At 35.7% G+C, this 57,671-nt stretch carries 36 protein-coding genes (2 of these 36 running past the window's edge); 2 read left to right on the forward strand and 34 right to left on the reverse strand.

Annotated elements, in window-relative coordinates:
• From M0M44_RS19230 to M0M44_RS19265, 8 genes are all read right to left on the reverse strand, one after another.
• Nucleotides 1-1,654: the 5' portion of a glycoside hydrolase family 35 protein gene (locus M0M44_RS19230; RefSeq protein WP_248727149.1), read on the reverse strand. 197 nt of this gene lie to the left of the window's left edge; 1,654 of the gene's 1,851 nt are visible here — the first part of the coding sequence; its start codon is at nucleotides 1,652-1,654; its stop codon lies beyond the left edge, outside the window.
• Nucleotides 1,655-1,665: 11 nt separating this feature from the next.
• Nucleotides 1,666-3,978, reverse strand: a complete 2,313-nt coding sequence (locus M0M44_RS19235; RefSeq protein ID WP_248727150.1) for a beta-N-acetylhexosaminidase — start codon at nucleotides 3,976-3,978, stop codon at nucleotides 1,666-1,668.
• A gap of 206 nt (nucleotides 3,979-4,184) precedes the next feature.
• Complete coding sequence (locus M0M44_RS19240) at nucleotides 4,185-5,204, reverse strand: isoaspartyl peptidase/L-asparaginase family protein (RefSeq protein WP_248727151.1); 1,020 nt, start codon at nucleotides 5,202-5,204, stop codon at nucleotides 4,185-4,187.
• Nucleotides 5,205-5,295: 91 nt separating this feature from the next.
• The gene (locus M0M44_RS19245; RefSeq protein ID WP_248727152.1) at nucleotides 5,296-6,396 is read right to left on the reverse strand and encodes a putative glycoside hydrolase; all 1,101 of its coding nucleotides are present in this window, start codon (nucleotides 6,394-6,396) and stop codon (nucleotides 5,296-5,298) included.
• Nucleotides 6,389-7,456: a carbohydrate-binding family 9-like protein gene (locus M0M44_RS19250; RefSeq protein ID WP_248727153.1), complete on the reverse strand. Its 1,068-nt coding sequence runs from the start codon at nucleotides 7,454-7,456 to the stop codon at nucleotides 6,389-6,391. The genes M0M44_RS19245 and M0M44_RS19250 overlap by 8 nt, the downstream gene beginning before the upstream one ends.
• A gap of 7 nt (nucleotides 7,457-7,463) precedes the next feature.
• Entirely contained in the window at nucleotides 7,464-8,429 is a 966-nt protein-coding gene (locus tag M0M44_RS19255; protein WP_248727154.1) for a glycoside hydrolase family 130 protein, read from the reverse strand.
• A gap of 356 nt (nucleotides 8,430-8,785) precedes the next feature.
• Nucleotides 8,786-10,663, reverse strand: a complete 1,878-nt coding sequence (locus tag M0M44_RS19260) for a sodium:solute symporter family protein (RefSeq protein WP_248727155.1) — start codon at nucleotides 10,661-10,663, stop codon at nucleotides 8,786-8,788.
• A 21-nt stretch (nucleotides 10,664-10,684) separates the two neighbouring features.
• Entirely contained in the window at nucleotides 10,685-12,922 is a 2,238-nt protein-coding gene (locus M0M44_RS19265; RefSeq protein ID WP_248727156.1) for a GH92 family glycosyl hydrolase, read from the reverse strand.
• A gap of 129 nt (nucleotides 12,923-13,051) precedes the next feature.
• Here M0M44_RS19265 and M0M44_RS19270 point away from each other — a divergent pair, with 129 nt between their 5' ends.
• Both M0M44_RS19270 and M0M44_RS19275 read left to right on the forward strand, forming a co-directional pair.
• Nucleotides 13,052-14,110: a sensor histidine kinase gene (locus M0M44_RS19270; protein WP_248727157.1), complete on the forward strand. Its 1,059-nt coding sequence runs from the start codon at nucleotides 13,052-13,054 to the stop codon at nucleotides 14,108-14,110.
• 70 nt (nucleotides 14,111-14,180) lie between these two features.
• Complete coding sequence (locus M0M44_RS19275) at nucleotides 14,181-14,894, forward strand: LytR/AlgR family response regulator transcription factor (RefSeq protein ID WP_248727158.1); 714 nt, start codon at nucleotides 14,181-14,183, stop codon at nucleotides 14,892-14,894.
• 300 nt (nucleotides 14,895-15,194) lie between these two features.
• Here the strand turns inward: M0M44_RS19275 and nagB are convergent, their stop codons facing one another.
• The 26 genes from nagB to M0M44_RS19405 form a co-directional block, all read right to left on the reverse strand.
• Nucleotides 15,195-17,108, reverse strand: coding sequence for a glucosamine-6-phosphate deaminase (gene nagB / locus M0M44_RS19280; protein ID WP_248727159.1), 1,914 nt, complete (start codon nucleotides 17,106-17,108; stop codon nucleotides 15,195-15,197).
• Nucleotides 17,109-17,246: 138 nt separating this feature from the next.
• Nucleotides 17,247-19,340, reverse strand: coding sequence for an alpha-L-fucosidase (locus M0M44_RS19285; RefSeq protein ID WP_248727160.1), 2,094 nt, complete (start codon nucleotides 19,338-19,340; stop codon nucleotides 17,247-17,249).
• Nucleotides 19,341-19,478: 138 nt separating this feature from the next.
• Complete coding sequence (locus M0M44_RS19290) at nucleotides 19,479-20,126, reverse strand: Pr6Pr family membrane protein (protein WP_248727161.1); 648 nt, start codon at nucleotides 20,124-20,126, stop codon at nucleotides 19,479-19,481.
• A gap of 48 nt (nucleotides 20,127-20,174) precedes the next feature.
• On the reverse strand, nucleotides 20,175-20,732 hold the full coding sequence (locus tag M0M44_RS19295) for a YdeI/OmpD-associated family protein (RefSeq protein ID WP_248727162.1): 558 nt from the start codon (nucleotides 20,730-20,732) through the stop codon (nucleotides 20,175-20,177).
• Nucleotides 20,733-20,806: 74 nt separating this feature from the next.
• On the reverse strand, nucleotides 20,807-22,018 hold the full coding sequence (locus tag M0M44_RS19300; protein WP_248727163.1) for a DUF4272 domain-containing protein: 1,212 nt from the start codon (nucleotides 22,016-22,018) through the stop codon (nucleotides 20,807-20,809).
• Between the two features lie 42 nt (nucleotides 22,019-22,060).
• Nucleotides 22,061-22,378 carry a nucleoside triphosphate pyrophosphohydrolase family protein gene (locus M0M44_RS19305; protein ID WP_248727164.1) on the reverse strand — a complete coding sequence of 106 codons (318 nt, stop codon included), beginning with the start codon at nucleotides 22,376-22,378 and terminating at the stop codon, nucleotides 22,061-22,063.
• A gap of 3 nt (nucleotides 22,379-22,381) precedes the next feature.
• Nucleotides 22,382-23,296: a helix-turn-helix domain-containing protein gene (locus M0M44_RS19310; RefSeq protein ID WP_248727165.1), complete on the reverse strand. Its 915-nt coding sequence runs from the start codon at nucleotides 23,294-23,296 to the stop codon at nucleotides 22,382-22,384.
• 38 nt (nucleotides 23,297-23,334) lie between these two features.
• On the reverse strand, nucleotides 23,335-23,640 hold the full coding sequence (locus M0M44_RS19315; RefSeq protein WP_248727166.1) for a hypothetical protein: 306 nt from the start codon (nucleotides 23,638-23,640) through the stop codon (nucleotides 23,335-23,337).
• 11 nt (nucleotides 23,641-23,651) lie between these two features.
• Complete coding sequence (locus M0M44_RS19320) at nucleotides 23,652-24,458, reverse strand: SDR family oxidoreductase (protein WP_248727167.1); 807 nt, start codon at nucleotides 24,456-24,458, stop codon at nucleotides 23,652-23,654.
• Between the two features lie 289 nt (nucleotides 24,459-24,747).
• The gene (locus tag M0M44_RS19325; RefSeq protein WP_248727168.1) at nucleotides 24,748-27,177 is read right to left on the reverse strand and encodes a glycoside hydrolase family 2 TIM barrel-domain containing protein; all 2,430 of its coding nucleotides are present in this window, start codon (nucleotides 27,175-27,177) and stop codon (nucleotides 24,748-24,750) included.
• A gap of 248 nt (nucleotides 27,178-27,425) precedes the next feature.
• On the reverse strand, nucleotides 27,426-30,953 hold the full coding sequence (locus M0M44_RS19330) for a malectin domain-containing carbohydrate-binding protein (RefSeq protein WP_248727169.1): 3,528 nt from the start codon (nucleotides 30,951-30,953) through the stop codon (nucleotides 27,426-27,428).
• A gap of 502 nt (nucleotides 30,954-31,455) precedes the next feature.
• Nucleotides 31,456-34,185, reverse strand: coding sequence for an alpha-d-galacturonidase (locus M0M44_RS19335; protein WP_248727170.1), 2,730 nt, complete (start codon nucleotides 34,183-34,185; stop codon nucleotides 31,456-31,458).
• 152 nt (nucleotides 34,186-34,337) lie between these two features.
• Complete coding sequence (locus M0M44_RS19340; protein WP_248727171.1) at nucleotides 34,338-35,222, reverse strand: sugar phosphate isomerase/epimerase family protein; 885 nt, start codon at nucleotides 35,220-35,222, stop codon at nucleotides 34,338-34,340.
• A gap of 166 nt (nucleotides 35,223-35,388) precedes the next feature.
• Complete coding sequence (locus M0M44_RS19345) at nucleotides 35,389-36,534, reverse strand: sialidase family protein (protein ID WP_248727172.1); 1,146 nt, start codon at nucleotides 36,532-36,534, stop codon at nucleotides 35,389-35,391.
• 237 nt (nucleotides 36,535-36,771) lie between these two features.
• Nucleotides 36,772-37,782: a virulence RhuM family protein gene (locus M0M44_RS19350; protein ID WP_194139461.1), complete on the reverse strand. Its 1,011-nt coding sequence runs from the start codon at nucleotides 37,780-37,782 to the stop codon at nucleotides 36,772-36,774.
• A gap of 220 nt (nucleotides 37,783-38,002) precedes the next feature.
• The gene (locus tag M0M44_RS19355) at nucleotides 38,003-40,753 is read right to left on the reverse strand and encodes a glycoside hydrolase family 78 protein (RefSeq protein ID WP_248727173.1); all 2,751 of its coding nucleotides are present in this window, start codon (nucleotides 40,751-40,753) and stop codon (nucleotides 38,003-38,005) included.
• A gap of 79 nt (nucleotides 40,754-40,832) precedes the next feature.
• Nucleotides 40,833-41,435, reverse strand: a complete 603-nt coding sequence (locus tag M0M44_RS19360) for a hypothetical protein (RefSeq protein WP_248727174.1) — start codon at nucleotides 41,433-41,435, stop codon at nucleotides 40,833-40,835.
• A gap of 14 nt (nucleotides 41,436-41,449) precedes the next feature.
• Nucleotides 41,450-43,018, reverse strand: coding sequence for an MGH1-like glycoside hydrolase domain-containing protein (locus M0M44_RS19365; RefSeq protein WP_248727175.1), 1,569 nt, complete (start codon nucleotides 43,016-43,018; stop codon nucleotides 41,450-41,452).
• Between the two features lie 153 nt (nucleotides 43,019-43,171).
• Entirely contained in the window at nucleotides 43,172-45,622 is a 2,451-nt protein-coding gene (locus M0M44_RS19370) for a glycoside hydrolase family 95 protein (protein WP_248727176.1), read from the reverse strand.
• 134 nt (nucleotides 45,623-45,756) lie between these two features.
• Nucleotides 45,757-47,181 carry an acetylxylan esterase gene (locus M0M44_RS19375; RefSeq protein ID WP_248727177.1) on the reverse strand — a complete coding sequence of 475 codons (1,425 nt, stop codon included), beginning with the start codon at nucleotides 47,179-47,181 and terminating at the stop codon, nucleotides 45,757-45,759.
• Nucleotides 47,182-47,323: 142 nt separating this feature from the next.
• Complete coding sequence (locus M0M44_RS19380) at nucleotides 47,324-50,098, reverse strand: glycoside hydrolase family 78 protein (protein WP_248727178.1); 2,775 nt, start codon at nucleotides 50,096-50,098, stop codon at nucleotides 47,324-47,326.
• Nucleotides 50,099-50,240: 142 nt separating this feature from the next.
• Nucleotides 50,241-52,103 (reverse strand): sialidase/neuraminidase family protein, encoded by a 1,863-nt coding sequence (locus tag M0M44_RS19385; protein WP_248727179.1) that lies wholly within the window; start codon nucleotides 52,101-52,103, stop codon nucleotides 50,241-50,243.
• A 191-nt stretch (nucleotides 52,104-52,294) separates the two neighbouring features.
• On the reverse strand, nucleotides 52,295-53,212 hold the full coding sequence (locus M0M44_RS19390; protein WP_248727180.1) for a glycoside hydrolase family 43 protein: 918 nt from the start codon (nucleotides 53,210-53,212) through the stop codon (nucleotides 52,295-52,297).
• Nucleotides 53,213-53,300: 88 nt separating this feature from the next.
• On the reverse strand, nucleotides 53,301-54,869 hold the full coding sequence (locus M0M44_RS19395) for a glycoside hydrolase family 28 protein (RefSeq protein ID WP_248727181.1): 1,569 nt from the start codon (nucleotides 54,867-54,869) through the stop codon (nucleotides 53,301-53,303).
• 203 nt (nucleotides 54,870-55,072) lie between these two features.
• Complete coding sequence (locus M0M44_RS19400) at nucleotides 55,073-56,476, reverse strand: glycoside hydrolase family 140 protein (RefSeq protein ID WP_248727182.1); 1,404 nt, start codon at nucleotides 56,474-56,476, stop codon at nucleotides 55,073-55,075.
• Between the two features lie 137 nt (nucleotides 56,477-56,613).
• Nucleotides 56,614-57,671: the 3' end of a DUF6298 domain-containing protein gene (locus M0M44_RS19405; RefSeq protein WP_248727183.1), read on the reverse strand. Its footprint extends 2,104 nt past the window's final position; the window shows 1,058 of its 3,162 coding nt (coding positions 2,105-3,162); its start codon lies beyond the right edge, outside the window — the gene reads right to left on this strand; its stop codon occupies nucleotides 56,614-56,616.

Genomic DNA, 57,671 nt, shown 5'->3' on the forward strand with positions numbered 1-57,671 from the left:
AACCTGTCATATCAAGAAAAGTATCGGCTGGTTTCTCAATGTTTACAGTAGATTCATATAAAACGGGACGTCCAGGTTTTATCGTTTCGTTTTTAACAGCTGGAACTTCATTCATCGGCATTTTATACATTTCCCATCCACCGCTAATTTCAAATTCATTTAAATATACTGGAGTAATAATTCCTTTAGTATTATGTACGATTTCGGCACCATAGTTAATGCGACCCATATTTTCAACTAAAATTTCTAAAATACCATTAAAAGGAATCGTAACTTCCAACTCGTAGTTTTTGAAAACTCTATTCAACTCACCTGCTTTAACACCGTTTACATAAACTGTAGCAAAGTCTCTCAATCCTTCAATTTTTAATTTTCCAGAAATGGGCTGCGTAAATCTTTTTCGATACAAAACATATCCATGTCCTTGATCTAATTTTTCAAATGTTAAAGGCTGGTCGTTTACAACTGGTTTTTCTTTTTTTATCCAACTTAAAACATCCATGCTCGATTTGATCGTCTGATTAGGATATTTTGTAACTGGTATTTTGGCTGGAATTGAGGCTAATTTTGTTTTAGAATACTTTTGCATTACTTCACGTATAGCCATAAATTTTGGTGTTGCCCAACCTGCTTCGCTAATAGGAGCATCATAATCATAACTTGTAATATCCGGCTGAATATCCATTTCTTCATTATAATTTGCTCCAGAGGTAAATCCAAAATTAGTACCGCCGTGTACCATATAATAATTAAAAGAAACACCTGCATCAAGGTACTTTTTAGTTTGACTTGCAATCTCCTCAGATCCAATTTTAATAAATGGTTCCGCCCAATGATCCAACCAGCCAGAATAAAACTCTGCAACCATGTAAGGCCCTTGTCCGTTATGGTATTTATCAACCTGTTTTTTTAAATTTTCTATATTGGATTCCCCATTTGCAGTCGGTAACGCGCCTTCTACCATACCACCTTCAAACAACCAAGCACCGTCAGAAGTAAAAAAAGGCTCTGGGAATCCCGTTTGTTTAAGTATATTGTAAATTGCAGTTTTGTAGGCTTTATGATCCTCAGCACTGATATCGGTTCTTTGAGAAACATAAGACCCAAATTCATTTTCAGCCTGAACCATAATAATAGGTCCGCCTTGATTAGCAAAAAGTCCTTTTACCTCTCCATACAAATGTTCTAGATACGTTTTACAAGCGTCTAAAAATGCTTTGTTATTGGTACGAATTACTAAATCTGGATTATTTTGCAGCCACCAAGGGTATCCTCCAAATTCCCATTCGCCACATGCATACGGACCCGGTCTAAGAATTACATATAAGCCTTCGCTTTTAGCAATACGTAAAAACTCTGACAGATCTCTATTTCCTGTTTTAAAATCCCATACACCTGGTGCTACTTCGTGATAATTCCAAAATACATAGGTTGCCACGGTATTCATTCCCATAGCTTTAAGCATCTGCAATCTATGTCTCCAATACTCTTTAGGGATACGTGCATAGTGCATTTCTCCAGAATGTATTTTAATTATTTTCCCGTCTTGCTGAAATTCTCCCTTAGATATAGAAAATCCTTTGGTTTGTGCCTTAGTAAAAAACGGCATCAAGCAAATCAATAATATCCCGAGCTTAAATAGTACCTTCTTCATTTTTTTAATAATTAATCAATTAAAATTTCATCGACAAACAACCAAGAGCTTTCTCCTTTTGGACTTTTCTTTAAGTTGCCTGCAATAACTTTTACAAAACGTGCATTTTGTTTTTGGAAATTGATTTTAAAATCTTTCAATTCTGGAACAGCATTTACTGCATAAGGACGCATAATTTTGCCAACCTGAGTGTATTTAACTCCATCTGTAGAAATCAACACTTTAACTTGAATTGGGAAATTAACTCCTGCTCCTTGACTTTCTAAAGCTCCAACTTTTACTTGCTCGATGCTTTCTACTTTTTCTAAGTCGATAACCAATTCCATATCGTTAACTAACCAAGCCTGCCATTGTCCGTCATGGAAATTTTTACTTCCTCTGATCGTATTTACCATGGTATTGGCATCGCCTTTGTAATTCGAATTGTAAGGGGTCAAGTATTTCACTTTTTTCGAAAATGCTTTATGGAAAACAATCGTATCTGTAAAGGTTTTTCCAACTGGTTTGTCATCTTGAAATAAAGAAGCTTTTAGAACTGTTGTTTCTTTTATTGCAATTGGGCTTGTATATTTTATAGCATGGTGATCAATGGTCTGGTTTCCTAAAACATAACGAATGTCTGGATTAGGAAACTCGTTTTTCAATTCTACCTTAATTTGTTTATTAGCTAAATCAGCTGTAGAAGAAGCCGTTACCAAATAAGCGCTTTTCGCATAATTAATTCCTAAATAATCGTAACGTTTTAATAAAGAGAATAATCTCGTTGTGAAATCATTCCAATTGCGTTTCTCTTTCGGACTCCATAACGTTTCTGATAATGCTGCCAATCTTGGGAAAATCATGTATTCAGAATCTTTTGGCAGCGCTAAATGTTCTGCCCACAAATTTGCTTGTCCTCCTAAAACGTGTCCTGCTTCCTGAGGTGTCATTGTTGAAACTACAGGATCAAATTTGTACACTTCACTTAACGGATTATAAGCATCAAAAGCTAAAGGTTCTTCGTTTTGCGGACCTTGATAAAAGTTAAAATAGCAAGGAGATTCTGGTGTCATAATTACGTCATGACCTTGATCTGCAGCTTCGATTCCGCCTTTCATTCCTCTCCAACTCATTACCGTTGCATCTGGTGCCAAACCGCCTTCTAAAATTTCATCCCAGCCGATAACTCTTTTACCTTTTGAGTTGATGTATTTTTCCATACGTTTTACAAAGTAGCTTTGCAACTCGTTGACATCTTTTAATTTCTCGTCTTTGATTCTTTTTTGGCAATGCGGACATTTAGCCCAATTGGTTTTCGTCGCCTCATCGCCACCAATGTGAATATATTTTGAAGGGAAAATCGTGATTACTTCATCAATTACATTTTGCAAAAATTCAAACGTAGTTTCTTTTCCAGCACAATAGATATCAGTCAAAGGCCAAACTCCGCCTGACGGAACACCAATTCTTTGATTAAAACAAGCCAATTCTGGATAAGCTGCAATCGCACTGCTTACGTGCGCCGGCATTTCGATTTCAGGAATAATTTCAATTCCTTTTGTCGAAGCATATTTTACAATTTCTCTTAATTCATCTTGCGTAAAGAAGCCGCCGTACGTTCCTTTTTCATCAGGATTTGTTGTTAATCTCGCATTCCAGCTAGTGTTTTCTTGATCAACTCTCCATGCCCCAACTTCAGTTAGTTTTGGATATTTTTTAATTTCAATTCTCCAACCTTGATCGTCAACCAAATGCAAATGTAAAACGTTCATTTTGTGCATCGCCAAACGATCGATTGTTGCCAAAATGTAATTTTTATCGAAGAAATGACGAGATAAATCTAACATTAAACCTCTCCACTTAAAACGTGGTTCGTCGTTAATCGTTAAACTTGGAATCTGCCATTTTGCAGAAGTGATTGCATATTTGCTTTCAATCGCTTCCGGAAGTAATTGCCTAACACTTTCTAATCCATATAGAAAACCAACATTTCCTTTTGCAGAAATAACAATACTCGTCGGATTTACATCTAAAACGTAAGCTTCATTTTTTAAATTAGGATCTATTTTAAACTGAATAAAATTGCTTACTGGAGCTTTAGTTGTTGTTTCTGGTTTCCATCCCGCAGCCACTTCAAATTTAGAAGCTAAAGCATTTGCAGCATCTCTTTGGAAATCGCTGTTTACTACAAACTTTGTATCTTTTGTAAATTCAAAAACACCAGTTTTAATAAGAATCTGACTCGGTTTCGGAATAATGTTAATATCACTTTCTGTGTAAACTTTCTGCGCACGAGCCGAGAAAATTGAAGTGATTAGGGTTAATAGGAATAATAATTTTTTCATTCTTTGTTTTTTGGTTTCTCTAATTGTTTCTTCAAACATTTAAAGATGTGTTTTTAGGTTTAGTTTGTCATTTCGACGAAGGAGAAATCACACTAGAAACTCCTCAGAGAATGTCACCAATCTTTGTCGAATCCCGAGTGCGATTCCTCGTTCCTCGGAATGACAAACTGTTGTTTGAAACTTTAATAAAGTTTTAAACTTGGAAATTATTTATCCCAAGACATTTTAAATTTCGCATCTTCCATTCTATGACCTTTTACGTCATCAGAAACGGCGAAATTGAATCCAGATCTTAAACTGTAACCCGCATATTCACCGTTTTTATTCAAAGCAATAAAACCAACTTGCAGGTATTCCATGTCTTTGTGGTTTTTATGTTTGTTATAAATACGTTCTGTAATTTCTTTACAAGCATCGTAAGGCGATTTTCCCTGGCGCATTAGTTCTACAACCATTGCACTTCCAGCAGTTCTAATTACGGCTTCGCCTAAACCCGTTGCTGCTGCTGCTCCTACTTCGTTATCCAAGAAAAGACCCGCGCCGATTATTGGGGAGTCACCGACGCGTCCGTGCATTTTCCAAGCTGCACCGCTCGTGGTACATCCGCCAGAAAGATTGCCTTCTTGGTCTAACATTAGCATACTGATGGTATCGTGATTTTCTATATTAATAACTGGTTTGTATTTAGAATCTTCCAGCCATTTTTTCCAGTCTTTCTCCGATTCTGGAGTCAATAAATTTTCTTCTTTAAAACCTTCAGATAACGCGAATTGCAAAGCGCCTTGTCCCGCCAACATTACGTGAGGCGTATTTTGCAATACTCTTTTTGCAACAGAAATGGGGTGTTTGATTCCTTGCAGAAAGCAAACAGAACCGCAGTTGCTGTTATGATCCATAATGCAGGCATCAAGAGTAACTTTTCCTTCACGGTCTGGATATCCACCGTAACCTACACTACGAACAGTCGGATCGGCTTCAGGTATTTTCATTCCAGCTTCGATGGCATCTAATGCTGATTTTCCTTCTTTTAAATTTTTCCAAGATTCTTTATTAGCAGGCAGACCATGATTCCATGTCGAGATGATGATGGGTTTCTGCTGTTTTTTCTCTTTTATTTCTTCAACTTCATTTTCATGATTTGCAGCAAATCCGCTTACACCCAAAACAGAACTTACGGCTAAGGTGCCTAAAGCTGTTTTCTTGATAAAATCTCTTCTATTTGACATGTGGTTTTTTGTTTTTGGTTCAACATTTAGAATATATTCTTCTTAATGCTGCAATTTACTTCGTAAAAATTTTTAATCCCAGTAAAATCGACTATAACGACGCTTTTACCGACTTAATTGTTTTTAAATTACTCTCTGATAAAGCATTTCCGTCAAAAAATGAAACTCCTGTTGCGCCATTTTTCTTCGCTTCTAGAATCGCTTCTTTCAATTCTGCATCCGATTTTAAACCTGGAATGTAGATTCCAGTATTTACTTTCGTTGGTTTTCCTTCTAGATCTGCTACGCCTTGTTTGGTTGCATAACCTACCCAGTCAATTTCTTCATCATAAAAACTATGATAAATCATTGGATACACTTCGTCAATATTCCATTTATCCCAACGCTGGCGCACCATATGATCTGCCATTTCTGGATAAGGAAATACTGCTGCCGTTAATTTTTTATTGTATTTGTGAGCAATTTTGTATGCATCGTCAACCACAGCTTTTACCGCATTTAATCTGAAATTTTTCCATTCCATATCAATTGAGGTATTGTGGCTATTTTTTGGATTTTTATGATGTTCTTTTTCGAATTTGCTTACGCAGGCATCACAATAACAGAAATCAAATTGTGGTAATTCTGTATCTTGAACCAAGTTGTATTTTGGCAATAAACTGATTGGCAGGAAAATATCTGGGAAGCGAATGTAATCTAAATGTACACTTTCGATTCCTTCTACTTTTGCCAAACCTTCAACCAAGCCTAAAACGTGGTTTCTAGATTCTTCTTTAGTTGGGCAAAGCCATTGGTAATAATCTACATATGGACGATTGTCGAAGCAAGATTTTCCTTCTTTACTTACTTGATACCAATCTGGATGCTGTAATGCTACAGAGTCATTCGGGCGGTTCATTGCCATGATCCAAGCGTGTACTTTTAGTCCTTCTTTTGCTGCAAGCGGAACCAATCTTGCTAATAGTTTCGGATCTGTTTGCGTGTTAATTAAAACTTCATCGATTCCGCCGTCTTTGTATTTTTTGAATTCTTTCGAATAATCTGCATCCGATTTTTTAGCGTCAGCAGTCGTCCAAACAGCAAAAGTGAATTTACCATTTTCCTGATCTTTGGTTTCTTTTTGTCCGCAAGAGAATAAACTCAGCGAAAGCGCTAATACTAAAACTTTTGATAGTTTTTGCAACTTACTCATTCGTAATAATTTTACCATCTTCTTTAATTATTAAGGTTTTGTTTGAAAAAGGACTTTTTACCAAGATATTAAATCCTGATGAATGATTTTCTAAAATGGGCTTTAAAGTCTTTCCGTCAACCACTATATTTTTTTTACTGATATTCTGAATAGATTTTGCCCAAGATTTATTCTTTTCGAAATATCTTTTTTGAGCTCTGTATAAAGTATACAGTTCCCATTTTACTTTTTCTTCCTGCGGAATTACAAATTTATCTTCGCTTTCTTTTGAAGAAAAGTATACATAAGCCCATTTTTCGGGCTCATGCATATTAATGACTCCCATAGGCGACCAAACCCAATTGTATTCTGGGAGAAACTTTCCTTCTGTATCTTTTTTACGTTCGTACTTTCCGTCAACAACAGAATGCTGCCAATTTACTCGAGAGAAATTGACTTTCCAGAATTTATCTTTAGGAACAATATTATCATGATAAGATGTTTTATAAACCGACCATGGAATGGCAATTTCTAAGGTCCAGCCTTTATCAATATCTGATGCATTGTTTAAAGTTCCGTCTACTTTTACAGCCGATTTTAAACCATCGATATTCCAATCGTTTAAAACCGTATTTTTTTCGCGGTAGGGTTTATTGATAAACAAATCCCAAGCGGTGTTTAATGCATTTATTTCTAATTCATAATAATTATGCGTATCATTATCTGGATCAATAAAAACCTCAAAATCATTATTATAGAAAATAATTGTATCGCGTTGTCTAAGATTTGCCCAAACATGAGGCTCTTCCATCTTAGCCAGAATATAGTAGTAATTATCGTCCCAGAGCATTTTAACCTGAGTTTTGTATTTTGGAGTTTCAACTCCTTCTATGTCGACAAAAGGTGTTGTCCAAGCTGCTTTTTCCCAAGCTTTATCTGCTTCATCGCCGTCAATAACAATTTCTTTTGACGTTTTATACGCAATATAACTTTTTGGTGTAACCTCTTTTTCAGATTGCGCATACCCTATCAAACCAACAAAAAAAACGGCAAGGGACAATAATTTACCTCTACTATGCATCTTTATATTATAAACTATTATCTTTTGTAAACTGAATTACTTCACTTAATTTTCCGAAAGCGATTGCTACATGAGTATCTGCCGCACCGTAATAAACTGCTAATTTATCTTCTTCAAAATCGTGTAATGCAGCACATGGGAAAACTACATTTGGTACATCTCCAACCATTTCATACGTTTCTGCAGGTCCTAATAAATACGGCTGTGTTCTGTACTTTACTTGATCTGGCGCGTCTGTTTCTAATAATGCTGAACCCATTGCATAACGGAAACCGTTGCAAGTATTGATAACTCCGTGGTAAATCATTAACCAACCTTCGTCAGTTAAAATCGGAATTGGTCCTGCACCTACTTTTGTACATTGCCAAGCACTTTTTTCAAATGGAGATGGTTTCATCACTAATCTGTGTTCTCCCCAATATTTCATATCTGGGCTGTAGCTGATCCAGATATCTCCAAAAGGCGTATGTCCATTATCACTTGGACGGCTTAACATGGCGTATTTACCGTTAATTTTTTGAGGGAATAAAACTCCGTTTCTGTTGAATGGTAAAAAGGCATTTTCGCATTGGAAAAATTCTTTAAAGTCAAAAGTATAACCAATACCAATTGTTGGTCCGTTATAACCGTTACACCAAGTAATCCAGTAACGATCTTCGATCCAAACCACACGAGGATCGTACTTATAAGCAGATTCGATCATTTCTGTATTTCCAGATTTCATTTCAATTGGTTCGTGGTTGATGTCCCAATTGATACCATCTTTACTGAAACCAGCAAAAATATTCATCTGAACTGCTTTATTATCACATCTAAAAACCCCAGCATATCCGTCTCCAAAAGGTACAACTGCACTATTGAATATACTGTTTGAAGAAGGAATCGAATATCTGTCGATAATTGGATTCTCAGAATATCTCCACATTACATCTTTACTGTTTTCGGGTCTGTCTTGCCAAGGAATAGTACTCATTTTTTTTGTTTTTTTATTTATTAGTTTTTTTATTCTTTACTTAAACACATAAAATCATAGCTTTTTGGCGCGTACAAAAGGCGTTTCACTTGTTTTAATAAACATAGCGTCACGGACAATCTTACGTTCCCGTAGTTGAAACTACGGGCTATGTTCAAAGCTATGACTAGTTTCTTTCTACACTTTTTCAAAGTCAAAAAAATCTATGTTTCTATGTGTTTAAAAATATTTCAAAATTCTTACCTCTAGAATCTCGCTTTTCCCTCTATTATCTTATTTCTATTATCTTATTTCTATTATCTTGCTTCTGTTATCTTGCTTCTGTTATCTTGCTTCTATTATCTTGCTTCTATTATCTACTCTTCTATCTTCCTAACTCGATCCAGCCAAGTAAACTTCAATACCGTAGTCGTTACTAAAAACACAACTAAAGCAACCGCCGCTTTTGGATAATCTCTGATGATGAAATAAATCGGAAGCAGAATCATGCTTGACTGCCATACAATTCCGATTACACAATTCATCATATCCAGATAGAAATCATTATTTTTTTGGAAAGATTGATCTTCGGCTTTTAACTGTTTGTAAACTGGATTCCAGAATCCCCAAGGTCTAACATTGCTGTAGAAAGATTTTAGGACTTCCATATCTGTTGGTTTGCTTAAGTAAGTTCCTAAAAGACAACCTAATATCGAAAATCCAAAAATTAATGGGAACAAGTAAATCGATGGCACTTGCGAAAGTTGATGTAATAACGTTCCGTCTCCAAAATTTCCTTTATTCTGATCCAAAACAAATTGAAGCGAAGCTGCAACAAGTCCGCCGACCATTCCCCAGAAATAACCCCATCCGTTAAAACGCCACCAAATCCATTTTAAGAAGTTCGCTGCAACGTAACCTCCGTACAAAGCACTTGTAATCCAAAGCGTTAACGAGTTGATAGAATCTGCGAAGAATCCCATAAAAACTCCAAGACCAACAACTAAAAAAGAAGAAATCTGACTTACTTTAATATAGTGCTGATTTGAAGCAACTGGTTTGAAGTATTTTTTATAAATATCATTTACAATATATGCTGGTCCTGCATTTACGAAAGCTGAGAATCCAGACATAAAAGCAGCTAATAAACCTGCTAGAAGAATTCCTTTAATTCCAACTGGGATATAAAGATTCACCACTTTTGGCATTAATAATTCTAAATCTGCTCCCGTAAGATTAACATTTGCGTTTAATTCTGGCGCAAGATTTACCAATGCAATAACCACAATTCCAGTGATTAATAAATATCTCGGAATAAATAAAATTAAGTTGGTAAAACCACTCATGTAAGCGGCTTCTTTTACAGATTTTGTAGAAAGAACACGCTGTAAATCGTAACTTGGTGTTGGACCTGCCACACTTGCAAAAAATCCTTTGAAAAGCGTCATTCCGATGAAAGCACCAAACATTTTATAACCTTCTGTATCAATTAATCGGTTGAAAGTTTCGAATTTATCGCCCCATTGTGTTTCAAATTCCCATCCGAAGAAAACATTTTTCCATTCTGGAGTAATTACAGAATTGATCTGAATATCAGTATAATTAATGAATGCGTAACCTGCAATTAGAACTCCGGCAACAATCATAATAATATATTGCACCACTTCTGTTGCCACTACTGAAAACATTCCGCCTTTTACGGTATAAATTGTAGTTAAGAAAATGATTAACAATGCATAAGCCTGTTCTGATGTTAAGAAAACACCACCGTTCATATGAACTGTTAAATCCCAAGGAAGAATAATGGTTACAAATTTTCCGATTCCAACGAAGAAATAAGCGATGAAACCAATCGTAGAAATAATAGCAAAAATAGCCACAATAATATGAGAAGCTTTTCCTGCTTTATCGCTTCCAAAACGAGTTAAAATCCATTCAGAGCCCGTCATAACTTTTGATCTTCTAATCCAGACTGCGAGGAACATCATGACGAAAATCTGATTCCAAATCGGCCAAAGCCACATAAACATGAAACTTTTTACGCCATATAAAAATAAAACTCCAATCATCCAGGAAGTTCCTGAAACATCAAACATTCCTGAGCCATTGCTCAATCCTAAAAAATACCATTTGATTGATTTCCCGCCAAGGAAATAATCGTCAAGCCCTTTTGATGCTTTTCTTGAAATCCAGATTCCTATACCGACCGACATTACGATATAGATTAAAATGATTGATACGTCTATAATGTTCATTAAATATTTATTTTGAATTAGTTAGTTCAGACCCCAGTTTTTGTTTGGCTGTGCTCCCATTACAAAATGAAGCACACCGCCTTGCAGCATTTCTTGGTGAGAGATTGCTGTTTTATTAAATGCTTTTCCGTTTAAAGTAGCCGATTGGATATAGAAATTTTTGTTGGAAACATTCTCTGCTTCAATTACAAAAGTTTTTCCGTTTGGAAGATCTAAAGTTGATTTTTCAAAAATCGGACTTCCAATTTCGTATTCACCAGAAGCTGGATTCATTGGATACAATCCCATTGAGCTGAATACATACCAAGCTGACATTTGGCCGCAATCTTCGTTTCCGCTTAGACCATTTGCAGTCGTATTATATTGTGTGTCCAAAATATGGCGCACCCAATATTGCGTTCTCCAAGGCTGACCTGCGTGATTAAACATATAAGCAATGTGGTGACTTGGCTCGTTTCCGTGCGCATACTGCCCGATCAAACCAGAAATATCAGCAGAAACATTGTTTCCTGTAATCTCAGAACTTTCTGTAAACAGCTGTTCTAGACGTTTTGTAAATACAGCATTTCCTCCGTGAAGCGTAATAAATTCGTCAACATTATGAGGTACAAACCAGCTGTGTTGCCATGCATTTCCTTCTGTATAATCTGTATGTTCTCTGTGATTTGAATGTTTAGGGTCGAAAGGTTCGTTCCAAGATTTTCCATCTTCCGATTTTCCTCTCATGAAACCAGATTTCGCATCAAATAAATATTCGTAAGCTTTTGCACGTTTGGAGAAAAACTCATAATCAGTTGTTTTTCCTAAAGCTTTCGCCATTTGCGCCACACACCAATCATCATAAGCATATTCTAAAGTAATGGTAACCGATTCGTCTAATAAATTATAAGGAATGTAACCGTATTTTTTGTAGAAATTTAATCCACGTTCATCCTGCATCATCGTTGCTTTCATTGCTTCAAAAGCTTTTTCGGCATCAAAACCTTTAATACCTTTCATATAAGCATCAACAATAACCGGAATCGAATGATATCCTGTCATCGTGTTGGTTTCATTAGCATATAAAGTCCAAACTGGCAATATTTTTTTGGTTTCATAATACGCTAACATTGAGTTAACCATATCTGAAACTCTGTCTGGATCTAGAATTGTAAGTAATGGATTTTCGGCTCTAAATGTATCCCAAAGCGATAAAGTAGAATAAGCGGTATAATTTTTTGAAGTTACAATTTTGTCATCTTCAGTTCTAAACTGTCCGTTTTTATCGCTGTACGTTACAGGCGCAACTTGAGCGTGATACAAAGCGGTGTAGAAAATAGTTTTTAAAGAATCAACTGGAGTTTCTACAGAAATTTTGCTTAACGCTTTGTTCCAAACTGCAGAAGCATCTGTTTTTACTTTTTCAAATTCCTGATCTTTATCTAAATTATCTTTCGCATTAGCTATACTAACTGAAGAAAGCGCCACTTTTACTCCTAATTCTTTAGAATTTTTAGGATCGAAGAATAATTGTAAGGCTGTATTTTCACCTTCTGCATTTTTAGCATTAACTACTTTTTTGTCAGCCGTAATAATAGATTCTGTGATTGGTTTTGAAAATTTAGCCACAAAAAATACTTTCTGATTTTTTGCCCAGCCCGTACTGTAGCGGTAACCGCTGATGGTATTGGCATCTTCAATTGTAATAGAAGTTTTTACCGCTTTGTCCCAATTAATAGCAAAACCTAAATCGACCACAACAGATTGCGTATCGTTATTATTATAGGTGTACTTATGAAATGCGGTTCTTTGCGTAGACGTTAATTCTACATTGATTTTAGGATCTTCAAGAAAAACTTGGTAATAACCCGGTATTGCTTTTTCGTTAACATGATTATATTTTGATTTATACGGTAAGAAATCGCGTGAAGCGGCTTTGGCGGTTAAGTCTAACTTTTTGTTTGTCGGCATAAATAAAATATCTGCCAAATCACCGATTCCTGTCCCGCTTAAATGTAAATGACTAAATCCAGAAACTATCGAGTCAGAATAATGATAGCCTGAGCACCAGTCCCAGCTAGAAACCCCATTATCTGGACTCACTTGCAGCATCCCAAACGGAACTGTTGCGCCCGGATATGTATGTCCGTGCCCTCCTGTACCTATAAAAGGATCTACATAATTTGTTGCAAAACTTTGCTTATGTTGATTTTTATCTACATTTATTTTGCAACTTGCAGTTAAAATTACCGTCAGAGAAAGCAGAGTAATTTTCCTCATATCAAAACAATATTAATTTAACTTTAAATTTAGATAAATTCAACTTTTACCAAAATATTTTTAGACGGACGACATTTAAACAGCTCTAAACATCAAAAAATAGCAACAAACGACATTTATTCTCCTATTATGATTTTCAACTCAAACAAACCTTATAGTTTACCTATACGCTATCATGTTTACTTTTGGCTAACGTATTTTGTATTCAATACATTCCGTTGGGGAAGCTATTTTAACGATTATGTTTACTCGTTAAAAACCACTTTACTCGGATTTCCTATTCACATGGCATTGTGTTATCTAAATATTTTGGTTTTAATGCCTTTATTTATTTATCGCAAAAAGTATTTCCTATATATAATAAGTGTCTTGTCTGCGATTTTTGTCATGGTTGTTTTAAAATTTAATCTGACTTATTTATTGATTACACACGATGTTTGGCCCGAAGGCCCGCAAACCATCAATACACTTACTCTCAACTATACGATAGATATGATGATGGGTGAATTGTATGTGATGACTTTTGTTACCGCAATTAAAATCACTTTAGATTTCTTAAAAGAACAAAGACGTGTGACAGATTTAGAAAAATCTCAGCTAGAAACCGAATTGCTGTTTTTGAAGTCACAGATTTCTCCGCATTTTTTCTTTAATACCTTAAATAATATTTATTCACTTTCTGTAGAAAAATCAAACAAAACGCCAAAAATCGTTTTAAAGCTTTCTGAATTGATGCGTTATATGCTTTATGAAACAAAAGGCAAAAAACAAACTCTTGAAAATGAGATCATGTGTATTCAGAATTATCTGGATCTAGAAAGAATTAGAAACGGAGAACGTCTAGAAGTTAATATGTATATTTCTGGAGATATTCATGATAAAGAAATTTCTCCCGTTTTATTATTGACTTTTGTCGAAAACGCTTTTAAGCATGGCGTGAACAAAAATACTGGAAATGTTGTAATTGACATCAACTTTAAAGTAAAAGGAGATTTTTTATACTTCACAATTTCAAACCCAATGCCCGAATTTACCGTACATAAAGATAATTTTAACAAGTCAAGTGGTATAGGTATTGAAAACGTAAAAAAAAGACTCGAATTAGGATATAATAAAAGTGACTATAAGCTTTCATTTAAAAATAAAAAGAATATTTTTGTCGTTAAACTAGTTATAAAAGTCACATAGCCCCACCTTTTATAAGTTTAGAAAACTATACCTACAAAAAACCACATATCGGCCAAAAATAACAGTACAAATGAAAATAAAGTGTTTAATTATCGATGATGAGCCATTGGCAATAAACGTTATTAAAAATTATATTGAACAGATTGAAGATTTAGAATTAGTAAATACTTTTAGCAATTCTATCGAAGGATTAAATTTCTTAAAAAACAATACTATAGATGTAATTTTTTTAGACATTAACATGCCTGTTTTGGACGGTATTAATTTTATTAAAAGTTTAGAAAATCCTCCTTTACTTATTATTACAAGTGCTTACGATCAGTTTGCGATTGAAACTTATGAGCTTGATGTTTTAGATTATCTGGTAAAACCAATTGAGTTTCCGAGATTAATGAAAGCCGTAAACAAGATCAACAAACGTCTGAATAATGCAATTAAGCTTCCGCAGGAAAACAGTAAAGAGAATCCTTTTATTTTCGTGAAAATCGACAAGAAAAAAATGAAAAAGATTTTCTTGAACGAAATTCTGGTTATCGAAAGCCTAAAAGACTATTTAAAAATTAGCACAACTTCTGGAAAGTTTATCATTCACAGTACTTTATCTGATTTTACAAGTTTATTACCCGAAAGAGATTTTATCAGAATCCACCGATCTTACACGATCGCAATTGACAAAATTGATGCCGTAGAAGGAAATAGCATTGAAATTGAAGGCCTTAGATACGTTATAGGAAGATCTTATATAGACGAAGTAAAACAGAAAATTTTGAATTCTTCGATTTAGGGTTTTACCGCAAAGGCGCAAAGATTTACGCAAAGTTCGCTAAGTTTATCCATAAACTTAGCGAACTTTTTTTATTCTCATTTTTTATACAGCATAAAAATAAATCTTAGCGACCTTTGCGTAACCTTCGCGTACTTTGTGGTAAAAAAAACTTCCCGGTTAAAAAAAAACTTTGCAGTAAAAAACACAAAACAATAAAAAACGAAAATGCGGCCAACCACGACCGCATTTTCTCTCAATTATAGGTAACTAACCAAAATAAACCATGAAATAGTCTATTATCTTTATTGCTGCAAAAAACTAAAAGTGATATCTTTTAAACGCTTCGATAGCCGAATAATCTGCCAAACCTAAGCTGTGATATTTCTCTGCAGTCAATCTATTTCTGTCTTCAACTCGCACCCAAAACTCTCTGCTGTCATCACCTTGAAACATAACGCCGTCTTTTTGAGACTGGTGATAAAAAATGGCATGTCGTTTCTTTAAAACTTGGTCAGGACTCATTGGTACTGCCATGTCAATTTGGTACGATTCCCATTCATGCCATGCACCTCGGTATAACCAAACCCAGCAATCGTCCATAAAGCTTTTGTGTTTTAGTCTTTTTAAAGCTTCAAACAAACTGTCTAAACAAACTTTATGAGTTCCATGCGGATCTGCCAAATCTCCAGCGGCATAAATTTGATGCGGTTTTATTCTTTCAATAATGTCACACATAATGTCAACATCTGCATCTGAAAGATTATTCTTTTTAACCGTTCCTGTTTCGTAAAACGGAAGATCTAAAAAGTTTACGTTAGAATCTGGCAAACCTATGTAACGAGTTGCTCCAAAAGATTCGCTTCTTCTAATTAATCCTTTTAATTTTCTAACTTCTAATGAATCAATCTCGTTTCCAGTTCTGTTCTGAAGAAAATCGATAATTTTATCAGACATTCTAGAATCTGGATGTAATGCTTTCGAAATTTCTGCAAACTTTAAAGCTTCAACATCTGAAACCGCAATATTCCCAGAAGTCTGATACGCTACATGAACCTCGTGACCTTGCTCTACCAAACGGTCGAATGTTCCTCCCATTGAAATCACATCATCATCTGGATGCGGGCTGAAAATGATAATTCTTTTCTTTTCCGGCGTGGAACGCTCCGGTCTGTACGTATCATCAGCATTGGGTTTTCCGCCCGGCCATCCCGTGATGGTTTGCTGCATTTTGTTAAACATTTTAATGTTCAAATCGTATGCAGTTCCTTCTTCCGTCAAAAGACTCGACATTCCATTGTCGTTATAATCTTTATCTGTAAGCTTAAGGAAAGGTTTCTTCGTTAACTCACTTAACCAAGCCACCGCTTTTAATTTTAATTCATCTGTCCAAACACAAGACTTTACCAACCATGGTGTTTTTACTCTTGTTAGTTCAAACGAAGCTTCTGTATCGAGAACAAATGTTGTGTTGTTATGCTCTTGCAAATACGTAGCTGGAACTTGCGAAGAAACTTCCCCTTCGATTGTCTTTTTTATAATTCCTGCTTTACTGATTCCCCAGCCTAGCAAAACGATTCTTTTTGCATTTCTAACAGTTCCAATTCCCATTGTAATGGCTTTTCTCGGAACATTGTCAATTCCTAAAAAAGAGGAAGCCGCATCGACACGTGTCAAATGATCCAAAGTAATACTTCTGGTTCCTGAATTCACATGAGAACCTGGCTCATTAAATCCAATATGTCCTGTTCTACCGATTCCTAAAAGCTGAAAATCTAATCCGCCGTACGATTTAATTTTCATCTCATAATCGATGCAATATTGCTGTAATTCCTCGGCACTCACCTGCCCGTCTGGAATATTTATATTTTTAGGAAGAATGTTTACGTGATGAAATAAATGTTCGTGCATAAAATGATAATAACTCTGAATATCATTTTTATCCATCGGATAATATTCATCTAAGTTAAAAGTCACAACATTTTCAAAACTCAAACCTTCCTCTTTGTGCATTCTAACCAATTCTTCATAAACCTTAATTGGCGAAGAACCTGTAGCCAAACCTAAAACACAAGGTTCGTTCAACTCGTTTTTTCTCTGAATTAAATTGGCAATTTCTTGTGCTACAAGTAAAGAAGCTTCTTGCGACGATTCGAAAATAACATTGTGAATTTTCTCAAAACGAGTTTCTTCAAATTTCCCTGCTTCTCTAAAACCTATATCTTCTTTAATCATTTGCCTTATCATTTAATTCTAAAATAAAAGTAGAATTAAATTATCCGTTGCTCTCAAAAATTCGACTAATAACGACTGCGCTTCGGCAAAAGACAAAATTAGATATGCTAAGTTATTTTAATACTTCGCAAAAAGTATTTATTCAATTACTCCAATTTCAGCAATCGAAACTGTTTGCCCTTTTCCTACAGCAGCTGTAGCAACAAATCTTAAAAATCTTGCTTTTACCGCAGCAAAACTCTTAATCTGCTCAATTGGGTTGTGTTTGATGTTAGAGAATTCTCCCTCCGATTGTTTGGTCCAATTGATATTATCTTCGCTAGTATAGAATTCATAATTCGAAATCAAATTCAAATTATTTCCAACCTGCTGTGGTATATACATAAAGCCTTTTATTTCCATTAATTCACCCATGTCGATAATCAAAGATTGAGGCAGTTTATTTTCGTCATTTCCAAAACTCCAATCGGTATTGGCATCTCCGTCAATAATTCTTTCAACCGATTTATCATCTCCGCTTGAAACCGAAATCACTTTCCATTTTTCTTTAGAAACACCATATTTAGATGTCTTTATGGTACTGTTGATTTTCTCTTTTGTATTTCTTGAAATGGCTTTAATTTCTACCGCTTTACTGTATACGAATGGACTTTTGTACAAAATACTTTTCTCCGAAGGATTTTTTCCGTCTAAAGTGTAATAAACGGCATTTCCTTCTTCCGATTTAATTGTGACTAAACCATTTTTATCACGAAGAATTTGAGGTTCCTTAACGAAGGTTGGAGCATTATATGCTTGAATTGTACTGATTACAAATCCAGCTTTAGCATCCAAAATATTAACTCTAATTGCCGAAGCTGTAACACGGTCTAAACGAAGAATTCTTTTGTAACCAATTGTAGTTTCATTGGCAATCGTTTTCCATTGTCCGTTTACATTGGCTTCAACAGAAAATGCTTTTACGCGCTGTCCCAATTTTATATATTCCTGAAGTAAAATTCTATTGATTGCTGTTGGTTTTTTAAACGTAAATTCAATCGAAGCTTGCTTAACTTTATCGTCGGTTGCCCAATACGTATTTTTATTTCCGTCAACAACATTTTGAGGTCCGAAATTAGAATCGACTGCTCTTATATTTGAAGCTTGAACTTTTGCTCCTGCTAATAATTCTGTTTTAAAATCGGCTTTGATTGTCGCAACCAGTTCCTTTAATCTGGCTTCATCATTTTCATGAACCAAACCACGTCTGTCAACTGGAAAATTTAATAATAATGTCGCATTTCGACCAATCGATTCATAATAAATATCAACCATTTCGTCAAGCGAACGTACTTTATCGTCTTCAACTGCATGATAAAACCATCCTGGTCTGATCGAAACATCGGCTTCACCAGGAACCCATTTTTCGCCATCTTCATGTCCAGACATAAATTCGCTGTAATGCACTTTTCCAGCCAACTCGTCTTTCTGACGTAATAACGACCAATTGGTTTTTCCTGCGCGCCCTTCTTCGTTTCCAATCCATCTCGCTTCTGATGGTCCAACTCCCCAAACCAAAGTTTTTGGAGCGATATCGTAAATCATTTTATAAGTTTCATCCCAATTATAATAAGTCAGCGAATTGATTTTTCTGGTTTCATTTGCACCTCCGTAATAACCATCCCCGCCATTTGCACCGTCAAACCACATTTCGAAAACATCTCCGTAATTCGTCAATAATTCTTTTAATTGATTTCTGAAATACGTTATATATTCAGGTTTTCCATATTGCGGATGATTTCTGTCCCAAGGCGAAAGATATAATCCTAATTTTAAATCGTATTCTTTACAGGCTTCAGCCAATTCTTTTACCAAATCTCCTTTTCCATTTTCCCAAGGTGAATTCTTCACAGAGCGTTCTGTATAAGCTGATGGCCATAAACAAAAACCGTCGTGATGTTTGGCTACCAAAATAATTCCTTTCATTCCAGCCTCTTTTACCACGCGCGCCCACTGGCGAACGTCTAATTGCGACGGATTAAAAAGTTCTGGCGATTCGTCTCCGTAACCCCATTCTTTATTGGTAAAAGTGTTTAATGAAAAGTGTACAAAAGCATAAAATTCCATTTCCTGCCAATCGATTTGTTTTTGCGTCGGAAGCGGTCCAAAAGGCTTTGGAGCATTGGCCAATTCCTGACTCGAAACACTAGAAATTACACCCAAAAGACATAAAGAAAGGAATACTTTTTTCATTGCTGATTTGCTTTAAAATAGTCTATAAAGCATAAATGTAGTATAAATTGATTTTCTGATGTACAGAATTTCGACCAACAACATATTTTAAAGCATCTTGGTTCAAAGTACATTTGACTCAATATGTCCAATCGGGAATTAGGTATAACTTTTAGTTTTGATTCTAAAAATAGAAATCAGAATAATAGATAAAATTACAAAGGACAATAAAACAAAAAATCCGTTTATAATAGCTATTTCAAAACCTAATTGGGTTGCATCTATAAAAGGATACGGATAAAATTCGGTTGCAAGTCCGTGAAACAAAGTATAAATAATATAAATGATTGGGTAAATCAACCAATATGAAATAACCTTAAAGGAAATCTTTTCTGGACTCACAAAAAACAGCCAGAAAAAGAGAAATAAAACGGGAACGACCGTATGGAAAATTTCGCTCACAATAAGATGATGTCCTTCTAAATTAAGAATTGGACGAAGAAGCAAATTAAAAACAATTCCGACAATCAATATATAGACGGTAATTGCCGTAATAGTACTGCACTTTTTGAAAAAAGCATTTGCTCTGCTTCTTCCACCAAACAATAGCAAAGCACTGCAAATAAAAACGATAGTATTTGTTGTAATGGTAAAGAAACTGAAAAATCGGACAGCAGCACTGAAAAAAGTAAATTCAGGATTTTTTAACAGCAAATAAAACTGCACAGGCAAGGCATATAATTCTAAAGCAAAAATAATACCCAGCAAAATCTCCCCTTTTATTTTTGTGGTATTTTCTTTTTCCATATTTCACTAAAAGTCAGATCACTAAAATAAGGATTTTATTCGAAATATTTACATCACTCTTTTCTGTTTTTCGCTCTCTGCAATAGTTTTTTCAAGCCTTGACAGTTGCGTTTTTTCCTGCTTGGCACTCATAATCCAATGGATCATTACTTTTTTATAAGAAGGCGCTTGTTTCTCAAAAAATTCCCAAGCTATTTTATTGCTTTTAAACTGTTTTTCGTAAACTTCTAAAAGTGGAACTGGTTCTTTTTCGTGAGAATATATTTTGGATTTATTTTCAGTTCTAAAACTAAAAGCATTCAAACCTGCGTCCGTCATCAAGCCCGCTTTAGTCAAATCTTCCATCTTCTGAATATTAATCGCGCTCCAAATGCTAGAAGGCTTTCTAGGAGTAAAACGAATCGTATAACTTTCCGTATCAATAGATTTTCGAACGCCGTCAATCCAACCAAAACAAAGCGCTTGATCTACAGATTCTGACCAGCTCATAGAAGGCTTTTTGCTTGTCACTTTATAAAAACCAACCAAAAGCTCTTTTTCTTTCTGATGGTTTTTCTCAAGCCATTTTCTAAAGTCTTTTTGATCTGCAAAAAATGTTGGTTCCATTTATTCTTTAATTTTCTATAAATATAGAATATTCCAAACAAAAAATCCGCTTCTAAGTTGAAGCGGATTTTTTATTAAGTATCACAAGTTACATTATCCCAATCTTGATCCATGTAATGAATTAGCCAATTGAGCGCATACTGTCTTTCGTAAACAATTCCTGGATTAATGTTTTCTATTTGTCTTCCATTAATCCTTTCGTCTACACAAGCCCAATTGTATCTGTAATACAAATCGGCAGCGTCTAAAATTTCTTTTTTAGAACGAACCTCATGAACTGCATTTATAAATTCAAGAGGATTTTTGTCATGTCCGACAGGATAATTTTCTGAACTAATATTTCCAAGATCACAAAACTCATTCGGAAAATCTATTGCATCTACTTTTTTCAAAGCCCACATCAAGGTCCAAATCCCTTCACATTTCCATGTTTCATACATTTTTTTGTCTTCCGTTGGATTTGCTAAAAACTCTTTTTCTCCTTCTGTAACAGATTCCCAAAGTTTATAATTCTGTAAATAATCAACCGCTTCTTCAGAAGAAATACTATTGAAGGCAACTAAATTCGTTACAGCCAAAACGCTCACTCTTTCGGCAATTTCCTTTGCAGATCGAATTGTAGTTTCTCTTTCCGATTCAACACAAGGCAAATGCTTGTTGATTTTTATATTTTCTCTTTCAAGAATTTCTTCATTTTTGGCTTTTCTTTCTATTTGATCTACGTCTAATTCTGTCTGATCATTGTCAAAATATTCCGAATTGATATTAACTTTTAATTCTTCAATTTCACATTTTCCTTCTGTATCAATAATTAGATTTAAATCTTTATCTAAAAAATGCTGCGATTCAGATTTACTGATAATAGTTTTTGGCTGCACAAATAAAACAGCATCAAATTCTTTTGCAAGATCTTTAATAATCGCTTTTAATTCTTTCACCTCTCCTTTATCCTGACTTATCGAAAATTCAGAATTTAAGGTTTGTATTTTATGAAGAAATAAGCCTTTTACCTTTTCATTTTCGGCTGGCAATGAATTTACAAAACCATATAGGCCTTTTAAATTGGCTGTTAACTCAGAATCATCTACTTCTGGAATTTTATACGAAGACTCAGCTCTTTCTCTGTAGAATATTGTGATTTTTTTTGAAGGACTTAAAATTCCTCCTTTAATTTCAAATTCTAGAACATCATTATTACTCGAAAAATTTCCTTGAGGAACATGAGAAAGAAATATTTCTTTTATCTTTTCAAGTCCCAAATGATGCGAATAAATAGTACAAATCATTTTATGGCTTTTAATATTATCTGCGCTAATATAAGTTTATTTTTACAATAGTTTTTCTGTTTTCGCTAAGAAATCTTCCGTAACCGTTTCGATATTAATATTCATCCTTTCAGCCAAAACCGTAAGCCACCAAATCGATTCTCCTATTTTATGTTTCAATTCTTCTTCTGTATTTGGCTTTGGCCATCTTCCTTGCTGTGACATAACATGACGACCTACCAAACCTGCATCAGTCAGGAAAGCCAGTGCATCTTCTTCAACCGTCCATTCGCTTCCGTGATGCGCTACTTCCAATTTGTGATAACGTTTTCTTATGGCAGTAGAACGCTGTTTTAATTCTTCAAAATTTAATGATGGCATAATTTAGTTTTTAATAAATAATTCTTTAAATACAATCGGACTAATATTGGTCTTTTTCTTGAAGAGCTTGTTAAACGACTGCGGATGTTCAAAACCTAATTTATAAGCAATTTCAGAAACGGATAAAGTTCCTTTTACAATATATTCTTTAGCTTTTTCGATTAATTTTTCATGAATAAACTGCTGCGTATTTTGCCCAGAAATACTTCGTAATAAATCGCTCAAATATCTGGAGGACAACTGCAATTCGTCTGTAACATATTGAACTGTTGGCAAACCATTTTCTTGTGGTTTTTCGCTATTAAAATAATCTTCTAATAAATTTTCAAGTTTAGAAAGCACATCATTATTGACCGCTTTTCGGGTTATAAATTGTCGATTGTAAAATCGATTGCTGTAATTCAGTAAAAGTTCTATTTGCGAGATAATAACATCCTGACTAAAATGATCGATTCGCTCGTTAAGTTCATTCTCAATATTTGTAAAAACGCCTAAAATTGTCTCTTTTTCTTTCTCAGAAAGATATAAAGCTTCGGCAGCCGAATAAGAGAAAAAACCATATTTTTTGATATTCGTATTTAAGGAATAAGGACGAAAAAAATCAGGATGAATATTTAGCGACATTCCGCTGTAATCGGCTTCTTCTTCCTGCATTTTTAAAACTTGCCCTGGCGAAACAAATGACATTCCGCCCTCTTCAAAATCATAGAAACCATGTCCGTAACGCAGTTTTCCTGTAAAATTTGTTTTGAAAGATATTTTATAAAAATCCAAAACAATTCCGTTTTCAAAATCTTTCGGATCAAATACAGCTTCGCCATAATCCAAAATGCTAATTAGCGGATGCAATGGTTTCGGTTGTCCCATTGCTTTATGCAACTCCGAAATGGTATTGAATATTCTGGGTTGGTTTTTCATTTTCATGGATGAATGTACAGCTTAAAATGCTGAAGATTTTACAAATTTACAAAATGTTCGACTGGTGCAATGTTCCAGCTCACAGTACTTTGATCGATCATATCATGTACGGGCGAATCACTCAATTCAGTCATTAATTTATGCATTGCATTTGTACCGTCTTCCTCACTGTCCCAAACCAGCATATCATACACGACATCTTTCTTTAATTCGAAAATAGTTCGGGAACGAAATCCTTTTTGGCGTTTTAAAAATGCATCAATTGTAGCATTAGCTTCAATAAATTGTTTGGTTGTGAAACCTCTCAGTTTAAAGGTAGTCAATTCTATAGCTTGATTTTTCATCTGATCTAAAATTAAAAAGTAAACATTGTTTTGATGTTTTTCACCTGATTTTCAGCTCCCAAACTTAAGCGCTCATTGTATAATGCATTGGCATCATTTCCGGCAATATATCGTAATTGATTCTTATTGTCTGTCGCAGCTTCGTAGATAATTTGAGCAACATCTTCGGCTTTTGTATAATTTTCTAATTGTTCCGCGCTATACCCTTTACTCACTTCAAAAGCTAGTTTTTCATATGCTTCGTGTTGTGCAACTTCCATTGATCGTATGGCAAAATCTGTTTTCATGCCGCCTGGAGCCACAACTTTTACTTGTATTCCGAACTGGACTAATTCTGATGCCAGACTTTCTGAGAATCCATCTACGGCAAATTTTGTCGCGCTATAAATCGAACAAGTAGGAAAACCCATTAAACCGAAAGTAGAAGTAATATTAATGAATGTACCGCTTTTTTTCTCTCGGAAGTGAGATACAAAAGCTTTTGAAACTCGAATAACCCCAAATAAATTAGTCACGATCTGACGTTCGATTTGATGATTTTCTAAAGATTCTAAAGCACCTATTAAACCATAACCAGCATTATTTAAAACAACATCTATAGAATAATTTTCTGTAATACTTTTGATCGTAGAATCAATTTGTTCTGAATTTGTGACGTCTAACGGAAGTACAATCACATTTTCTAATTGATTTAATTCTATTTCCTTTTCTGGATTACGCATGGTCGCAATTACCTGCCAGCCTTTGCTTTGAAATGATTTTGCTGTAGATTTTCCTAATCCTGTTGAAGCTCCTGTAATAAAAATTGTCTTTTGCATTATTAATTGTTTTAAAATTATAATGCAAAGATCAGCCGAAGTATAAAGCTGTTTGTAGCCGTTTTGGAAGATGTATTAGCCAAAATGACGGATACTAAAAAACTCCATTATTTCTAATGGAGTTTACTGATTTTTTTAATTTAGATCTAAATATTTCTCTCTTCCAGATCTGCAATCTTTTTCTATATATTTCGCCAAAAGCATTTTCCATAAAAAAAGCTCCAGCGGAGCTTAATATTTATATAAAAATGAGGTGTTAATCGAAAGCCCCAGCGGGGCGGCATCTAGATTAATTAACCTTTATCAGAATCGAGGAAACTGGAATTCCATTTCCTGTCGTCGCCTTCAACTGAATATTTTCTTTTTTTCCGTTTGATTGAATAATTGCAACACATTTACCATTAAACAACTTACACGAATTCGCTTTAAAAGAATCCAAATTAGCCTGATAACCATTATCAACCCCAACTAATTTTCCTCCGCCAGTCACTTCAAAATTGATTAAATCCATAGCATTTGGCAATAAGTTTCCATCTTTATCTATCATAGAAACCGTTACATAAACCAAATCGTAAGTATCGTTTTTGATTGTAGTTTTTTCTGCTTTCAAATCTATTTTTGAAGCTTCTTCCGCTGTGTGAATTTCCTTTTCTAAAACTACTTTTCCGTTCTTTCTTGAAACAGCTTTTAATGTTCCCGGTTCAAATTTTACTTTCCATGAAATATGCAAATCATCGTTTTGTTTTGATTTTGTTCCGAGAGATTTTCCGTTTAAGAATAATTCTACTTCATCGGCATTGTTGTAATATGCCCAAACTTCCACTTCCTGATCTTTTTTCCAGTTCCAATGCGGAAAAATATGCAGCATTGTTTTGTTCGACCATTCACTTTGGTACATATAATACACATCTTTTGGAAGTCCAGCCAAATCAACAATTCCGAAATAAGAACTTCTTGCCGGATACGGATACGGATCAGGTTCTCCGATATAATCAAAACCGGTCCAGATAAAAGTTCCCGCCATGAAATCCTGTTTTTTAATCGTTTTCCAGTTCTCTTCGTGCGTTGCGCCCCAGTACGATTTCACCTGATCGTAAGCCGAAACCGTCCAATCTGCATTTCCATCAAATGGAGCACCGTGTTTGGTTGGCCAAGCTTTAATTCCATCTGGAAAATCATAATGACCACGCGTTTCTAAAGCCGAAACGCTTTCTGAAGCTAATATTTTCTGTCCTTTAAAACGAGTCGGAAAATCTTTATAATCTTCGTGTTTATAATTAAATCCTAAAAGATCCAAAGCTCCAGATTGATAAATAAAATTCTTCTCAATAACATTTTCGGTCAAAGCCGAAGTCACAGGACGCGTTGTATCTAAAGATTTTACGATTTTAGCCAATTCTCTTGTAATAGCAATTCCTGTCGAATCAAATTGTTCTCTAATTTCGTTGCCAATACTCCACATCATAACCGATGGATGATTTCGGTCTCTTTTAATAAAATCTTCTAAATCCTGTTTATGCCACGCATCCCAATCTTTATGGTAATCGTTGGTTACTTTTTTCTTTTTCCAAACGTCAAAAGCTTCGTCCTGAACGATGAAACCCATCTCATCGCACAATTGCATCATTTCTAAAGAATGCGGATTATGAGACATTCTAATAGCGTTTGCGCCCATTTCTTTCATCAGAGTCAGTTTTCTTCTCACCGCATGAATATTTTCGACCGCTCCCAAAGCGCCGTTATCATGATGCAGGCAGACTCCCAAAATCTTCGTTGGTTTTCCGTTTAAAGAAAATCCTTTTTCTGAATCAAAACTAAAGAAACGGAAACCAAGAGGCGTTTCGTAATTGTCAACTAATTTCGATTTTTCGTAAATTTTAGTAACCACTTTATATAAATATGGGTTTTCAGTATCCCACAATTTTGGCTGATTTAAAACCAAATCGTGAATCTTTTTCTCTGAAGTTTTAGCCGCTATTTTTTCTGTTGAAGTGAAATTAGCAACTTCTTTATTGTCAGCATTTAAAACTGAAGTAACCAGTTTAAATTCTTTCGGAGTCTCATTGTCATTATCAATCGTAACTTCTAAATGAATCTTAGATTTTGCTACAGAAACTTCAGGCGTGGTTACAAAAGTTCCCCACTTTCCAACGTGCAATTTTTCGCTGGCAACCAAACGCACATTTCTGTAAATTCCAGAACCTGTATACCATCTTGAATTCGGTTGTGCATCGTTATCGACTTTTACCGCGATTACATTCTCTTTTCCAAATTTGACATATTGAGACAAATCATAACCAAAAGAAATATAACCGTTTGGACGCATTCCTAATGATTTGCCATTTATGAAAACTTCACTGTTCTTAAAAACGCCATCAAATTCTATTGAGACCGTTTTGTTTTTCCAATTTGCAGGAACAGTGAACGCTTTGCGATACCAGCCTTTTCCAGCAGGCAAAAATCCCTGCGCTTGTTTGGTTTTAGCATCTTTATCAAAAGCACCTTCAATACTCCAGTCATGAGGCAGTTGAAGCGTTCTCCAATCTTTCACATCGAAATTTGCTTGAATTGCATATGGATAATCTCCTAATTTAAAGTTCCAGTTTTTATTGAAATCTTCGACAATTCTGGATTGTTTTTGTGCAAAAATGGATACTGAAAACAGTATTGTTAAAGCAATTATTATCTTTTTTAAAATCATAATATATTTAATAATCATTTTTAAAAATTAGCATTTTCTCCAATCTTGTCATTTCGACGAAGGAGAAATCTTCATTAGTAACTCCACAACGTGAATTACCAATCTTTGTCGAGCTTCTTGCGAAGATTTCTCCTTCGTCGAAATGACAAACTGGACGTGGTAACGACTTGCGAGAGCTTCTGCCGAACCCTCGGGATCACTCAGCCTGACAAACCTAAAACCCCTGTCTCTTTGAACCCCTGCACCTTTGAACCTCAAAAAAAAACCTATTGAAACTCAAAATTATCCAGCATCAATCCTTTCAAATCATCACCTTCTAAGGTAATTTTATACGTTCCTGCATTAATATAACCACCGGAAGTTGTATTTAAAATCTTCCATTTTTCTGGTGCTGTAAAAAATTCAATGGTGTCATTTCGCATTAAAATTCCGTATGCATCTTCCATTTTAAATTTGACTTTTAAAGGCGTTTCATTTCTGTTCATGAATTTAAAACGCATTAAATAAATTCCCGCAACGCCAGGTTTTACTTCAAACTGAATGCTGTTTGCTGTTTTTTTGGTAAACTCAATATAATCGGCTTTTTTGAAATTTCCTTTTTCGATTCCTCTCCCTGTCGCTTTAGCCTTTTCAGCTTCAATGATTACAACAGGTCTTGAATCGTCTTTTTTGCCCATATCATAAACTGGGACAACAGCGATTGTGCTTATAGACTCAGTATTATCAAAAAGAATTTTTTCTCCTTTTTTTACTTTTTTATTGAAGATCGTAAATGAAGCTCTATTGCTGTTTTTCGCGTTTTCCTCTATTTTTTTATAATCAGAAAACGAAGCTGATTCTTTAACTTTACTATCAACTAAAACATAAATATTCGAATCTTCTTTGGCAGTAAACGAACCTTTATTTTTAGAAGAAATTGAAAACTGTAAATAATCGGCACCAAATAATTCAGAAGACAATTCGGTAAAAACAACATCAGAATCTGAAAATTGTTTTGAATTGATATCCATCCACGAAGCTATTCGGTTGGTTTTCTCATAAGAATCTAAAACAAGATTCTGAATATTTTTTGGCGAAGCATCGGCAGGTCTCAGTTTTCGATCTTTTGTTCCGATGGCAATTGCAGAAATGATGGCCTGCCCTGCTTTTACATTCGGAAACGAAATCACAATTTTTCCGTCTTTGCTTTTTACTGTAAAAGTTTTTTTCAGAGCCTGATCGTGTCCCGCTTCTGCCCAAATATCAAAATCTTTTAAAACGACATTTTCGTTAATCGCAACATCAAACAAACGCCAGCCTTTGCAGTCCATTCCTCCTCCTGTTCCGTACCATGGTTCTGTGAAGTATAATTCTACTAAATATTCTCCTTCGGGAGCAGGAAACTCGTAACGCAATTTGTCAACGCCATATCTAAAACTCTGGAATAATTCGGGATCTTTTGTACCGTTTATTGGATCAAAAGTCGTTCTCTGACTTGCAAAGAAATCCGGAAGTTTTTCAAAATTATCTGTCCATGATGAAGAACCCCAAGTATATTTTCCGCTTTTGTGTGTATCTGCAAACCAAGTGTTTCCTGAACTATCAGTGAATTCAGAGCCACCGCAATTTACTCTGTAGATATAATTATAGCCTTTTTTATCTTTTAATAAATCTGTTTTTTCAGGAGTTAAATCGGCTAAATTTGGCGCTTTCGGAAGTGTATTCAAAACGATATAATCTTTGGCAACCGCCACTCCGTTTACATATCCAACAGCGTATAAAACATTGTATTGGATATTGACATTATCGAACTGAAAATGCTGTCCGATTCCTGGATTTTTTAATTTCCCTAAAGAAGACTTATTTACGTCATTAAACAATTCAACTTCATCACAATTGGAATAAATATCGATTCCGTTTTTGATTCCGGGTTTATCCCAACGACTTGGCCAAGTGTGCGAAACGATATACACCATCGGATTGGTTTTGTTCGAAACGTAATTGGCGCGGTACATATAAAACGCATCTAAAGGTTCGCCCCAAATCGTAAAAAGTCCTTTGTAATTTACTGGCCCGACTTTGTCAATATCTCGAAATCCTTCTCCGCTTTGCACACGTCCCGGATTTTCGTGCGAAGCAAAAAGCCAGTTGAACTGCCCCGCAATTTTATCTTTAACCGATTCGGCTTCGCGAACTTTAATTTCCATTAATTGAGAAAAACGGTTTTCGCTCAAAGTTCCTTTTTGGTCAAACTCGCCTTCGGTATGTAAATCGGCCGAACGCCAAGCGCCGTATTCACCGTTTAACAACTGCGTGCTCATTTCCAAATGATATTTTAACGGATCTCCGCCATATGTTCCTGACCAGTTTTGAACGACATTCCAGTCTGTTCCTTCTCCTCCATTACAAGTCGTCACGATTCTTTGAGAAGCTGATAACGGATCCATTTCACGGATAATCTGTGTACATTCTTCAGCAAATTCTTTCGGAATAGTACTTTCGTTCTGCAATCCCCACATCACTACCGACGGACTGTTTCTGCGCTCCTTAATCCATTCGCGTAATAAGGTTTTAAAATTTTCTTTGAATTCAGGCGTATCGTACCAAATATGCGCCGAAAACTGACTCCAAAATAAAATTCCGTTTTCGTCTAATTCTTTTTGATACAACAAATTATGAGGCTGATGCGCTTCTCTAAAAGCGTTAAATCCACCCGCTTTGATTTGCTCGATTCTGGAATGAATCATTTCGTCTGAAAACGAATGACTGTTTCCAATTAAATGTTCGTATTCGCAAGTTCCGTTGATGAATAAGGGTTCATCATTGATAAAAAAACGATTGTCTTTTCCGTCACGGCTCACCGGCCAGCTTACCCAACGGATTCCGTAAGGCGTTGTTAACTGATCAATTATTTTTCCGTTTTCATAAACTGAAGTCACCAATTTATACAAATACGGATTGGACGGCGACCATAATTTCGGATTTACAATCTCTGGAAGTGTCTGTGCTATTTCTTTTATTTCTCCTGAAACGTATTTGACATCACTTTTTATAATAACAGTTTTCTTTCCTGAAGCATCAAAAAGGATGTTTTCAATCGTTAAATTTCGGTTTGAAGTTCCGTAATTCTTGATTTGTGTTGTAGTATGAAGAATGGCTTTTTGTTTGGAAACCGATTTATCATTCCAGATATGAACGCCAAAAGGTTCTATTCTAACGTCGTTTGTAACAACTAACGTAACTGGTCTAAAAATTCCCATTGGCTGAGAACCTTCAGAGAATCCCCATTCTCCCGAACATCCTCCGCAAACCCAAGGAAGATCGGCAATAAAAGATGGATGTGCTGCTTTAACCAAAATCTGGTTTTCTTTATCGAAAAAAACGGCTTTTGTTATGTCTAATGTAAAAGTGGTTCTACCGCCTTTGTGTTCACCGACTTTTTTGCCGTTTACCCAAACTGTTGCGTATGAACTGACGCCTTCAAAATAGAGGAAAAGCTGTTTTGAAACGTCTTTTTTATCCAGTTTTAAAGATTTCTTGTACCAAGCAGTACCATGTAAATTTCCATGTTTTGTTCTTCTGAAACCATAATACTGATCCCAATTGTGAGGCACACTAACCTTTTGCCAATTGGAATCAGTTTTTGGATTTTCTACAAAATCTTCTTCTTTCAGCGGAAGATTATCCAGTATTACGGTTTCCCAAGATGAATTCAGCGAAATTTCTTTACGAAGCTTCCCTGAACCTTTGCTCTGACTCCAAACAAAACAAAGACTTGAAAAAAAACAAAAAATAAAAAAAACTATTCTTTTCATATTTTTTAAAACCATATAAGTGATTATAAGGTTATTTAAGTTTGATATACGGCTTTTTGTCATTTCGACCGAAGGGAGAAATCACACTCGGATTCGACAAAGATTGGTTTTACTTTGCGTAGCTTCTAGTGTGATCCCTCGTTCCTCGGGATGACAAGATTGTGTTATATTCTCAACGTAAACCTGACGGGTTTTAAAAACCCGTCAGGTTTAACATCGATAATTATATTCGCTCGTTTTGTCATTTCGACCGAAGGGAGAAATCACACTCGCAAATCGACAAAGATTGGTTTTACTTTGCGTAGTTTCTAGTGTGATCCCTCGTTCCTCGGGATGACAAGATTGTGTTTATATTCTTAATTAAACTGACGCGTTTTTAAAACCCGTCAGGTTTAATAACGTTTATTCGCGTGAGGGATTGAGGCGGTATCCTTTTATGCAGCGTAGCGGAATAAAAGATATAGCCGAAAGCCCGACCCGGAGGGACACGCCCTAAATCTTATTAATAAAACAACCAGTCAATAGCTGCTTTCTCTCCTGCATCAATATATCCAACATCGCGTGGTGTTATGGTTTGATCTGCGTCGATAAAACCTAAAATCAATACTTTTCCTTTTCCTAGATCTAATTTATTTTCGCCAGGCTGGAAAGTATATGTATGAATGTTTACACGTGGCAAATCTTTTAAATTCATGGCACTTGCCAGAATAACTTCGGCCTGACCGTGCGCGTTTCCTGCTGCATCTGTTTCCAAACTTGGCGGTAACAAAAATCTCTTTTGATCTGAATTGAAATAACCAACCACTAATTTAACCGCTTTTGTGTTTCTAAACTTCAAATGCGTTCCTTTTTCGTTCTGGTCGTTTTCTACAAACGAAAATCCTCTTAAGTTTTGAAGTTCAGGAGCGATTTTCGTTAATTCAGAAATATCGGTTCCGTAAACTTTTGTTCCTGTTTTTACTAAATACGTTCCCGGTTTTTCGTCGATGAAAGTAACTTCGGCCGGTTTCCACGGTTTTCCTTCTTTAGTTTCAATTTTGCCGTCTTTTGAAGCTTTTAACTTCTCTAGATTTCTTTTGAAATTCGCCAATTCACGTTCGTAATGCGGTAATAATTCTGCCCACGTTTTGTTGTTTCCGTCATCGCCTCCAATCGGAATTCGGCGTTGAGCGGTTTGCATACTGTTGGCATAATAGTAAGTATCTTTTGTCAGGTTTACCAATAATTCATAATGTTCGATGCTTTTTTCTAAATGAGGCATCGCTTTATCTAAATCGGCAATATCATTTGAATAACTGTATCTTAAAACCAATAAGGCTGCTTTTACTTTTTCTGAGAAGAAATCAGCGAAAGCTTTGTAAGCATGCATATCGTTTTTAAGACGGGCAAATTCCTCTTTGTCTTTAGTTACGCTAGCTTCGGCTTTGTCAATGGCTTCAGCTGCTAATCTTCCGTGTTCTGTAATTTCAGCAATAATCTGTGTTGGAAGTTCGCCCGAATGCGGTTCTTTATTCCATTCTTTTTTAGCATATTCCAAAAGCAATTCTCCCGCAGGACCGCACGATTCGTGGAATCCCGGATACACACGCCATTTCGACGGATTTACCAATTGGCTTTCGAACATTCCTAACAATAAGGTTTGACGGTTTCCTTCGGTGATTCCGAAACGTCTTAATGTTTTTGGAGCAATTTCTCCTGTTTCTTCGTAGGCTTTTAAAATGTTATTAGCGGCTTCCTGACTAGTTCCAAATTTGGCGGCTAAATCATTATCCCAAAATTTCACCTCTTCATTTCGGTCTCTTTTACTGTCCCACGCATATCTTGCCCATGCTTTGTACCAAATCCAGTCACGATCCATTTCTAGTAAACGTTCGCCTGATTTAGTTTTATCCGCCGAATAAGGCCAATCCCAATACGATGCCTGTGGATATAAATGTAATGCATTGGCTCCATGAACACTGTGCATCGCTTTAACCGTTTTTTGTATAAAGTCTGGCGAACCGTATCTAAAAGGTTCTAAGTTGGCCAAAATATGCACGTTCTCAATATGAATTGATTTTAAAGCGCTCAATTGTTTATGCGTTTCGCCCCAAGGTCCGCCTGGCGTATAAGTCGTCAAAGATTCTCCTGTATATTTACTTTCTGTATATAAGTTTTTGTATAACGGAAGTGATTTTTCCATTACCAAAGGCCCGTCTGTATCATGAGAACGCAAAATAATTGGCGGTTCCTCTGTTTTTCCTAATGCTTGTAAACCATCGCGAACGCCTGGAATAATTGTTTTAGTGAACCATTCCACATCGTCATCAACCGTATTAATTGCTTCTCCCAAACAAACCATTAATCCAACATTCGGATATTTTTCAATAAAAGCAGCAATAGATTTTCTGGTATAATCTGAAAGTAATGGCGTAATTGGACGCGAACGATCTTGTGTTTTAATGTTGTAATGTTCTGCAAAAGGCTTAGAAACGATAATATTATAGAACATCTGAATTACCCAGATTCCGCGTTTATTAGCTTCTACCGTTAAGAATTTATAGATTTCTTCGTTCTTTTTGAAATCTTCATCGCTTACTTCTACAGCAAACGGATACTCTTTTAATTTCACTAAAGAAGCAAACGGATGCCCGTTCCATAAATACAAGGAATTCATGCGGTTTTCAACCAGCATATCCAAATACTTTATCCATAAAGCTTTATCGTAAAACCAAGGAAAAGTTTCTGGTGTATACGGATATTCGTAAACATCACGCCCAGGAAGATAAACCGGTTTCTGCATTCCGATGCAAGCTCCTCTTAAAACCATTTCCGGACTGTCATCCAAATTAATTTCTGACGGAAGTTTTCCTGAACTTTTAATACGGTCTGCTAATTCTAAAGCGCCATACAATGCTCCAGAGGCATCTGTTCCTTGTACATAAATAATATTATTTTGAGTACGAATCTGAAAACCTTCTTTTTTATTCAGTTTGCTATCATCGATTTTAGCGCTTTTAGCATTTTTTTTCCAAAAATCAGTTCCTTTTTCACCAATAACAATTACTTTATCTTTTGATTTTTTGAATTTGTCAGAAGAAGTTACGCTGAAACCTTTTGCTGTAAGTATTTCAGATAATTTCTCTGCGCCAAACTTTGCTCTTGGCGAACTCGGATCACTCACAACTGTGATGTTCTGAGCTGTCACGAAAGAGACATAAAAACATAAAAAAAGTAATTGTAAATATTTCATGGTATGCTGTTTTTGGATATTCTTTTTAAAAATAATCTGCTAAATCTGCCCGATCTGCGTGAAAAATATCTCTCGCAGATTTAGCAGATTCGGCAGATTTATAGTGATAAATTGTCTTGTTTAACGATTACATATTGATCACTGTTTATTGTTTAATTCTGGAAAATCTTTTTCAAATAAGCTACGTTAGCTCCGTAATTAGCTTTTACATTGTGCACTTGTGTCACGTCACGAGAACGTTCTACAATCAGCCATCCGCTCCATTTCATTTCGTCTAATGTTTGTTTGATTTTTGGCATATCGATCGCTTTATCGTTTTCTAACCAAAACTGATCAGTGTTTGATGCATGAATTTGTGCTAGATATTTCTTTCCTAAGATTTTTAATTCTGATGAAATATCTCTTTTATTATCTAAAGCATTGGCAAAATTGAAAGAGCTTTTAATATATTTTGAATCGATTTCTTCTAAAAGTTTTTTCTCTTCTGTCGCGCTCAATGAAGTTTCAATCGCAATAACACCACCAATTTTCCCCACTTCTTTTCCTGCCCACTGCAATCTCTTGATCACTTCTGGACGTAATTCTGGATTCTTAACCAAATCGGTTTGAGTTCCTAACGGCAAATAAGCCACTTTAACTTTCATATTTTTCATGGCTTGAATACAATCCGTAATCATTGGCGTGATTTCTCTTGTGGCAAAAGATTGTGCATAAAATCCAGACATCGCAATAGAACTGATTCCAACGCCAGTTTCTTTCGATTTATCTAAGAATTTTTGTCTCTCAACTGGATCACCTAATTTGCTGTCAAAAGTTGGTCGATTTCCTAAACCTCCCATGTCCAGTTCGATTCCGTCTGCTTTTAATTCGGCTGCTAGACCAAAAGCGCCCAGTTTTTGTCTTTTTAAAATCATCCAGTCGCAAACTGCCACTTTGTATTTTTGCTTTTTGTTGGAAGACTGAGCCGTTGCGCAACTGTTGAATGTTGTTGACAGAACAACGAACAGTGCAATAAGTAAATTTCTTTTAGATTTCATGCTTATATTTTTTTTTGCCACAGATTAAAGGATTTAAATGGATTAAAAAAATCTGCTGAATCTGCTAAATCTGCGTGAAAAAATTTACTCTCGCAGATTGAGCAGATTTTCGAGATTTAATTAGAAAAAATCATTTTTAATCCTTTAATCTGTGGCTTATACTTTTTTACTCCTCTTCAGCCTTAACAGCTGTTACCACTTTTCCTTCTTCGCCTGGCCAGATTCCGTTTTTGATTGGAAGTGCTTTTAACTTCGTTGGATCGATTTTTACGTATTTCAGTTTTTCTCTTCTCCAAGTGTATACGATATGCACCATTCCGTCAGAACTCTGAATCATAGATGGATACGAATATTGGCTGATTTTTGAATCTTCTAAAACCAAAGCGGCTTTCCAGTTAATTCCGTCATCCGAAATCGAAACATTTAAAGGCGTTCTTGGGCCTTTTGCTTCTTTTCCAGGAGGTAAAACGTGATTGTAAACTAATAAATGTTTGCCGTTTTTAAGAGTTACAGCATCTGTTCCTGAGTTATTATTTGGAAGTCCGATTAATTCTACATCCGACCAGGTTTTTCCATTGTCTTTTGAGAAAGTGCTGAAAATAGCTCTGTTTCTGGTTCTTCCGATGGCCTGAATGCTTCCGTCTTTATGAAATAAAATACTGGGCTGAATCGCATTTATTTTTTGTTTTCCTCTTGGAAGCGTATCGCCCATTACCCAAGTTTTTCCGAAATCAGGAGTTGATTCCATACGCAATCTCCAGCCGTCGCCTTCGATACTTGACGGACATAATAGAGTTCCGTTGCTTAATAAAACAGGTTTATTTTTGATTGGCCCTAAGAAACCATCAGGCATTTTTTGTGCCTCAGACCATGTTTTTCCGCCGTCAGATGAAGTTCTGATTACGCCCCACCATTCTGATGGCTTTGGTCCGATTTTGTAGAAAAGCATTAAATCACCACCTGGAATTTGATATAAAACCGGATTCCATGTTGGTAATCTCGGACCTTCTTTCATCACACCATCGGCCACTTTAACGCCTTCATTCCAAGTATCGCTTCCTTTAGGTTTAATGGCGACATAAATACAAACATCAGGATGTCTTTCGTGAGTTCCACCGAACCAAGAAGCAACTAAATCACCATTTGTAGCTTCGACAATTGTAACAGCGTGGCAAGACGGATAAGGTGCTTTATCGTAAATAAACTGATCTACTAAAATTCCTTCTTTCCAAGTCTTTTTCTCTAAAGCCGATTTACAACTTCCTAAAAGGAAAAGTCCAAACAAGACAAATGCTAATTTTGTTATCTTCATTCTTAATTAAATTATGAATTATTTTTTTTGACTATAAATACATACCTAACATTTTTTTAGGTAAAAATATTTAATAAGTGTAAAAATAACACCAAAAAATTAACAATGTATCCTGTACTGTCCCGAATTATTAAAAATGCCGATTATTTAACGTTTAAAATGTAGGTTCCTGATAAAAGTGTAATAGCAAGATTACTTTTATGTTATATATAAAATGGTAAATTTTATTTAAATCAATTAACTGTTTAATCTTTTGTTCAATTCTTTATCAAAATCTGAAATAAAGTTTTCGTCCTGTATAACTCTAAATTTATCATATTCAGATTCGGCTTTTAATTTTGCTTCAAGCATTGTTACTTTTCCAGTATTAGTAAGAATTGGATAATCTGCTAATTCTAAAAATTGGTTCAAAAATTTTTCCCAATCTTCCATATTCATAACTTTTTTATTTATGGCCCTGCTTTCTGCCAAGTCTAAATAAGCAGTCACAATACGCTGCAACGCCTTGATATGTTCTTCGTTGAGATAATTCTTAGCAATAACAACATCGCTTTTTAGTATTTTTCCGTCAGGGGCATGTTTCCACGCTTTTAGTCCCATAAATAATTTTGCAGCATCCGCTTCGGTATAAATTATTTCAGCAGCCGTTTTTCCTGTAATTGCCCAATGTAATTTATTTTGTACTGTCGCAAAAAAATGTTGTGTGATAGTCGATTGATTATTATAATCTGCCGAAAGAGCAAAAATATCTGTTACTTTTTGATAGAGTCTTCTTTCGCTTAATCTAATTTCTCGCACGCGTTCCAACATTTCGTCAAAATAATCCTGACCAAAATGTTTCATTTGCTTTAAGCGATCATCATCCATAGCAAAACCTTTGATGATGTATTCGTGCAAAATTTCTGTCGCCCATTTTCTAAATTCAATAGCACGCTCTGAATTTACTCTATAACCAACAGCTGTTATTACCCTTAAATTATAAAATTTAGAAGTATATACTTTTCCGTCTTCCGCAGTATGTCGGAAATTCCGACATACTGAATTTTCTTCTAATTCTGCATCTGAAAAAATATTTTTTAGATGTTCTGTAATTGTAGAACGACCTTTCTGAAATAGTTCGGCTATTCTTTTTTGCGATAGCCAAAGTGTTTGATCTTGAAAATAAACATCGATATTTACTTTGCCGTTTCCTGTTTTGAAAATAACAAAATTAGAAAGTAACTGAAGATTTTGTTCCTGATTCTCCATAACTTAATATTCTTTAATTGTTTTATTTTCTTTTTGCAACAAACCATTTTCAGTTGTCATTCTTATATCCTTTTTAAACAAATACTCTAAATCAATTACCATTTTGAATCCTTAAAGTTTAGCATTTGAATCTTGCTTTTTTATTAAAAATAGTCTTTCAAATCTACTATTTTAAAACAGTTCTCACAACAAATCGAAGATTTACAAATACAAAACTTTTTTATTTAACGTTTATCGAATAATTTCCTGATGAAAGTGTAACGACAACCTGATTGTTTTTTGCTTTATAAGAGTAAGAAGTTTTATCCAATTTCATTTTATTGATTGAAATCGCAGAAATATCTGTTGTTGGAAGATACACAATAGCCGAAGTATTTTCGGGAATGGTAAAGTTCCAAACTAAAGCTTTTTTATCTTTTTTCCAGTCGCTTTTAATTAAACCGTAAATCGATTCGTAAGAAGCATTTACATAAGTCAATCCAGCATTAAAATCTGGCTTCATAATAATTTGTTTGAAACCCGGAGTTTCAGGATTGCTTTTGATTCCCGCCATATTTTCGTAATACCAAATCAATAAATCGCCCAAAAGCATTACGTGATTTTGCGAATTCATAGCTGGATCGGCAGTGTTTCCGTTCCAAAGTTCCCAAATGGTGGTTGCGCCGTTTTCGACCATATAACCCCAGCTTGGATAGGTTTTGTTTGATGCCAATTTAAAAGCTAAATCACCTCGTCCAAAATTAGTCAGTGTTCGCATTAAAAACTGCGTTCCGATAACTCCTGTACTTACATGACCGTTTTTAGTTACTTCAACCTCGTGGACTAAATTTTCAAAAACTTTTTGCTGTAATTCTTCTGGAACCATTCCGAAAGTCAACGGCAAAAGATTGGCTGTTACAGTATTGTTGGCGTAATTGTTTTTTGATGTATTAAAATATTTCGCATTGAATGCTTTTTTGATTCTGGAAGCCAGATCTTCGTAATGTGCAATGTCTCTTTCAGCATTGGCTATTACCGCAAACTTTTTCATTGTATTTAAAAGCTGATAGAAAAAGGCGCTCGAGATCAATTCGCCATCTGTTAAACGAGCAGGATCTTTAGAACGAATTAACTCTAATGATTCGGGCGGAACACACCAATCTCCGTATTTATCTTTAGTCATGATGTCATCAACCAAATAATTTTCTTCCATATAATCCATCCATTTTTTCATAGACGGATATTGTTTTTGAATTACTTTTTTGTCTCCAAACTGCTGATACAGCATATCAGCAACTGTAATATAAGTTCCCGGCCAAGTCACATTATCACCATAATAACGCCAGAAAGCTGGTGCAACATCCGGAATTCCGCCGTCGATAGTCTGTGCGTTTTTAATATCGTCAAGCCATTTTGCATATAATGTTTGGTTATCAAATAAAAAACTTTCACCATAAGCTCCTGTTGTTCTGTCTCCCAACCAAGGCTGACGCTCGTTTCTCTGTGGACAATCAATTGGCATTCCTTTATAATTTCCGCTGATTCCCCACCAAGCATTCTTAAAAATCTGATTCATAATTGGATTTGAAGAATCGAAAGTTCCTGTTGTGGCAATATCATCGTAAACGACTTTTCCAACAAAATTCTCTATACTTGGTTTGGTTTTAAAACCTGAAATTTCAACAAATCTAAAACCGTGAAAAATAAAACGAGGTTCCCATACTTCATCTCCTTCGCCTTTTAAAGTATAAATATCAGTCGTTTTAGCATCGCGTAGATTCGCAATATACAACGAACCATCCGGCTGTAAAGATTCTGCAAACTTCATCGTGATTTTCTCGCCCGCATTTCCTTTCACTTTCAATTGCAGCCAGCCTACCATATTCTGTCCCATATCTAAGATATAAGTTCCTTTTGGTGTCTGTTTGATTGAAATAGGTTTTACTTCGCGTTTAATTTTCATATTCGCCGACATCTGTCCTTCGTAAAATCCGCCTGGTTCCTGAACATATTCTGCCGAAAGCCATTTTTTATCATCAAAATTAATGGTATTCCAGCCTTTCATTTCTTTACGAGCATCGTATTCTTCTCCGTCGTATTCGTTGTTTGACAAGATTGGTCCATCAGTTGTGATTTTCCAAGTATCGTCTGTGCGAATAACATCTTTGCTTCCATCTGTATATTCTACAAATAACTGCAAAGCCATTTTCGGATAGCCAAAAGTTTTGATTTTATAAGGTTTATAATCCTGACGCATCGTAAAAAAACGTCCGTTTCCTAAAATCGTTCCCAATGCATTTTTGCCTTCTTTCAATTGCGAAGTCACATCAAAAACATTGTATTTCAAATTCTTCGTATAATCCGTAGGAACGGGAGCCAAAACCTGATCGCCAATTTTATTTCCGTTAATGTACAGCTCATACAAGCCCATTCCCATGATATAAACTTTGGCATTTTTGACTTTCTTTTTCAAGTCAATTTCTTTTCTTAAATATCTGGCTGATAATCGAGAATACTGCGAAATACTATCGCCCGGAGAAGTTTTTTCATACCCAATCCAACGCGTCGATTTCCAGTCCGCATAAGTTAAAATCCCGATGCTGAAATGAGCTGGTTCTGCTGATTTTACTTCGCCTTTATTGGTAGAAATAATTGCTTTCCAGTAAACATCTTGTCTGTCTTTTAGCTTTTTTCCGTTGTAAATTACGTTTACAGATTCATCGCTTTGTACTTTTCCACTGTCCCATAAATCAGCGTTTCCTGCGTTTAGCTTTTCTAAAGTTGAAGAAGCTAATATTTGAAAATGGGTTTGTTTGACATCATTTACGTTTGCTTTTATTTTCCAGCTCAATCTTGGCTGTAAAACATCAATTCCTTCCGGATTCGTCAGCATTTCGCACTTTAAGTCCACAACACTGATTTTATTTTGGGCTTTCGCCGAAAGTGTAAAAAGTGAGAGGATTATTATTAGATGTAAAAAAAACTTTTTCATGATTTTATTTTAAACTGCTATTTTTTATGTTCCGAAGACTGGTATATTTAGTAATTAAGCTAACTGAAAATGTTACATTTTATAAAGAATAGACATTACCATATCTCCCTCTGATTTTATCCATTAAACTTAAATCCTTAACTTGAATATTCCTTCCCTTTAGCATCTTGTGCGCGTTCCAGCGAATTTTCCAATTGGTATCTTTTGTTTTGTCTCTTAGTTTTGAAATAACCGACTGTTTAATTCCTAAACCATCAAAATCCAGCCAATATTCCAATAACGACAACGAATTAAATCGAATTTGCAATTTTTGATTATCAAGCTCTTTAACCAAAATTTCTATAACCTTTTCTGCGTCTAAAGAATTCGTTTCATCAACTGTAATATTCTCTAAAAGAGGATAAAGCTTCTCCATTTTATTTTGATTGATGGCGATTTCAAAAACCCTGATAAATTCTTTGGTTAAAAAATCATTCCAAAAACTATAATTTTCGCATTCAGATAAAGAATAATAGATTAGACTAATTTTATCTGTTTCTGAAAAAAGCTTTTCTTCGCAGAAACTTTTTAATTCTTCAACATTGTTTCTGCATATTTTTTCTGTAGTTGCTTCTACTTTTTCTGATGCATCAAAATCCAGATTCGAATATTCTTCATACCCCATTATAGAATCAAATACCATATTGTTTTTTTTATTTAATTGGAAACCAACTTCTCTAATCTCTCAGAAAAAGCAATTTCCTTTCCGTTTTTAAAGATCCTGAAACCTTTTCCTTTTTTATATTTTTCTCCGGTTTTATCCCAAAGAATCGTAATAATATTGCCGTGATACAAAACATTATCCAAACAAAACCAATCCCATTTTTCCTGTGGAATCAACGGATTCACTTCTATCTTTTCATCCGCTCTTGGACGCAAACCAACCAATCCTGTAATCATCAAATCGTTAAAAGTCGAGTGATTATAATAACGGCTTCTCTCTCTGTCGCCCATTAGCCAATATCCTGTTGTTTCATCCAAATACTCGCCAAGATAAGGTTTCCCTCTGTAATATTGCGACTGCACGTACAAATCCATTTGTTTGAAATAATCCGTCTTAGCCACAAAATTCTGATCATAATTATTCAGAACATTCGCTAAAGCCGTCAAAGTCTGAGAACTTGCAAATGGCCAAATGGCTCCGTCCCACTCGCAGGTTCCGGTTCCATGCGTTCTAAAACGCGGACTTCTTCTTTCGGCTGTTGTCAAACCAAACGGCGCCGAAAATCCTTTTTCGTCCTTAATTTGTTCCCACGCTTTTTCAAAACCTTTTCCTTTTTCTGGAAGATTAAAATACCACGGAATAAATCCGATCGCTTCTCTAACCTGCGCTAATGTATCTTTTTCTGTTAAAGTTTCAAAAAACTCGCTTTTAGCATTCCATAATTTGGTTTCGACTAATTGCTGCAAAACAGCTGCTTTCGCTTTAAATTTTGTTTCTGCTTCCTTATCGCCTTTCATAGCAGCCATTTTAGAAATCGCCATAGCGTTCCCAAACATATAACTGTTAATCGTTGGTCTTGCATTTTGCACTTTACGCCCGCCGCTTAAAGATTCTTCCATTCCATCTTTTACATCATGCTGCCAAAACAAACCATCCTTGCGCTGACGGTCTTTTTCCCAAACAGCATAATCTGTTACCATGTCTGGATACATATCCAATAGAAATTTTTCATCTTTATTCACCAAATAACGGTTGTACAAAGCATCAGCTGTCCAACTGCTGAATTTATACAATTTGTTCATCGGTTTTCCATCATTTCCTCGGTACCAAATTTTCACATCCTGCTCAATATACTGCGGATCATGAATCCATCTGAATTCATTAATGTGATGCCCTAAAGCACAACTGATCATGTTGTATTTATCTGCATACGAACGATCTACCAAGAACTCGGTAATCGCAAATCCCTGTGGTGTTTTTTTAATATGCTTTCTCGCACTCCACCAACGGAAATAGTAAATCTCCTCAAAATTCTGCTGCGGACATTCAAACAACGGAATATTCTTTTCCATCCAAATCCACGCACTGTCATTCGGAATCGCAAATTTCAAATTTTCATCTTCCATCGTGTTGAAATAATCAACATAATGTTTGAAGTTCTTTTCTTTTAAAACAACCGCTTTTCCTTTTTGAGAATGCCCTGCGCCCGATTTACAGCTTATGTTCAAAGTTGAAACCAAGATTAGTAAAGCAATTATTTTGTATTTAAAATGATGTAACATATTCTGTTTCTATTTTATTCTTTTCATATAGTTTTGTCATTTCGACGTAAGGAGAAATCACACGCGGGATTCCGTAACGAGAATCTCCAATCTTTGTCGAGCTTCGAGTGTGATTCCTCGTTCCTCGGAATGACAAACTATACTTATAATGTATTAATTCCCCGTAAAAGTATACGTCTGCCCTGCTTTCATATTCACATCGTAAATATTATAATTTGGCAGTTTTACTTTTTCCAGTTTCGCTTGATCAGAGATAATCGGTTTCTTTACTTGAACATCATAAATCAACGGATTTGGATTTTTGCCTTTTGCTTTTTTAAGCGAATTTCCTTTTAAAGTATTTTCTACTTTCAATCTACAGTTTCCTCCTATTTTGGAGTAGATTTTCAACTCCGAAACTTTATTGTTTTTCCACGTCATGTCAATTACAAATCCGCCTCTGGCCACCAGACCTTTTATACTTCCGTCTTTCCAAACGCTAGGTAAAGCCGGCAATAAATGTATTTCATCTTCCTGACTCTGCATTAACATTTCAGCAAAACCGGCTGTGCATCCAAAGTTACCATCAATTTGAAACGGCTGATGCGCATCTAACATATTCGGATACGTTCCACCGCCTTTTCTTTGGTCAGCTGTCACCAAATGCAATTGATCCTGAATTAATTTATAAGCATGATTTCCGTCTAAAAGTCTGGCCCATAAATTTACTTTCCATCCCATCGACCAGCCTGTAGATTCGTCTGTTCTGTAAATCAAAGATTGCTTGGCCGCTTCAAATAACTCAGGTGTTTTAATTGCCGAAATCTGATTACTCGGATACAATCCGTATAAATGCGAAACGTGTCGGTGATTGTCTTTTGGATTATCCCAATCCTCCTGCCATTCTTGTAACTGACTGTGTTTTCCAACCTTCATTGGAGGCATTTTAGCTAAAGCATCACGTACTTTTTTCACATAAGCTGCATCCGGAGAAACCAAAGCCGAAGCCTCAGTAACATGCGTAAACAAATCAAAAATCAATTGATTGTCCATTGTAGTTCCGGAAGCAATTGTCGCTTTTCCTGTTCCGCCCGCATGTGTGTTTTCGGGAGAACTTGAAGGGACAACCACCAAATATTTTGTATTCGGATCGATCACCATAAAATCAAGGAAAAAATCTGCAGCTCCTTTCATAATTGGATAAATTTCTGCCAGATATTTTTTATCACCAGTGTATAAATATCTTTCCCATAAATCCTGACAAATCCATGCACCGCCTGTCGGCCACATTCCTGATGCAGCAGAATCTACGGGAGCCGTTACACGCCAGATATCGGTATTGTGGTGCAAAACCCAACCGCTGGCATTGTACATTATTTTCGCAGTTTCTGCGCCCGTAACACTTAATTCTTTTGCCATTTGAACAAAAGGTTCGTGCATTTCCTGAAGATTGGTTACCTGTGCAGGCCAATAATTCATTTCGGCATTGATGTTTGTGGTGTATTTACTGTCCCAAGGAGGTGTTACCATGTCGTTCCAAATTCCCTGCAAATTAGCCGGCTGACCGCCTGGCTGTGAACTCGAAATTAAAAGATAACGTCCAAACTGAAAATACAAAGCTGCCAATTGCGGATCAAATTGTTTCGAGAAGTCGCGAATTCTTTCGTTTGTTGGTTGCTTCACTAAATCATTCGAACCTAAATTTAAAGCCACTCTGTTGAAAAATTTTTGGTAATAATCAACGTGGGATTTTTTTATGGTTTCAAAATCTTTTACTTCGGCTTTAGCCAAATACTCTTTACTTTTGGCAATTTCATCGCCCGATATATCCTGATAATTTTTAAAATTAGTTGCGATCGAAATATACAAAGTCACTTCATCGGCTTTATTAATGCTTAAGATTCCGTTGCTGGCGTTAATTTCGCCGCCTTTATTTTTAGCCGTTAAACGCCCCTGAAATTTTACTTTTCCTTTTACGCCTTCAAAATTAGTCCCTAAACCCGAAAGTATGATTTGGTTTCCTTCTGTTGAAGCTACCGTTTTATCAATCGGACTATTCATAAAAACATTGCAGGTAATCTGCCCCGGCTGACTCGCCGAAAGTTTCACCACAATAACCTGATCTGAAAATGCGGTTAGAATTTCTCTGGTAAATTCGATACCGTTTACTTTGTATTTTACTTTTGCGGTGGCGGTGCTTATATCTAAATCACGGTAATAATCGGTATATTTTTGATGTCCTGCGAAGGAAATATAAACGCTCCCAAAAGTTTGGTACGGCATTCCGTCATTAGTCTGCGACATAATATCTTTGGTTGCCAAATCCTGTGCTTCATCAAATTTCCCATCAAAAATAAGCTGTCTTACTTTTGGCAAAGCCTCGATTGATTTAGAATGTGCATTGCTGTTTGGAGAACCTGCCCAAATGGTTTCTTCATTCAATTGCAAACGTTCTACAGCAGGATCGCCAAAAACCATCGCCCCCAAGCGTCCGTTACCTAATGGCAAAGCTTCGTTCCAGATTGCAGCCGGTTTATCGTACCATAATTTCAGGTCGTTTTGTGCTGTTGCTGTAAGCGAAAAAATCCCAAAACAAATCGCCGTAATTTTACTTTTTAACTTCATAGTATATTTTTTTTTCGCCACGAATTCACGAATTAACTCTAATCATTCTTTGCGTTTAATTTCTCAAATTTATTTTTCTAATAATTAAAAATACTCTCGCAGATTATGGAGATTAATAATTCGTGAATTCGTGGCTATTTTTTAACCTCGTAAACTTTCAGATTTTTTTCTCCGAACATTTCATATAATTTGTTGATGTCTTTCAACGCATTTTTAGGCAGATTTTCTGCTTTGTTTCCAAAAACATACAACTTATCGTAAGTTTCAATCACACAAGCCGATTCGTCGATTTCGCCTTTATCATTCTTCACTTTATTCAAATCTAAATTTAAATATTTCGCCATAAACGGATACAAAGCCATACGTTTTGAAACTCCGAAATCATGTCCTTCTTTTGCAAAATGAGCATTTTCGACTAAATCTTTCTTTCCGTACAATTCATACGTTCTCTGGATAAAAGGAAATTCCAGTTCCGGAACCGCTAAGGTCCAGTCTTTTCCATCAGAAACAATTAATTGCGGTTTTGGCGCCATCATCGCTGATATTTCTGCATTGTTTGTTCCGTTGCCGCATAAGTGAATGCCACGACCGCTTTCACACGGACAACCGCCTGAAAAATGAGATGAAACCATCACAACCGGAGCTGAAACTTTGATTCGGTCATCTAATGCTGCTAAAAACATCGTATGAGAACCTCCGCCAGAACCACCAGTAACGCCAACTCTTGACATATCAGCATTTTTTACCGTTGCCAAATAATCCAGAAAACGTATTCCGGTTAAAACCTGAACTGTCGATGCAATACTATTTCTGTGCGTTTCTTCAGGAAACTGTAATAATGATTCTCCCCATGCAAATAAATCATAAGACACAACAATAGCGCCCATTTTAGCCATAATCGCGCAACGGTACTGCTCGTCTTTTCTATATCTTCCATCTCCAAAATGTCCGTCAGGAGTTAAAATAACTGCTGCTTTTTTATTTAACGGATACGGTTTGTAAATCGATCCAGTTGCATAAACACCCGGCAAGATTTCCAAAGCGATATTTTCTACGCTGTAATCTTTATAAATTCTCTTTGGAGTTAAAAGTGGTTTAGACTTTGGCGTAGGGGGCGCCTTATCCAAACCAAATGAGGTTATCATACAAGCTTTTAACTCCGTTTTACGTTTTTCCCATTGTTCTTTAGTCGAATAAAGGCTTTCTAAATAAAACAAGCGTTCTTTTCCTTTATCAACTGAAACTTTATGGTTTTCATATTTACGAATAATGTAGGTTCCATCTGGCTGTTTAAAATACATCAATTCAAACGGAGCCAGAATGTTAGTTAACGAAATAGCCAGATTTCCGGGTTCAATTCTCCAGTCGGCATAATCCAGTTCTTTTCCTTTTAATAAACCTCGGTCGTCGTTAATCGTGACATTAAAAACGGTTTCTATTTTCTTTAAAGTTTCTGAAACCGGTTTTCTAAAATTAGTATCAGAAGTGCTTTGCGCATTGGCAAATGTCAAAGCAAAAATGGAAACTGCAATTGTAATTATGTATTTGATATTCTTCATTTATATTGTTGAGATTTTAGACACTGATAAAACAGATTCACTTCGTAAAGACGCGGATAAAAACGGATTTTTTAATTATTTTGAATAGAAAAATCCGTGTCAGTCCGTGTTTTCGCGATAGCGAACCCGTGTCATCCGTGTTCTATATTTTGCATTCTATTTTATAATTTCCAGATCCTAATTCTAAAGTTGGTTTCGTTCCATCAAAACCTGTCCTAACTTTTTTATTGTCAATCTTTATTTCCGAACTTTTAGAAACAGGTAATTTTATTGTTGCCGTTGTATTCACCGGAATTTCAACATTCAGAATAAACTTGCCGTCTTTCTTTTCCCAAGACGAAACTATTTTTCCGTAAACCGATTGATAATCTGCTTTCGCGAAAATCATATCGCCCACTACTTCCGGCTGAATAAAGAAATGCTTGAAACCTGGTTTTTCGGGATCTGCCATAATTCCGGCTAAGCTTTGGTAAAACCATTCTTCAATCTGCCCAAGCATAAAATGATTCCACGAATTTCCTTTTCTCGGATCCCATTGTTCCGTTAAAGTCGTTAAACCAAATTTAATCTGAAAACCATAACCCGGCGCATCGTAATGATTGTGCATTTTGTACATGGTTTCGTTCTCACCGTTTCTTGCCAGCGTTTGGAATAAATAGCGATTTCCAACATCTCCAGTTGTTAAACGATCTCCTTTTTCTTTGATGTCAGCCAGTAAATTTTGCATTACAGCCTCTTTATACTGCGGTTCTACGATATTCATGAAAATCGGAACGGCATTGCTAAACTGACTGTTTGTACCGTATTGTTTGGTTTCCGTATTGAAAAATTTTGCATTGAAAGCCGTTTTGATTTCAGAAGCCAAAGTTTCGTATTTCTCGATATCTTCCGTTTTTCCCAACATTTTAGCCGCCTTAGCCACTAAATAAGCCCCATAATAATAATGCGAAGTAGCCGAAAGCGCAATCGGACTGTTTTTTGAATAGCCTGCAGCGTGCGTTCCGTAATCGTACCAGTCGCCTAATCCGTGCGATACAATATGATTTTCTGCTTTTGTGCCTAGATAATCTACATACTTTTTCATTATAGGAAAATATTTTTCCAGTAATGTGGCATCACCGTAATATTCATAATACATCCAAGGCAGAATCACGCCTGTTACACCCCATTCTGGGGAATCGGTAAAGTCACCTCCAAAAATTACATATTCAGGAACGATGGTTGGAATTAATCCGTTATCGCGTTGTGAATCAGAAATATTCTGCATCGTTGCAGGAATAAAAGTCTGTAAATTATAATTGAACATTAAACCCGGACCATTCAAATGAATTTCTTCCAGCCAGCCTAATTTTTCACGCTGCGGACAATCGGTAAAAACACTTTGAAAATTACTTTTTATCGAATTGTTGATCAGCTCGTGTGTTTTATTGAAAATCTCATTCGAACAGGCAAAACTTCCTGCTTCTCCTGCCGAATTGTAAATGAAATTCGATTTTAAATCAACCAAAGTTGGAAGTTCCTTATTCTTATCTTCTTTATAATTAATGTTTTCAATCTGAACATATTGATAGCCGTAGAAACTGAATTTTGGTGTCCATTCTTCAACGTCTTTTCCTTTTAAAGTATAATCGTAATAGTATGGTTTTCCAGATCTTCCCTGAGCAATTGTTCCTTCTTCATTTAATCCTTCGGCTACCCAAACACGAATCGTCTGTCCTTTTTTTCCTTTTACTTTAATAGTTGGAAATCCAGAAAGATTCTGTCCCATATCAAAAACATAGAAATTCGGTTTCAACTCTTTTACGGTTTTTACTTCGTATTGCTTCTGAATTGTAACTGGCGGTGCAGTCTGCGCTCTTAAAACTCCTTTTGGAGCTTCCTGAATTACAACTTTTTTCCAATCAGCATCTTTGAAACCTTTTCTGTTCCAGCCTTTTTGTTCTAAATTGGCGTTGTAATCTTCTCCTCCAAAAATACTATTATACGTAATCGGACTTTTACTGTATTTCCATGTTTCATCCGATTTTATAATTTCTTCTGAACCGTCTTTATAGCTAATTTTCATTTTGAAGAATAAAGTCGGCGGGCCAAAACTCACGAAAAATTTGGTATATCTTTCGGCAAGTGTATTGTACATTCCGTTTCCTAACAAAACACCAATTACGTTATCGCCTTTTTGAAATTCTTTTGAGCTTAATTCGTAAACATTGTAATTAACCGTTTTATCATAATCTGTCCATAAAGGTGCAAATTGACTGTTTCCAACTTTTTTACCATTGATAGTCAATTCATAATGTCCTAAACCTGAGATATAAACAACTGCTTCTTTGATTTCTTTTTTTATTTCGAAAGGTTTACGAAGCATGATACTCCTGCGTGAAAGCGAATCTGAAGCATTGATAAACGAATTCTTTTTTTCTCTGTTGAAAGTGGCTGTATGATAATTTCGGCCTTCCGGTAAATGACTGTCGGCTTTGGTAATCGCCCCAATCCAAATCGAATTTAATTCTGATTCTAATGAAGCGGTTCTAAAAAAAGCTGTTTTGCTCCATTTAGAAATTTTTCCCACTTGATTCCAAACTTTCACTTTCCAGAAATATTTGGTTTCACTTTTTAATGGCTTTCCATTATAAACGATATGCAGATTTTTTTCTGTATTTACTCTTCCAGAATTCCAGATATCTCCATCATCATTATTTAGTTTTTCTTCCGAAGAAGCAACTAAAATCAAATAAGCAATTTGTGATGCATCGGATTCTTTTGAAACCAGCTTCCAGCTCAGCCTCGGTTGATTTTGAACCACTGCTAATGGATTTTCAGCCATTTCTGTTGTTAAATGTACAGGCAAAATTTGTCCTTTAGAAACTAAGGTTACTAAAAGACAAATTGCTAATACTATGTTTTTGAAATTCTTCATTTCTTATTGTTGAGATTTTGAACGCGGATTAAACGGATTTACTTCGTAAAGACGCGGATAAAAACGGATTTTTTCATTGTAGTATTTAAAAAATCCGCGTCAATCTGCGTCTTCGCTTTAGCGAATCTGTGTCATCCGCGTTCTATAATTTTTTCGTTATCAACGATTCAATATTAAATACTGCTTCCGGAATTAATTTTCCTGTTTGAGGCAGATCATCGTAATCATCTGTATCTGGTGCTGTGTCCGGATTTGGCGTATATCTCTGTTCGCCTGTGCGGAACATAATTCGCTCAAAACCATCTACCGGAGCATAAAAAATTCTCGTTGATTCTTTTTCGTCGTTTACCTTTACAGTGTACGAACGGGTTTTAACGTTCAATTTTACATTTACTTTATACTCTTTTCCAGCTTCGTATTTGGCAATCGTATTAAAACGCGCTCCCGTTTTTGTTTTCAACTGCCCATCCGAATCAAAAGTTAATCTTACGGCTGGTAATCCTTGTTTATTCTGAAATTCAATTTGTAATAGACCGTGATTATTCTGCTCTGGTTTAACCGTAAAAGTGACTTCCATTTTTTCTGCAAAAGGAACAACACGTTCTGCGCGGGCATAATCAAAATAATCCTGATCTCTTAACGTCAGCCATTTTTTGCCCTCTTTCTTTTCTATTTTGGTTGAAGCCCAAGATAAATCATAGGTATTCCATAACTTTAATTCTTGTCCGTCAGGAAGATTACTGAAAACATCATTTGCGTTTTCTGTCACAACCGAAGTAACGGGAACCGGAATCGATGCTACCCAAATATCTTCTTTGTTTACACTGTAACTTACCCAAAGTTTCCCGTCAGGCGGAGTTCCGTCACCTTCTGAAATACCTCGAACGTACTGAGGCCCTGCCGATTTATAGTTTCCGCCATAACGCATCGGACTAATTTCGCCATGAACTAATAGTAAATCTTTGTAATTCAATCCGTCATCACTTGTTGAAATTGCCAAAGGCCAGCGGTATTCTGATGGATTGTAAACGGTCGCATAACGATTATCAGACGTTTTTTGTCCCCAGATTTTAGCATTGCTGTTTACAAAACCGGGAGCACGAACGGGAGTGTATTCCCATGTTTTTCCTCCGTCTTTACTGATTGATGTCAAAGCGTGTTTCCATAAACCTACAACATCGCCATTTGGCAGATGATACGAACTTAAAGCTTTATAAGGTTTCTTTAGTGGAATCAATTCGTCGTCACGATCGGCTTCTTCCACCCATTGCTGTAAAACCAACGGATCAGATAAAATTTCTTCGCAGGCTTTTTTCAAACCTTTGTCTTTTGCCTGTGTATAAAATGGAAAAGCCGATTTCGATTTATCCCAGGATTTATTGTATCTGATGAAGTAAATTTCGCCAAAACTTCCGTCTTTTTTGATTTCGCGAATTACACGTCCAATTCCCTTTCCGTCATTTGGATCGTCTTTTTCATCCATCGCAATTCCGTAATACGCCAAAGCAAAAAGTCGTTTTTCTTTTGAAGTATAAAAGCCCATTCTCTGGTGCATAATCGCGTCCAAATTTTTAGCAACGCCTTCTACGCCTTCTTTTTTCCATCCGTCAGGAATATGATAAATCGGGAAAATTACTTTTGGCATTTTCCAGCTTACGCCATCTTTTGAAGTCATAATCAGCGTCTGGCTCGGCGGAATATGCTCGCCTGCAGGATCACTTAAGTACTGAAGATAAAAAGTATCATTCCAATACGCCATTGTAGGTTGGTGATTGTATGTCCAGCCAAAACCATCGGCTTTTTCCGGATGTTCTCTGCTCGCACGCATAATCTGCGTAGCGTGAACTCCAACTGCCGGACTTAACTGCCCGTGATGATAATCAACATTTGAAAGTGTTTTACCAACGTAACGAACGGTATCTTTCTGCGCATTTACAGCTGTGCCAATCAATAAAATTGTGGCTGTAGTTAAGAGGTTGGTTTTGATATTTTGGAAAGTAATCATTAGTATTTTATTTTTTGCCACAGATTCCACAGATTAAAATGATTTTTTTTTTTTTTTCTGCTCAATCTGCAAAATCTGCGGGAAAAAATTTTACTCTCGCAGATTTTGCAGATCAAGCAGATTTATTTTTTTTGATTATTAAATACTATAAAAAAAATCATTTTAATCTGTGGAATCTGTGGCTATATCATTTATTTTTTATCAATTAATCCTTTTAAAACTTCTGCAGAGATTGTGGTAATCGTTCCGTGTTTGTGTCCTTCGGGAAGGCTTATTTTTGACGAAACATCTTCAAAATGAACAAAATCTGAAGTACTTAAGGCTTTATAATTTTTTGAACCGTAATTGTCATAATACAACAGCCATTTTTTATCGACTTTCACTACCGTTGGCCCTTCTGATAAATATTCTGTCAAAGGCTCTGAACTTTTGCTGAATGGTCCTAAAGGCGATTTTCCGAAAGCTACTTTTATGTTTCGCATGGGTCTGGTGTTGTCTTTCAGAACCAAAACATAATCTTTTTTTCCTTTCTTTACAATCACACAGTCAATTACGCTGAAACCTGGTTCGTAATATAATTTTGTATCAGAGAATGTTTTGAAATCTTTTGTCGTTACATAATACATTCTGTGATTGTTTTTTTCTTCTTCCACACCTTTTTCAAATCGGAACGGGATTGTCGATGCCCAGATAATGATGTATTCTTTTTTAACATCATCGTAAAAAATTTCCGGCGCCCAAACGTTTACCACTTCCGGTTCGTTTTTCATTACCGGAATATATTCTTGTTTTGACCAATGAATTAAATCTTTAGAACTAGCATATCCAAAACCATTTCCGCCTTTCCAGTCGGTTGTCCAAACCATGTGATAAGTTCCATCTGCTCCTTTTGTGATGGACGGATCACGCATGATTTTGCTAGCGCCGATTTCAGGTTTTAAGAATGAACCTTCCAAACCTTTCCAGTTATAACCGTCTTCGCTGTAAGCCAGATATAAACCTTCTGTTGCTGGTTCACGAAATGACGTAAAAAGGTATAAATCTTTCTTTTTCTGCGAATAACTAATCGCAAAAAGGAAAAAGGTTAGTATGATGACTATTTTTTTCATGTTGTCTAATTAAACACCAATTTCACAAATTAGCACGAATTAAATTGGTGTAAATCCGTGAAATCTGTGTTATATTATTTTGAATTTTCTATTCTGTAATTGCTTTTTTATCTAAATCTTTCCCTTTTTTAACTGACGTTGTTACATTGTTAAAAACATTATTTTTTAGGAAAACATTCTTTGTTTCTTTTCCGTTTGCTTCGATGAAAACATCCGTAGCATTAAATGGAAAATTATTATTAATCAACACATTAGAAACATTATCTAATTTGATAACCGGAACATTTTTAATTGCTGTTGAAGATCCAACATTGTCTAAAATAACATTTTTGGAATCTGATATTTTGAAAGAAGAACCAATCGTTGCATTTACTTTTACATCGTGAAATTCAACATCTGTAGCGGTGTTTACTGTAAAACCTTCTTTTCCGTCCATATTGATATTGGAGAAAGTGATGTTCTGAATTGGCATTTCGGTAATTCCTAAAATTTGACCAGCTTTGTTCACGTTTGAAGCTGTAATATTGCTCATGTGAATGTTTCTGAAAATCGGTGTTTTCTCTGTAACAGGTTCTACTTTGGTATCTTTATCGTAGAAAAGGCTTAGTACAATTGCTTCTTCTTTAATGTTTTTCATGACGATATTATCCACACGAATATCTTCTACAACACCACCGCGTCCGCGTGCTGATTTGATACGGATTCCGCGATCGGTTCCGTCGAAAACACAGTTTGAAATCGTGATTTTTTTGATTCCGCCCGACATTTCGCTTCCTATAACAACACCACCATGACCGCTTAACATTGTACAATTGGTAATCGTAACATTTTCAGTTGCTTTTCCGTATTTACGTCCGTCACCGTCTCTTCCTGATTTAATCGTAATGCAATCGTCTCCAACGCTGATATGACAATTTGAAATATGAACATTGGTGCAAGATGAAGGATTAATCCCATCTGTATTTGGCGAATGCGGATTAAAAATCGAAATTCCGGTTACCGTTACATTATCACAGAACTCAGGATTGATCGTCCAAAAAGGCGAATTTTGAAACGTAACGCCTTCAATTAAAATATTTTTACAGTTGTAAGCCTGAAAAAAAGAAGGTCTGAAGAATTTTTTATCAACCGTTCTTTTGTAATACGGCTCTGTGTAAAGGCCTTTGTTTTGCTCTTCCCACATCGTTTGGTATTTGGTTGGAGGAAGCGGTTCTTTCGCCGTTTCAATTCGGTACACTTCATTCCACCACGCTTTTCCTTGTCCGTCGATTACGCCTCTTCCAGTAATAGTGATGTTTTCTACATCTTTAGCATAAAATAAAGGCTGGAAACTTTTCATTACGATTCCTTCGTAACGCATTTCTACATAAGGAAGATAATCATCAAAATTTTCTGAAAACTTTAAAAGTGCGCCTGAATCTAAATGAATCGTGATGTTGCTTTTTAGATTTAATGCTCCCGTAAGATATTCCCCAGCAGGGAAAAATATAGTTCCTCCGCCATTTTTAGAGGCTTTTTCAATTGCATTTTGAATGGCTTGGGTGCATTTTATTCCTTTGTTGTTTCCTCCTTCGTTTAGAATGTTTAACCAGCCGTCGTTTGCGAAAGCGATGTTAAGTCCTGTGATGAAGAAAAGAATTATTAGTATGTTTTTCATTGTTTATATTTTTGGATAATCGAACTGTTTGTCATTCCGAGGAACGAGGAATCTCACTAAAAATTCCATATAGTAATTCGCCAATCGTTGTCGATTCTCGAGTGTGATTCCTCGTTCCTCGGAATGACAATATTGAGGATAATCTGTGATTACTTATTTCAAGAATTGCATTTCACTAATTACTTTTTACTTTTCACTAATTACTAAATAGAACGTAAAATCAAAACCCAATCATTACCGTCTTCTTTTTTTCCTGCTGGTTGAAAATTTTGAGTCCCTTTATTATCAAATGTACCTATTTTAATTTTCTTGCCATTTCTTGGATTATACCAAGTTGCTTCGAATTTATCGCCGGAAATTTTTCCTAATTTGGCTTCAATTATTCTTCCGTTATAAGTGTAAAACAAAGCATATTTTTCTCCTCTTATTACCGGAATGTAATCGTACTTTTCTCCTTGGTTCACTACTAATGAAACATCTGGAGTTCCTTCTAAAAATGGAAATTCTTCCATCAGTTTTTTAATATAAACCATCTGTTTTGCTCCTGGTGCATTAATGGCCGATGTCCATAATTCTTTGTTTCCATATGCTGGTTTATCGCCTTTTCTGAACATCTGCATTACGGCGTTGTGCCCGTATGTATATCCTGATGCGCCAGATAGAACTGACCAATATCCGTAACGGCGAACATCATTTGCTGTCCATTTTGGCTGTAAAGTATCGTGTAAACCGTGTGGAATTCCTTCGTACGATGGCTCTCCGTCAAGAGTTGGTTTTGTTGGTTTTAATTCGAAATCTCTTAGCACAAATTTGTAATTGTCTTCTTTGAAATTCGTTTTTATTGAATCCTGATCGTATCTTCTGTGGCCTGACTGAAACATATTGAAATCCAGCCATTTTGCGTTGTGAAAATTCTCTGATGAATCGGTTCTTCCAAACGGGTGAAAAGTCACTAATTGGTTTGGATTATTAGTTTTTAAAGTATTCCCAATGGCGTTCCAGATATCCTGAAATTCATTTCCGTGCGTGTCTCCGCCGTTTAACCAAATTACGTTGGTTTTGTTTTTATAACGATTTGCCAAAAACGTTGCATATTCTACTGCCTGTTCTTTGCTCACTTTATTCCCTTTTGAAACGTTTGTTCCCCAAACCGGAACCATTGCTAAATAAATTCCGTTTTTGCGAGCGACTTCTAATGTATAATCTACGTGATCCCAATAATCGTATTGTTTTGCATCTTTAAAATCATTTCCTGCTGTAAGCAATGGTTTTGATACGTCTTCGTTGATTAAAGCGGCATCGCCATACACATTCACGGCATTGATGTTATGCAAAACCATCACCTGAACGACGTTGAAGCCTTTGTCTTTTCTGTCTTTAAAATATTTGTCTACTCCTGCTCTGTCTAATTTCCCGAATGCCAGCCAGCCTGTGTCGCCCAGCCAGAAAAATGGTTTTTCATCTCCGGTAACAAAATAATGCTGATTTTTAGAAATTTTGATTTCAGAAAGTGCGTCTTTTGTTTTGGCAGCTTGCGAAAATCCGCTTTGTGCTGTCAATAAAAAGCTTGCACTTAAGGCGTATAAATATTTAATTTTCAGATTCATTTTGGTTGTATTTTGAAATTATATTTTTATTTTTTTTGCCACAGATTTCACTGATTTAATGGATTTTCCAAGCTTTGTCTTTAAATTTTTCTCGCAGATTTTGCGGATTGAGCAGATTTCATTTTTAATCTTTGATTTTAATTCTTTTTAAAAACAAAAAGTACTTTTTCTTTTATTTCTGCTTGTGGAATTGTTATTTGTTTTCCTCCGCTTATATTGGCTTTTTTATTGAAAGTTCCTGTTGCTGCGTTTATTGTGTATACTTCAAAAGTTCCTTTTTCGTTTGATAAATCGATTGTAATATCCTGATCGGTTTTCAGATAAAAAAGATAACTTTTTCCTTTGTTTTCTAATTTCCAGAGATTGTCTGAAAACGTATTTCCGTCTACTAATTTCATTTCGCTTAAAGCGGTATAAAAGTCTGGAAGCTCGATTTTCGGAATATTTGCCAATGAAGCGCCCGCCATTAAAGCCGGCCATCCAAATCTTGGCGAACCGTCGGTTGAATATAAAATTACCTTTTCAGGATATTTTTCCCGGTATTCACGCACGGCACGATACACCTGATTATCTGTTTCTTTTCCGGTTTTTAATTTTCGGGCGTGTTGTCTTGGTGCTAAATTTTTACCGCCTTCTGGTGCGTAAGCCGATCCGTCTTCTTTGTAATACCAATAACGAATGTCAATTGCATCTACTGTTTTGGCTCTTTTCGCATCGTTTAAAATAGCATCCTGAACGTCTTTTGTAGCACTTAAACCAATGATTGCTTTTTTACCCGTTTCGTCTTTCCATTTTTGAACTTCGTCCAGCCAGAATTCCATAAAGTGCAGCGGACCTGTATATTCGGCGCTTGTTAACTGAATTACGTTGCTGTTTTCTGCAAAATTATCCAGCGATTTTCTGATGAAACCTTGGTGTAATTTTCTTCTTACAGGATTCGTAACATCATAAAACTGCTCTGCCATGAAAATACGCTTGTCTCCTGCATATGGCGGTGGTTCTGGAAATCCCGTACTGTTTATATTGTTTGCAGAACGCCACGGTGAACTTGACCAGTGTGCTCCAGCTTCTATAATATTATGCTGAAAATATTGCTGATTAACTAACAACTGTCCTTTCGCTTCTGCGACATTCGCAAAAAGCGACAAACGCTCCCAGTACCAATCATTGAATTTTGTTAAATCGTATTTGCTTA

Source organism: Flavobacterium humidisoli, from assembly GCF_023272795.1.
In the GTDB taxonomy this organism is placed as follows: Bacteria; Bacteroidota; Bacteroidia; order Flavobacteriales; family Flavobacteriaceae; genus Flavobacterium; species Flavobacterium humidisoli.

Excerpts from the sequence above, each read along its gene's own strand:
- M0M44_RS19355 (WP_248727173.1), bottom strand. The coding sequence starts at position 40,753 with ATGAAAAAGTTTTTTTTACATCTAATAATAATCCTCTCACTTTTTACA.
- M0M44_RS19400 (WP_248727182.1), bottom strand. The coding sequence starts at position 56,476 with ATGAATCTGAAAATTAAATATTTATACGCCTTAAGTGCAAGCTTTTTA.
- M0M44_RS19245 (WP_248727152.1), bottom strand. The coding sequence starts at position 6,396 with ATGAGTAAGTTGCAAAAACTATCAAAAGTTTTAGTATTAGCGCTTTCG.
- M0M44_RS19395 (WP_248727181.1), bottom strand. The coding sequence starts at position 54,869 with ATGAAAAACATACTAATAATTCTTTTCTTCATCACAGGACTTAACATC.
- M0M44_RS19330 (WP_248727169.1), bottom strand. The coding sequence starts at position 30,953 with ATGAAAAGAATAGTTTTTTTTATTTTTTGTTTTTTTTCAAGTCTTTGT.
- M0M44_RS19265 (WP_248727156.1), bottom strand. The coding sequence starts at position 12,922 with ATGAGGAAAATTACTCTGCTTTCTCTGACGGTAATTTTAACTGCAAGT.
- M0M44_RS19345 (WP_248727172.1), bottom strand. The coding sequence starts at position 36,534 with ATGAAGATAACAAAATTAGCATTTGTCTTGTTTGGACTTTTCCTTTTA.
- M0M44_RS19270 (WP_248727157.1), top strand. The coding sequence starts at position 13,052 with ATGATTTTCAACTCAAACAAACCTTATAGTTTACCTATACGCTATCAT.
- M0M44_RS19295 (WP_248727162.1), bottom strand. The coding sequence starts at position 20,732 with ATGGAACCAACATTTTTTGCAGATCAAAAAGACTTTAGAAAATGGCTT.
- M0M44_RS19365 (WP_248727175.1), bottom strand. The coding sequence starts at position 43,018 with ATGTTACATCATTTTAAATACAAAATAATTGCTTTACTAATCTTGGTT.
- M0M44_RS19305 (WP_248727164.1), bottom strand. The coding sequence starts at position 22,378 with ATGCCATCATTAAATTTTGAAGAATTAAAACAGCGTTCTACTGCCATA.
- M0M44_RS19325 (WP_248727168.1), bottom strand. The coding sequence starts at position 27,177 with ATGATTATTAAATATATTATGATTTTAAAAAAGATAATAATTGCTTTA.
- M0M44_RS19315 (WP_248727166.1), bottom strand. The coding sequence starts at position 23,640 with ATGAAAAATCAAGCTATAGAATTGACTACCTTTAAACTGAGAGGTTTC.
- M0M44_RS19360 (WP_248727174.1), bottom strand. The coding sequence starts at position 41,435 with ATGGTATTTGATTCTATAATGGGGTATGAAGAATATTCGAATCTGGAT.
- M0M44_RS19375 (WP_248727177.1), bottom strand. The coding sequence starts at position 47,181 with ATGAAGAATATCAAATACATAATTACAATTGCAGTTTCCATTTTTGCT.
- M0M44_RS19285 (WP_248727160.1), bottom strand. The coding sequence starts at position 19,340 with ATGAAAAAAGTATTCCTTTCTTTATGTCTTTTGGGTGTAATTTCTAGT.
- M0M44_RS19255 (WP_248727154.1), bottom strand. The coding sequence starts at position 8,429 with ATGAGTACTATTCCTTGGCAAGACAGACCCGAAAACAGTAAAGATGTA.
- M0M44_RS19310 (WP_248727165.1), bottom strand. The coding sequence starts at position 23,296 with ATGAAAAACCAACCCAGAATATTCAATACCATTTCGGAGTTGCATAAA.
- M0M44_RS19340 (WP_248727171.1), bottom strand. The coding sequence starts at position 35,222 with ATGAAATCTAAAAGAAATTTACTTATTGCACTGTTCGTTGTTCTGTCA.
- M0M44_RS19300 (WP_248727163.1), bottom strand. The coding sequence starts at position 22,018 with ATGATTTGTACTATTTATTCGCATCATTTGGGACTTGAAAAGATAAAA.
- M0M44_RS19385 (WP_248727179.1), bottom strand. The coding sequence starts at position 52,103 with ATGATTACTTTCCAAAATATCAAAACCAACCTCTTAACTACAGCCACA.
- M0M44_RS19335 (WP_248727170.1), bottom strand. The coding sequence starts at position 34,185 with ATGAAATATTTACAATTACTTTTTTTATGTTTTTATGTCTCTTTCGTG.
- M0M44_RS19250 (WP_248727153.1), bottom strand. The coding sequence starts at position 7,456 with ATGCATAGTAGAGGTAAATTATTGTCCCTTGCCGTTTTTTTTGTTGGT.
- M0M44_RS19240 (WP_248727151.1), bottom strand. The coding sequence starts at position 5,204 with ATGTCAAATAGAAGAGATTTTATCAAGAAAACAGCTTTAGGCACCTTA.
- M0M44_RS19380 (WP_248727178.1), bottom strand. The coding sequence starts at position 50,098 with ATGAAGAATTTCAAAAACATAGTATTAGCAATTTGTCTTTTAGTAACC.
- M0M44_RS19370 (WP_248727176.1), bottom strand. The coding sequence starts at position 45,622 with ATGAAGTTAAAAAGTAAAATTACGGCGATTTGTTTTGGGATTTTTTCG.
- M0M44_RS19320 (WP_248727167.1), bottom strand. The coding sequence starts at position 24,458 with ATGCAAAAGACAATTTTTATTACAGGAGCTTCAACAGGATTAGGAAAA.
- M0M44_RS19290 (WP_248727161.1), bottom strand. The coding sequence starts at position 20,126 with ATGGAAAAAGAAAATACCACAAAAATAAAAGGGGAGATTTTGCTGGGT.
- M0M44_RS19235 (WP_248727150.1), bottom strand. The coding sequence starts at position 3,978 with ATGAAAAAATTATTATTCCTATTAACCCTAATCACTTCAATTTTCTCG.
- M0M44_RS19260 (WP_248727155.1), bottom strand. The coding sequence starts at position 10,663 with ATGAACATTATAGACGTATCAATCATTTTAATCTATATCGTAATGTCG.
- M0M44_RS19390 (WP_248727180.1), bottom strand. The coding sequence starts at position 53,212 with ATGAAAAAAATAGTCATCATACTAACCTTTTTCCTTTTTGCGATTAGT.
- M0M44_RS19275 (WP_248727158.1), top strand. The coding sequence starts at position 14,181 with ATGAAAATAAAGTGTTTAATTATCGATGATGAGCCATTGGCAATAAAC.
- M0M44_RS19350 (WP_194139461.1), bottom strand. The coding sequence starts at position 37,782 with ATGGAGAATCAGGAACAAAATCTTCAGTTACTTTCTAATTTTGTTATT.
- nagB (WP_248727159.1), bottom strand. The coding sequence starts at position 17,108 with ATGATTAAAGAAGATATAGGTTTTAGAGAAGCAGGGAAATTTGAAGAA.